This is a genomic window from Fictibacillus terranigra, assembly GCF_030412265.1.
Lineage (GTDB): Bacteria > Bacillota > Bacilli > Bacillales > Fictibacillaceae > Fictibacillus_C > Fictibacillus_C terrinigri.
This window is the reverse complement of the sequence record NZ_JAUHLN010000008.1, coordinates 1-57,671: the sequence shown is the minus strand read 5'-3', so window position 1 is coordinate 57,671 and position 57,671 is coordinate 1. Positions and strand designations below refer to the sequence as shown.

The 57,671-nt window shown below is 40.4% G+C and carries 52 protein-coding genes and 2 pseudogenes (1 of these 54 running past the window's edge); 14 read left to right on the top strand and 40 right to left on the bottom strand.

What is annotated here, in order from left to right; genetic code table 11:
* The 5 genes in view from QYF49_RS23690 to QYF49_RS23670 are tightly spaced (at most 23 nt apart) and all read right to left on the bottom strand, a layout consistent with a single transcriptional unit that may run on beyond the window.
* A protein-coding gene (locus tag QYF49_RS23690) for a maleate cis-trans isomerase family protein (protein ID WP_290402058.1) crosses the window boundary here: on the bottom strand, positions 1-632 show its 5' portion. Its footprint begins 124 nt before the window's first position; the window shows 632 of its 756 coding nt (coding positions 1-632); it begins with the start codon at positions 630-632; the stop codon falls past the left edge of the window.
* Positions 633-647: 15 nt separating this feature from the next.
* Positions 648-1,559: a hydroxymethylglutaryl-CoA lyase gene (locus tag QYF49_RS23685; RefSeq protein ID WP_290402057.1), complete on the bottom strand. Its 912-nt coding sequence runs from the start codon at positions 1,557-1,559 to the stop codon at positions 648-650.
* Positions 1,560-1,582: 23 nt separating this feature from the next.
* A complete protein-coding gene (locus tag QYF49_RS23680) occupies positions 1,583-2,080 on the bottom strand; it encodes a LeuD/DmdB family oxidoreductase small subunit (RefSeq protein WP_290402056.1) in 498 nt (165 codons plus the stop codon).
* A complete protein-coding gene (locus QYF49_RS23675) occupies positions 2,080-3,357 on the bottom strand; it encodes a 3-isopropylmalate dehydratase large subunit (RefSeq protein WP_290402055.1) in 1,278 nt (425 codons plus the stop codon). Before QYF49_RS23675 ends, QYF49_RS23680 begins: the two co-directional genes overlap by 1 nt.
* A 16-nt stretch (positions 3,358-3,373) precedes the next feature.
* The gene (locus QYF49_RS23670) at positions 3,374-4,573 is read right to left on the bottom strand and encodes a CaiB/BaiF CoA transferase family protein (RefSeq protein WP_290402054.1); all 1,200 of its coding nucleotides are present in this window, start codon (positions 4,571-4,573) and stop codon (positions 3,374-3,376) included.
* 269 nt (positions 4,574-4,842) lie between these two features.
* Between QYF49_RS23670 and QYF49_RS23665 the strand changes: the two genes are divergently transcribed.
* Entirely contained in the window at positions 4,843-5,526 is a 684-nt protein-coding gene (locus QYF49_RS23665) for a GntR family transcriptional regulator (protein WP_290402053.1), read from the top strand.
* Here the strand turns inward: QYF49_RS23665 and QYF49_RS25930 are convergent.
* A complete protein-coding gene (locus QYF49_RS25930) occupies positions 5,523-5,669 on the bottom strand; it encodes an ATP-binding protein (protein WP_354005872.1) in 147 nt (48 codons plus the stop codon). The two genes, QYF49_RS23665 and QYF49_RS25930, sit on opposite strands and share 4 nt — an antisense overlap.
* A gap of 123 nt (positions 5,670-5,792) precedes the next feature.
* Here QYF49_RS25930 and QYF49_RS26055 point away from each other — a divergent pair, with 123 nt between their 5' ends.
* The 3 genes from QYF49_RS26055 to istB are packed head-to-tail and all read left to right on the top strand — an operon-like array spanning position 5,793 to position 6,956.
* The gene (locus QYF49_RS26055) at positions 5,793-5,960 is read left to right on the top strand and encodes a hypothetical protein (RefSeq protein WP_425589636.1); all 168 of its coding nucleotides are present in this window, start codon (positions 5,793-5,795) and stop codon (positions 5,958-5,960) included.
* Positions 5,899-6,237, top strand: coding sequence for a hypothetical protein (locus QYF49_RS23660; protein WP_290402052.1), 339 nt, complete (start codon positions 5,899-5,901; stop codon positions 6,235-6,237). Before QYF49_RS26055 ends, QYF49_RS23660 begins: the two co-directional genes overlap by 62 nt.
* Positions 6,234-6,956, top strand: coding sequence for an IS21-like element helper ATPase IstB (gene istB / locus QYF49_RS23655; RefSeq protein WP_290402051.1), 723 nt, complete (start codon positions 6,234-6,236; stop codon positions 6,954-6,956). Before QYF49_RS23660 ends, istB begins: the two co-directional genes overlap by 4 nt.
* Positions 6,957-7,286: 330 nt before the next feature.
* Here the strand turns inward: istB and QYF49_RS23650 are convergent.
* The 3 genes and pseudogenes from QYF49_RS23650 to QYF49_RS23640 form a co-directional block, all read right to left on the bottom strand.
* A pseudogene (locus QYF49_RS23650) lies at positions 7,287-7,382 on the bottom strand (capsule biosynthesis protein); the annotation flags it as partial.
* Positions 7,383-7,785: pseudogene (locus tag QYF49_RS23645) on the bottom strand (IS5/IS1182 family transposase); the annotation flags it as partial.
* Positions 7,786-7,923: 138 nt separating this feature from the next.
* Positions 7,924-9,774, bottom strand: coding sequence for a sigma-54-dependent Fis family transcriptional regulator (locus QYF49_RS23640; RefSeq protein ID WP_290402050.1), 1,851 nt, complete (start codon positions 9,772-9,774; stop codon positions 7,924-7,926).
* 436 nt (positions 9,775-10,210) lie between these two features.
* Here QYF49_RS23640 and QYF49_RS23635 point away from each other — a divergent pair, with 436 nt between their 5' ends.
* Together QYF49_RS23635 and QYF49_RS23630 are read left to right on the top strand one after the other, a co-directional pair.
* Positions 10,211-11,350, top strand: a complete 1,140-nt coding sequence (locus tag QYF49_RS23635; protein WP_290402049.1) for an NAD(P)-dependent alcohol dehydrogenase — start codon at positions 10,211-10,213, stop codon at positions 11,348-11,350.
* Between the two features lie 193 nt (positions 11,351-11,543).
* The gene (locus QYF49_RS23630) at positions 11,544-11,678 is read left to right on the top strand and encodes a hypothetical protein (RefSeq protein WP_290402048.1); all 135 of its coding nucleotides are present in this window, start codon (positions 11,544-11,546) and stop codon (positions 11,676-11,678) included.
* Positions 11,679-12,469: 791 nt separating this feature from the next.
* On the opposite strand, the gene QYF49_RS23625 is transcribed toward QYF49_RS23630, so the two are convergent.
* From QYF49_RS23625 to QYF49_RS23535, 19 genes are all read right to left on the bottom strand, one after another.
* Positions 12,470-13,204, bottom strand: coding sequence for an SIS domain-containing protein (locus QYF49_RS23625; protein ID WP_290402047.1), 735 nt, complete (start codon positions 13,202-13,204; stop codon positions 12,470-12,472).
* 1 nt (position 13,205) lies between these two features.
* Complete coding sequence (locus QYF49_RS23620) at positions 13,206-13,931, bottom strand: creatininase family protein (RefSeq protein ID WP_290402046.1); 726 nt, start codon at positions 13,929-13,931, stop codon at positions 13,206-13,208.
* Between the two features lie 12 nt (positions 13,932-13,943).
* Positions 13,944-14,936: a phosphotriesterase family protein gene (locus QYF49_RS23615; RefSeq protein ID WP_290402045.1), complete on the bottom strand. Its 993-nt coding sequence runs from the start codon at positions 14,934-14,936 to the stop codon at positions 13,944-13,946.
* 66 nt (positions 14,937-15,002) lie between these two features.
* A complete protein-coding gene (gene ulaA / locus QYF49_RS23610; RefSeq protein WP_290402044.1) occupies positions 15,003-16,298 on the bottom strand; it encodes a PTS ascorbate transporter subunit IIC in 1,296 nt (431 codons plus the stop codon).
* Positions 16,299-16,318: 20 nt separating this feature from the next.
* Complete coding sequence (locus tag QYF49_RS23605) at positions 16,319-16,585, bottom strand: PTS sugar transporter subunit IIB (protein ID WP_290402043.1); 267 nt, start codon at positions 16,583-16,585, stop codon at positions 16,319-16,321.
* Between the two features lie 13 nt (positions 16,586-16,598).
* Positions 16,599-17,027, bottom strand: coding sequence for a PTS sugar transporter subunit IIA (locus QYF49_RS23600; RefSeq protein ID WP_290402042.1), 429 nt, complete (start codon positions 17,025-17,027; stop codon positions 16,599-16,601).
* Between the two features lie 41 nt (positions 17,028-17,068).
* The gene (locus QYF49_RS23595) at positions 17,069-19,183 is read right to left on the bottom strand and encodes a BglG family transcription antiterminator (protein WP_290402041.1); all 2,115 of its coding nucleotides are present in this window, start codon (positions 19,181-19,183) and stop codon (positions 17,069-17,071) included.
* Between the two features lie 592 nt (positions 19,184-19,775).
* Entirely contained in the window at positions 19,776-19,904 is a 129-nt protein-coding gene (locus tag QYF49_RS23590) for a hypothetical protein (RefSeq protein ID WP_290402040.1), read from the bottom strand.
* 179 nt (positions 19,905-20,083) lie between these two features.
* On the bottom strand, positions 20,084-20,830 hold the full coding sequence (map, locus tag QYF49_RS23585; RefSeq protein WP_290402039.1) for a type I methionyl aminopeptidase: 747 nt from the start codon (positions 20,828-20,830) through the stop codon (positions 20,084-20,086).
* A gap of 1,077 nt (positions 20,831-21,907) precedes the next feature.
* Positions 21,908-26,206, bottom strand: a complete 4,299-nt coding sequence (locus QYF49_RS23580) for a glycoside hydrolase family 66 protein (protein WP_290402038.1) — start codon at positions 26,204-26,206, stop codon at positions 21,908-21,910.
* Positions 26,207-26,777: 571 nt separating this feature from the next.
* Positions 26,778-28,073: an extracellular solute-binding protein gene (locus QYF49_RS23575; protein ID WP_290402037.1), complete on the bottom strand. Its 1,296-nt coding sequence runs from the start codon at positions 28,071-28,073 to the stop codon at positions 26,778-26,780.
* Between the two features lie 23 nt (positions 28,074-28,096).
* Positions 28,097-29,635, bottom strand: a complete 1,539-nt coding sequence (locus QYF49_RS23570; protein ID WP_290402036.1) for a response regulator transcription factor — start codon at positions 29,633-29,635, stop codon at positions 28,097-28,099.
* Positions 29,628-31,433: a sensor histidine kinase gene (locus QYF49_RS23565; protein ID WP_290402035.1), complete on the bottom strand. Its 1,806-nt coding sequence runs from the start codon at positions 31,431-31,433 to the stop codon at positions 29,628-29,630. The genes QYF49_RS23570 and QYF49_RS23565 overlap by 8 nt, the downstream gene beginning before the upstream one ends.
* Positions 31,434-31,466: 33 nt before the next feature.
* Entirely contained in the window at positions 31,467-31,628 is a 162-nt protein-coding gene (locus QYF49_RS23560) for a glycoside hydrolase family 66 protein (protein ID WP_290402034.1), read from the bottom strand.
* 361 nt (positions 31,629-31,989) lie between these two features.
* Positions 31,990-32,832, bottom strand: a complete 843-nt coding sequence (locus QYF49_RS23555) for a carbohydrate ABC transporter permease (RefSeq protein ID WP_290402033.1) — start codon at positions 32,830-32,832, stop codon at positions 31,990-31,992.
* 28 nt (positions 32,833-32,860) lie between these two features.
* On the bottom strand, positions 32,861-33,838 hold the full coding sequence (locus tag QYF49_RS23550) for a carbohydrate ABC transporter permease (RefSeq protein WP_290402032.1): 978 nt from the start codon (positions 33,836-33,838) through the stop codon (positions 32,861-32,863).
* 76 nt (positions 33,839-33,914) lie between these two features.
* On the bottom strand, positions 33,915-35,192 hold the full coding sequence (locus QYF49_RS23545) for an extracellular solute-binding protein (RefSeq protein ID WP_290402031.1): 1,278 nt from the start codon (positions 35,190-35,192) through the stop codon (positions 33,915-33,917).
* 174 nt (positions 35,193-35,366) lie between these two features.
* Complete coding sequence (locus tag QYF49_RS23540) at positions 35,367-36,422, bottom strand: Gfo/Idh/MocA family protein (protein ID WP_290402030.1); 1,056 nt, start codon at positions 36,420-36,422, stop codon at positions 35,367-35,369.
* Positions 36,419-37,483: a Gfo/Idh/MocA family protein gene (locus QYF49_RS23535; protein WP_290402029.1), complete on the bottom strand. Its 1,065-nt coding sequence runs from the start codon at positions 37,481-37,483 to the stop codon at positions 36,419-36,421. The genes QYF49_RS23540 and QYF49_RS23535 overlap by 4 nt, the downstream gene beginning before the upstream one ends.
* 359 nt (positions 37,484-37,842) lie before the next feature.
* Between QYF49_RS23535 and QYF49_RS23530 the strand changes: the two genes are divergently transcribed.
* Entirely contained in the window at positions 37,843-38,238 is a 396-nt protein-coding gene (locus tag QYF49_RS23530) for a hypothetical protein (protein ID WP_290402028.1), read from the top strand.
* 494 nt (positions 38,239-38,732) lie between these two features.
* Here QYF49_RS23530 and QYF49_RS23525 read toward each other — a convergent pair whose 3' ends face one another.
* From QYF49_RS23525 to QYF49_RS23515, 3 genes are all read right to left on the bottom strand, one after another.
* Positions 38,733-39,347, bottom strand: coding sequence for a hypothetical protein (locus tag QYF49_RS23525; RefSeq protein ID WP_290402027.1), 615 nt, complete (start codon positions 39,345-39,347; stop codon positions 38,733-38,735).
* 12 nt (positions 39,348-39,359) lie between these two features.
* Positions 39,360-39,962 carry a hypothetical protein gene (locus QYF49_RS23520; RefSeq protein WP_290402026.1) on the bottom strand — a complete coding sequence of 201 codons (603 nt, stop codon included), beginning with the start codon at positions 39,960-39,962 and terminating at the stop codon, positions 39,360-39,362.
* A 366-nt stretch (positions 39,963-40,328) separates the two neighbouring features.
* Entirely contained in the window at positions 40,329-40,574 is a 246-nt protein-coding gene (locus QYF49_RS23515) for an AbrB/MazE/SpoVT family DNA-binding domain-containing protein (RefSeq protein ID WP_290402025.1), read from the bottom strand.
* 412 nt (positions 40,575-40,986) lie between these two features.
* Here QYF49_RS23515 and QYF49_RS23510 point away from each other — a divergent pair, with 412 nt between their 5' ends.
* The 4 genes from QYF49_RS23510 to QYF49_RS23495 all read left to right on the top strand — a co-directional run bounded on the left by QYF49_RS23510 (position 40,987) and on the right by QYF49_RS23495 (position 44,518).
* Complete coding sequence (locus QYF49_RS23510; protein WP_290402024.1) at positions 40,987-42,399, top strand: glycoside hydrolase family 18 protein; 1,413 nt, start codon at positions 40,987-40,989, stop codon at positions 42,397-42,399.
* Positions 42,400-43,002: 603 nt separating this feature from the next.
* A complete protein-coding gene (locus tag QYF49_RS23505) occupies positions 43,003-43,497 on the top strand; it encodes a peptidoglycan-binding domain-containing protein (protein ID WP_290402023.1) in 495 nt (164 codons plus the stop codon).
* Positions 43,498-43,964: 467 nt separating this feature from the next.
* On the top strand, positions 43,965-44,279 hold the full coding sequence (locus QYF49_RS23500) for an STAS domain-containing protein (protein ID WP_290402022.1): 315 nt from the start codon (positions 43,965-43,967) through the stop codon (positions 44,277-44,279).
* Between the two features lie 53 nt (positions 44,280-44,332).
* Complete coding sequence (locus QYF49_RS23495; protein ID WP_290402021.1) at positions 44,333-44,518, top strand: hypothetical protein; 186 nt, start codon at positions 44,333-44,335, stop codon at positions 44,516-44,518.
* Between the two features lie 126 nt (positions 44,519-44,644).
* Here QYF49_RS23495 and QYF49_RS23490 read toward each other — a convergent pair whose 3' ends face one another.
* The 6 genes from QYF49_RS23490 to QYF49_RS23465 all read right to left on the bottom strand — a co-directional run bounded on the left by QYF49_RS23490 (position 44,645) and on the right by QYF49_RS23465 (position 51,879).
* Complete coding sequence (locus QYF49_RS23490; RefSeq protein ID WP_290402020.1) at positions 44,645-45,994, bottom strand: MFS transporter; 1,350 nt, start codon at positions 45,992-45,994, stop codon at positions 44,645-44,647.
* 405 nt (positions 45,995-46,399) lie between these two features.
* Positions 46,400-47,365, bottom strand: a complete 966-nt coding sequence (locus QYF49_RS23485; RefSeq protein WP_290402019.1) for a 2-hydroxyacid dehydrogenase — start codon at positions 47,363-47,365, stop codon at positions 46,400-46,402.
* Positions 47,328-48,869 carry a xylulokinase gene (locus QYF49_RS23480; RefSeq protein WP_290402018.1) on the bottom strand — a complete coding sequence of 514 codons (1,542 nt, stop codon included), beginning with the start codon at positions 48,867-48,869 and terminating at the stop codon, positions 47,328-47,330. Before QYF49_RS23480 ends, QYF49_RS23485 begins: the two co-directional genes overlap by 38 nt.
* 12 nt (positions 48,870-48,881) lie before the next feature.
* Entirely contained in the window at positions 48,882-49,709 is an 828-nt protein-coding gene (locus tag QYF49_RS23475) for a class I fructose-bisphosphate aldolase (protein WP_290402017.1), read from the bottom strand.
* A 24-nt stretch (positions 49,710-49,733) separates the two neighbouring features.
* On the bottom strand, positions 49,734-50,771 hold the full coding sequence (locus QYF49_RS23470) for a zinc-dependent dehydrogenase (protein ID WP_290402016.1): 1,038 nt from the start codon (positions 50,769-50,771) through the stop codon (positions 49,734-49,736).
* Between the two features lie 241 nt (positions 50,772-51,012).
* Positions 51,013-51,879, bottom strand: a complete 867-nt coding sequence (locus tag QYF49_RS23465; protein WP_290402015.1) for a MurR/RpiR family transcriptional regulator — start codon at positions 51,877-51,879, stop codon at positions 51,013-51,015.
* A gap of 654 nt (positions 51,880-52,533) precedes the next feature.
* Here QYF49_RS23465 and QYF49_RS23460 point away from each other — a divergent pair.
* A complete protein-coding gene (locus tag QYF49_RS23460; protein ID WP_290402014.1) occupies positions 52,534-52,788 on the top strand; it encodes a GlsB/YeaQ/YmgE family stress response membrane protein in 255 nt (84 codons plus the stop codon).
* Between the two features lie 335 nt (positions 52,789-53,123).
* A complete protein-coding gene (locus QYF49_RS23455) occupies positions 53,124-53,945 on the top strand; it encodes an ATP-dependent DNA ligase (RefSeq protein ID WP_290402013.1) in 822 nt (273 codons plus the stop codon).
* Here QYF49_RS23455 and fbpA read toward each other — a convergent pair.
* Positions 53,942-54,091 (bottom strand): Fur-regulated basic protein FbpA, encoded by a 150-nt coding sequence (gene fbpA, locus QYF49_RS23450; RefSeq protein WP_290402012.1) that lies wholly within the window; start codon positions 54,089-54,091, stop codon positions 53,942-53,944. The two genes, QYF49_RS23455 and fbpA, sit on opposite strands and share 4 nt — an antisense overlap.
* Positions 54,092-55,013: 922 nt before the next feature.
* Between fbpA and QYF49_RS23445 the strand changes: the two genes are divergently transcribed.
* Entirely contained in the window at positions 55,014-55,181 is a 168-nt protein-coding gene (locus QYF49_RS23445; protein ID WP_290402011.1) for a hypothetical protein, read from the top strand.
* Between the two features lie 698 nt (positions 55,182-55,879).
* Here the strand turns inward: QYF49_RS23445 and QYF49_RS23440 are convergent.
* Together QYF49_RS23440 and QYF49_RS23435 are read right to left on the bottom strand one after the other, a co-directional pair.
* Entirely contained in the window at positions 55,880-56,437 is a 558-nt protein-coding gene (locus QYF49_RS23440) for a peptidoglycan-binding domain-containing protein (protein ID WP_290402010.1), read from the bottom strand.
* Between the two features lie 423 nt (positions 56,438-56,860).
* A complete protein-coding gene (locus tag QYF49_RS23435) occupies positions 56,861-57,268 on the bottom strand; it encodes a hypothetical protein (RefSeq protein ID WP_290402009.1) in 408 nt (135 codons plus the stop codon).
* Between the last annotated feature and the right edge of the window lie 403 nt (positions 57,269-57,671).

Sequence of the window (57,671 nt, the reverse complement as noted above, 5' to 3'; positions counted from 1 at the left end):
ACCTTTTGGATCGCGGGAAGTGATGGCATCTGCACGCATGCCGATAATACTACAGCGTCAGCTCCTTCAATATTCAGGCGGTCCGCATGGCCAATCAGGTTTTCGGGATCAAGGCGGCCCACTTCAAGATTATCCGCCACTTCAAGGCTGATCGAATCAATGACTTCAATGCCGGCACCGTTCAAATATTCAATGACTGTTTGTGTGAGTGGTTTCATATACGGGGTGATGATGGAAACCTTTTTAGCCCCGATGGTTTCAAGCCCTTCAATTAATGCGCCTGCACTGCTGACGATCGGAGCTGCCCCTCCATTGACTTCAGTAACCTTTCCTAAACGTTCTTCAGAAATTTGATGGTATCCCGGACCCTGGCACATTATAGCGACGAGACATGCATATGCAAGCACGTCACAGCGGGCGTCAGAAAGCTCAACAGCGCATCGGTCGCTATCCACGTCCATCTTTTTCAACTCATCCGGGTTAACATGCATCATCCTCATGCGTGCGGAGTGGAATGTAAAGGTTTCTTCCGGCTTGATTTGCATTCTTGATTGAAGCATTGCCGGAATTTCCGTTTCCATTGTAGTATTTGAACTTGGTACGATAAGACCTACTCGATAATTTTTAGTCATTATGATTCCTCCTGATTACATTTGTGGTTGGTTTACGTTGATTTTGTGAAAATGCCCGGTTAATTCTCTGCTGGTCAGCGGTTTTACGATTTCTACACAAGAAAGGAGTGAAGAAAGGTCGATTCCTGTGTCGATCCCCATTTCGTGAAGCATAAAGACCACATCCTCGGTTGCGACATTGCCTGCTGCTCCTGGAGCGAACGGGCATCCGCCAAGCCCGCCGATTGATGTATCAAATCTTGTCACCCCTGTTTGAAGTGCTGCCACAACATTTGCCTGTGCCAGGCCATATGTATCGTGGAAATGGGCAGCAATCATCGCTTGCGGCTGCAGTTCATCAAAAATTCGGCTAAATAAGCCGTATACCTGAGCTGGGTTTGCCCTGCCGATCGTGTCGCAGATCACGATCTCATCCACTCCTGAACGGTCAATTCGTGTCACCATGTCCATTACAAGATCGCTATCCACCTTTCCCTCATAGGGACACCAGAATGAAGTGGCGATATTATAACGAAGGAAAATCCCGTTATCCTTTGCCTTTTCCACGACAGTATCGAACTTATTGATGGATTCTTCCCTTGTCATTTTGACATTTTTGATGTTAAAGCTGTCACTTGCGCCGACTACGAGAGAGAGTGCGCGTACCCCGTTCTTGATTGCGCGTTCATACCCCTTTTCATTTGGGATCAAGGCCATATACTGAATGGAAGGATCTTGTTCAATCCCCTCCAGGACTTCTTTGGCATCCTTCATTTGAGGTACATAAACCGGGTGTACAAAGGAAGTGGCTTCCATTCTTTTAATACCGGTCTTGTTTAAAGCATTTATAAGTTGAATCTTTTTTTCGGTCGGAATAAAATCGGCTTCATTTTGCAGCCCATCCCTTGGGCCGACCTCTATGATTTCTACCTTTTTGGGCAAATCCATATGTATCATGCTCCTTTAACGATTTAAGAGATTCCTAGCTTCTTCGCAAGGTATGGCTCCAGGCCGCCAAGCTTAACCATTTCAATTAAATGCTCAGGCAGTTTGGTTCCTTTATACTCGGTCCCTTTCGTATGGTTTATGATTTTCCCTTCCAAAAGGTTGATTTCAAGCTCATCACCTTCCGAAATGACAGAGGTATCCGCCATTTCCACTACAGGCAGCCCTACATTGATAGAATTGCGGTAAAAAATGCGTGCAAAGGAATATGCAACTATGGCGCCAATCCGGTGATGCTTTAATACCATCTGCGCTGTTTCCCGGCTGGAACCTGAGCCAAAGTTATGCCCGGCTACCAAAATATCACCCGGCTGGACTTTTTCAGAAAAGGACGGGTCGATCGCTTCCATTGCATGCACTGCCTGTTTTTCCACAGGCAAACTCATATATTGGCCAGGCGAAATGATATCAGTGTTGATGTTGTCGCCATATGTCCAAACTCGTCCCCTAATGATGAATGACATTACACCATGACCTCCTTAGGCAAATACTTTCTCGGGTCAGTGATTTTCCCTTCGATCGCTGTCGCGGCGACAGCAGCAGGCGACCCTAGATAAACTTCTCCCTTTGGACTCCCCATCCGTCCCCTGAAGTTCCTGTTTGAGGAAGACATGACCACTTCACCGGCCCCGATGACTCCGCTTGTAAATCCGCCGCAGGCCCCGCATGAAGGCATGTTCACAATGCATCCTGCCTCCGTCAAAATGTCCAGGATCCCTTCTTTGTTGGCCTGCATCCAGATATGCTGGGAAGCAGGTACAACCAGGCAGCGAATGTTTTTTGAAATCTTCTTCCCTTTCAGGATTTGTGCTGCAATCCTCAAGTCACTGATCCTGCCGTTCGTACAAGAACCTAAATAAACCTGGTCTACTGCCTTTCCTTCCACTGAACTCACTGGATGAACATTATCCACTTCATGCGGACAGGCTACCTGCGGTTCCAATTCAGAAGCATTGTAATATAAGACCCTTGAATAGGCAGCGTCTTCATCACTGGAGATCATATCAATTTCTTCCGTTACTCCCTTTGACCTTAAATATTCCGCAACTTTATGGTCGGGCTCAATCAATCCGGTTTTAGCGCCCGCTTCGACAGCCATATTGGATAATACCAATCTTTCATCCATCGATAACTCGCTGATCGCACTTCCGGAAAACTCAATCGTTTGGTAGGTTGCACCCGCATGTCCGAGATCCTTTATCGTTTTAAGTACCATATCCTTGGCATATACTCCATGAGGCAGCCGGCCATCCCAAACGACTTTTATAGTTTCAGGAACCTTCAGCCATGTTTCGCCTGTCAATAAAACACCGATCATTTCCGTAGAACCGATGCCGGTTGCAAAAGCCCCCAATCCTCCTGCCATGCAAGTATGGGAATCAGTCCCCAGTATCAATCTCCCCGGACGCACATGACCATGTTCTACAATGACCTGATGGCATGGCCCTTCGAACTCATAATAATAAGGAAGCTCTTGATCCCGTGACCAATCCCTTGTAAATTTAAGGATATCTGCCTGCTGCACCGTTGCCGGAGGCGTACAATGATCAGAAACGACAACGACCTTTTCTTTATCGAACAGTTTCCCGCCTAATCTTTGAAATCCCCCATCCACAAGCCATGGTCCCAAAAGGTCGTGCATCATGGCAATATCAACCTTGACCCATACAATATCCCCTGCTTTGACATTTGCCTGGCCAGAAGCCTTTGCAAGGATTTTTTCTGACATTGTCATTCCCATCGTTATTACCCCTTTTTTAGATAATCCCTTTTTCCCTGAGAACCTGTATATCTTCGGTGGATAAATTGGTTTTGTCAGCGAGCACTCCTTCGGTGTGCTGGCCTAATTTTGGGCCTGCCCATTCGATCTGGCCTGGCGTTTCACTCATCTTAGGTACGATTCCAGGCATTTTTAATTTCCCAAGCTCCTCCACATTGACTTCCTGGATCATTTGGCGGGAATGGTAATGCGGATCATTTACAATATCTTCAATGGAGTATATCGCTCCTGCCGGTACCTTTGCTTCATCCAGGTGCCTCATCACTTCATCAAAAGGCATGCTCTTGGTCCAGTCTTCAATTAAATTATCAAGGTAGTCGGCATGTTCGGACCGTTTTGAATTATTTTCAAAACGGGGATCCTCTGCTGTATCAGCCCGGCCCATAGCGTTCATGAGTCGCTTGAAGATTGCATCTCCATTAGCCCCGATGACGACATACTTGCCATCCGCACATAAATATGTGTTAGATGGCGTGATTCCCGGCAGTGTGCTTCCTGTCCTTTCACGAATGACTCCTTTACGGTCAAATTCAGGAAGTGTGCTTTCCATCATGCTAAAGACAGATTCATATAGCGCTACGTCAATGACTTGTCCTTCACCTGTTTTGTTCACATCTCTGTGAAATACAGCCATCAATGCCCCTATCACAGAATAAAGTGCCGATAGAGAATCCCCGATACTGATTCCAACACGCGTTGGCGGGCGGTCAGGATAACCGGTAATGTAGCGGAGCCCTCCCAGGGCTTCAGCAATCGAACCAAATCCCGGTTTATCCCGATACGGCCCATCTTGACCGTATCCAGACACACGGATCATGATCAATCCCGGATTGATTGCCTTCAGGTCTTCGTATCCCAACCCCCATTTTTCCATGGTGCCAGGCCGGAAATTTTCTATTAATATATCGATCTCTTTTACCAATTCGCGAATTAGCTGCTGCCCTTCTGCCTCACGCAAATTGATCGTGACCGATTTCTTATTGCGGGACTGGACATACCACCAAAGGCTGGTTCCGTTTTCTACCACGCGCCAATTGCGGATTGGATCCCCTGTTTCTGGAGTCTCGACCTTAATGATTTCCGCACCGAACTCACCCAGAAGCCTGGAAGCGGATGGTCCTGCGATCAATTGCCCCATCTCTAAAACTCTTAATCCTTCAAGCGCTTTTTTTCCCATGGTGAACATCTCCTGAAATAAAGTTTTGTTATTATGTATTTTCATTAATTACAGTAAGCGATTTCATTTTTTCTATAATACCCTTGGGAGAGTTAACTGTCAACAGTTAACAATAAACAATTCAGACTTTATTCTTACTATGGAAGCAATAAACAGACCTTTGTCTTACTGCATGAAAAGCTTTGATATAAATTGGAACTATTGTACACTTAACCTATAAAGAAATATGAACGTAATCGCAGAAAACAAGAATCGCAGGGGGATATTTTATGAGAGAGATAAAAAAAACCGAACCGCTCCATAGCCAGGTTTATCATATAGTAAAAGAAATGATCATGGAGGGGAAATATCAGCCTGGTGAACGTATGGTAGAAACAAAAGTGGCAGAAAACCTGGGTGTCAGCAGGGGTACAGTCCGGGAAGCGTTTCGTATGCTTACAAAAGATGACCTGCTCGCCCAAAAAGAAAATAGTTTATTTGTGTACCACCCTGATGCCCAGGATATTTTGGATATTTACGAATGCCGGAAAAGCCTGGAGTCTCTTTCAGCCAAACTAGCAGCACGAAATATTACAGATCAACAATTAGAACAGCTGGAACAAATCATCAATGAATCAAAAAAAGCCCTGGCCATGCCTGATACGCAAAAGCTCACAAGCTTAAATCAAAAATTCCATGATACGATTGCCTTTGCTTCCCGAAATAAGCAGCTCATTCAATTATTTGAAGTGATTAACGCGAAGGTGCTTTATATACGAAACTGTATTTTGAAGGAACGCTCAGAAAGTTTTGCCGTATTAGTGAGCGACCATGAGGAAATTTTTCTCGCCCTAAAGGAACGGGATCCGGCAAAAGCTGAAGAAAAAATGGAGGCTCATATCCAAAGAAGTTTAAAGGTAGCGAATACTGCCTTAAGTAAGCAAATGGACGAGCCGGAATCTTCGTTAGGTTAATTAGATATTTGTCTTATTTTCTTTATAGGTGATTCTGTCCGTTCCCCAAATCCTTTAGTTGAAGTCAAAATGATCGAACCACGTTCATACCTGCTTAATATTACTTGAAACAAGTAATGTGCACTGTGCGAATCCAGTTTTATATAGCCAATTTAATCGATGATAAGGACTGATGATTTTACAAACGTTCTTATCTTTGTCTCTAGTTTCTCCTGTTGGTCAGCTTTTCTTAATCGGTTAAGGCAGATAAATACGGCTATGTTCGAATCAAAAACAAGATCTACTCATCTTCCCCGCGCTTTGCTAAACAGAAGGTTTTGGCAAAGATTTCGTACAACCAAGTGAAGCTATTGACCGAGGATTTCAACTTGATTGTTAGCCATGAACGGTTATATGGAGAGCAAAAACAAGGTAAAATGGCAGACGTATCTTGAGCAGTGTACGGTTCATGAAAAACAGCAAGCTCTCCAGCTTCTCTCTGTATTCTTGAAGGAACATGACTTTCAAACGCCTACAGAAGCGTTGCGTCTTGCCTCCGAGCGCGGTCATCCTTCGGTCGACTCCATTAAACAAATCTTCTATCAGCCTCTTAATGGGAGAGGTCAGCGAAAAGAAATTGATGTGCAGAAGTCTCTACCTGATGTGCCTTCTGCCGTTAGAGGGCTGTCCCATTATGATTATTTGATGGAAACACGCGGTGACGCAGGATGAACCCACACATTCAAGAATGCGCTAAACGCTTGAAGTTAAGCTGGACTCGGGAGCATTATCATGAGATTAAGGCAGAGAGTCACGAAGAGTATTTATTGCGGTTAATGGAACATGAAATTCAGCACCGTGAGGAACGAAAAACCAACCTTCTGCTTCAGCAGGCAACGCTGCCGAAGGTGGCCGGAATCCCGTTTGACTGGAAGGACATCAAGCTGGGGCAAGGTTTAACGAAAGATTATATTCTGCATGGTGGTTTTTTGGAGAATCAGGAAAACCTGATCTTTTATGGCGGGGTTGGAACAGGAAAGACGTTTCTGGCCAGTCTAATTAGTCTTTACGCCATTCAGCAACAGGGAAAGAAAGTGAAATTCTATACGGCGGCATCCTTAGTGAATCAGCTCTTGGATGCCCACGAGAAAGGCTCGCTGAGCCGATTGTTCAAGCAGATTGAGAAACTGGATGTACTCGTCCTGGATGAATTGGGATATATTCCGCTTCATAAACAAGGAGCAGAACTCCTCTTTCAAGTCATCTCTATGTGTTACGAAGCAAAGAGCATGATCATCACAACCAATCTTCAATTTGGGCAATGGAACCATGTGTTTGGCGATCCCATTTTAACAGAAGCTGTCATACACCGCCTGATTCACCATTCACATCTGGTGGTGTTCAGTGGCGAAAGCCATCGTTACCGGGAATCGTTGCTTCAAACCAAGTAAAAATGGAATATAAGAGCGATGTTGGCAAGACAGCATTTTTAATTGCCATTTGATGCATTTTTATATTGCCAAATACAATACTGGGAAGAAAAAAGGAGGAAAAAAGACAGCCGAGCTTCTTTTCTCTAGGTTTTATTCGTTAAAATCCAAATGTACCCATAATCGTATACGCAAGCATAAACGCTTGTGAAACGCATAATATAAAAAAAGCTTTTATTCACCTAAATGAATAGAAGCTTCCTTTATCTCTATTTTTATTACGCAAATAAATTAACAAGAAATAAACAGAGAAAATTCCTAACGAATCAATAACTACATCATACAAGCGAGAGCAATCGCAATGTTTAAGAGCGGCCGTGGTTTTACAGGTGTTGGATGTTCTTTTACGGCTGCTTTTGATAAAACGGTAACATTGTCCACATTGATACGGTCGCGAGACTCAAAATGAGAGGCATCAATAGCCACGGCTTCATCTAATAAACCCTTCTTGAATGGCTTGTTGGAGAAGAGATTCCTGAACTTCTTCAAAGGCATTGCACTCGCTTAATTTAGCTGTAAAACGGGAGAAAGACGCTTCCGATGAAATTCGATCCGAGAATAAGAACCCGCAATCTCATATCCTGCTTCAGGCGTTTAACAAGATCTTTAATGGTAGGAATTCCCTCTGAAATACGGGCGACCAGTCCGTAGAACATGGCGGGATAATTCAGCTTTGCAGGCGCACCGTAAACGTTTTTTTTATGAACGGCTCGCAATAATGGCTCGATGTGAAGCATGGAAAAAACATGTTCAAACCGTTTACATGGTTCAATTCATATAAATCCTGCATGTCAACCAGGCTTCCTTGTCGTACCCCTCTTCTTATTTATGTTCGTGTTCGTTTGGTCACTTACAATATACAAGAATTGGGGGAGGTAATCTTTTTTTCATGCTGAAACGCTTGAGACAAGGGGTTTGAATTGTAAAATCATTCATCTATGAAATTGGAAAGTTTTTTTATTTTTCGGTATAATGTGGTTCGGCCGATGCCAAGAATTCTTGCGGATTCCGATATATTTCCGTCGGTTTTTTTCAGAACTTCAATAATTTCTTGAGATTCTTTGTGTTTTAGTGAGGAGTTTTTAATTTTAGGTTGTTGATAGCTCGATAAAATGTATGTAGGGAAACAATCAATATCAACCAACCCATCTTTTGATAAAAATGCTGCTTCTCGTAGAGCACCTAGTACCTGACGAACGTTACCTGGCCATGTGTAAGTCCCAATTAAGTGTTTTGCTTCCGCAGAAAAAGTAAGAGTCTTGTTTTCAAGTTCTTTTTCAACTTGTTTTAACAGTAGCTCAGCAAGGTTCAATCGATCGGTTCGCTCTCGAAACGGAGGGAGCATAATTCGTACACCTTGCAAACGATAAAATAAATCAGAACGAAAACTACCCTCTTGAACTTTTTTCCATAGATCTGTATGAGTTGCTGTAATGATTCGAACATCTAGGTCAATCGGCTTTATACCACCGATCCGTGTGATGGTAAAATCCTGCAATACTCGCAAAAGAGCAATTTGCATCTCCTTTGGCATTTCCCCGATTTCATCAAGGAATAGAGTTCCCCCATTAGCTTGCTCGAATTTCCCTGGATGGCCTGACTGCTTAGCTCCAGTAAAAGCACCAGCTTCATACCCAAATAATTCACTCTCCATTAAACTATTTGTAATTCCTCCGCAATTCAGAGCTACAAATGGCTTGTTAGAGCGTGAACTAGAATAATGGATCGCTTGGCTAATCATATCTTTTCCTGTTCCGCTCTCGCCCGTTACCATAATCATATAGTTCGTAGAGCTTGCGTTTCTAGCTGTGTCAATAACTTTTTGAAATACCTCGTCTTCCCCATAAATATTATTAAAAGCATCGTTGTTGTTTCTCATTGGTTGCTTAGAATTGACAGATGGTTTTGATTGCGAATTATCTTTTGAAAAAGTAAAAAGTGGAATACGAGAATCGTGCCAAATAGAACAAAGCAAACGACTTTGTTCATTATCTTTTTTGTGAAGGAAAATTAAGCCTTTATGCACTTCTCCGTTCAATATACTATTGGCTCCTATTAATACATCATCAATATGTATCTTTTCTGGAATCAATGTTTCTAAATTTAAAAGATTTCTTGCTTCTCGATTAGCACCTGTGATGAGACCATCTTCATTTAAAGCCAGTAAGGCTTGATAGTTTGGTTGTTGTTCTGAAGATAATGAGAGAATAAGTTGAGGATTAGGTTGGCGAATAAGAAACGAATCCTCTATTGTTCGGGCCATGTTATCTATCATACAGAGCATTTGAGGTTGATATAGGTCTTTGTAGCCGCTAATATTTAAAACCGCTAACAGTGTGCCAGAAGGATCAAAGATAGGAGAGCCAATACAGTAAAGCTTATGATGTGCTTCTAAATAATGCTCTTTGCCTACGACAGCAAGCGTCTTTTTCTCGATGGAAACCGTGCCAAGTGAATTTGTTCCCCGTATTTTTTCAGAATAACAAGCCCCATTCTGTAAATATATTCTTTTGGTGTCTTCCAAAAATTTCGGTTCGCCAATATTTTCAAGTATAAAACTATTTGTATCGGAGATAATTACGACCGAACCTGAGGGTTTTATCCTATGAGCTAATTGTTCAATTGTTGGATGAATATCGTTTAGAAAAGCTTCTTTTTTTTCCTTATATTGTTTGAACTCATATTCAGAAAGAATAGCGTCTTTGGCACTTGTGAAGCTGGGTCTATACATTTGACTTCGTGCCCATGACTTTAATAACTGTTCGTTGGATCCGACCATAACAAATCTCCTTTTTTGCAGAATATTCAGTTATAAAATAATGTATCATGTTCCATCTGATCCTGTACACATGTTTCATAATGGTACAACACTTAAAAGTTAAAACGTGTATGTAAGCGGTTTCCGTTTTGGCACAGTTTTTGCATGAATTAATATTGAAAGCAAACTTCACTTACCTAAGGAGGAATGCGATGCAATAATAGACTATTTAATTAAGGGTTACCAACCACATATAGGGCGGACTAAAAATTCCTAGACTCCAAGTTATCATCGTTGGTTTGAAGCTTACTTTGTCACTGGTATGTATCCATTGAGCACAGGAAGTTGGTTGATGAGATCAAAGCTTACGGTTATATTTCGACATCAATTAGCTGGTTGGCTCAAAAAACGTCTATGTAAACTTTAAGGTTAAACTAAAAAAATGGGGGAATTTATTATGAAAATTACCGCAGCAGTTGTTAATGGAATCAATGAAGAATACCAACTTGAAGAGTTAACACTTGGGCAGCTTTATCCCGATGAGGTTGTTGTGAAAATGGTAGCATCAGGCATTTGTCATTCAGACGAGGCACTGCGTATGGGTGACGCAGCACATCCGATACCTGCTGTTTTCGGTCATGAAGGGGCAGGCATTATTGAGAAGGTTGGAGACGCCGTCAAAAACTTCAATGTGGGTGATCAAGTAGTAATGGCTTACAATTACTGCGGTACATGTGCGGGTTGTCGTACTGGCCATCCGTCTTCCTGTGAGGAATGGACCACGTTAAATTTTACTGGTGCCCGTCCAGATGGCAGTTACATTTTTTTTAAAGCAGATGGGACACCAGTGTCAAACTTCTTCACACAAAGTTCGTTTACCACATATACCATTACAAATAAAAATAACTTAATTAAAGTAGATCCAGAAGCAGATTTGCGTTTGGTGGCCCCGCTAGGCTGTGGCTTGTTAACCGGTTTTGGTACCGTACTTAATGGATTAAAGCCAAAAACCTCATCCTCCTTTGCTGTATTTGGTACAGGAGCAGTTGGACTTGGTGCACTCATGGCAGCAAAAATTGAAGGGGCTTCAATCATTATCGCAGTTGATATTCATGACTCTCGCTTAGAAACAGCCAGAGAACTTGGTGCGACACACACCATAAATAGTAGGACTGAAAATTTGGAAGAGCGTATAGCTGAAATTACAGAGGGTCTAGGGGTTAACTATTCAGTCGATACAACAGGCATTTCAGCTGTTATGAAAGCATCCATTGATGTTCTTGGGATTGGTGGTGTTAGTGCACCTGTAGCTGTAACACCAAACTCCGTTGAATTTAATACCTTTATGGACTTAGTACTGGCAAACCGTAAGCTAGTAGGTGTCTTAATGGGTGATGCAGTGCCACAACTTGCGGTTCCACAGCTTATTCAATACCATAAAGAAGGCAAATTTCCATTTGATAAACTAGTGAAGTTATATAAATTCGATGAAATCAATCAAGCAGCTGCAGATTCCAATAGCGGTAAAACTATTAAACCAATTTTAATTATTGATGAAAGCTATCGCAATGCTGAACCATTGGTGTCGAATAAGTAATGTTTCGTATCTTTGCCTTTTGAAGCTCGGGTGTAAGAGTTTACTGAAGGTAATTATTTAATGATTATTATTTCATCTTTCTTAGGGTTAATCAGATATTGTTAACTGGTTAACCTTTTTTACATGTATTGAATGATTGCAACGGCTGACGTTATCTATCACTATATTGGAATGATATAGAGGAGGGATTAAAATGAAAAGGGAATACTTAATTGCCCCGGAGTATTACAACTTTACTGAAGAAGCTGAAAAGTTTGCACATAAGGATAATAGAATTGCAATTATATGGTTGAATGAACTAGGGGATCCACTGGAAATCGTATATTAGTTAAGCAAACAAATAAATATGCTAACGCTTTATTGAAAGATAGACAACGATACCTCTGTCGTGACTGCGGAAAGTCTTTCAATGACATTTCAAATACCCCTATTTCATACTTGCCGTTCCGCTTTACCTTTAAGCTCCCGAATGTATACAGCCTAACCCTTCATTAAAACGGGTTTCCCTAATGGTGATAAACGCATCTTTGGCGCAAGTTACGCGATATATGATCCGTTTTGGGCACTACCTTCATTATTTCTCACAGGAACATCGGCAGCGGTTGGGATTGCTTCGATTAACTCCATCGCCACCCTGGGCGGATTTGTTGGTCCGTATGTGCTAGGCGCAATAAAAGACGCTACCGGAAGTGTATACGGGGGACTTTATATTATTGCAGCAGTTTTTGTTATTGCGGGTGTCATTACTCTTAAGTAAAAAAAGTTATAAAACAGGATAATCAAAATCGAGGAAACACAAGCATTTCCGCTTGCAAATTTGTTTATGTTTTTAATTTCGAAAGAAATTATTTTTCGCCTCTCTAAAAAAAGAGGAAGGAGATGTCCTTCCCTTCCTGTAAATATAGCCTTTTTCTTTCAGACTAGTGTATTCGGTCTTCGTATTAATGATATGTGTAATTGTCTTGCAGTCTTTAAAACCCTAATTCGGCGTAATTAGCCTTTTATGCTCTTGTTCACACACGTTTTTCGATTTAGAATCCCTCTAGCTAACATCTAATTAGTCTAATTTAACAAAAACATATAAAAAAGGCTCTGGGAGATTTCCCCCACAGCCTTTACCTATGATAACAGTGAAATCCGCTCGTAATACTTCTCAACCAGTGCCTTATTATGCCCGTCTGCACCATCAATATTTCCGCTCAAAAAGACCGGCGGTTTAAAACCCTGATCTGCCATGAAGGTGATCGCTTCTGCGAAAATGGCGTTTAAGATAGCGGCGCCAACCACGGTGGAAGTGGGCCCGAATGGGACGGCCACTTTATCATAGGACAAAATGGCATCCCCTTTTGCGGAGTAATTATTAATAACGGTATCAACTGAGTTAAATAAATGCTTCCCACTTTTGTGGCGGGATGGCTGGCTTTGCGCGTACTCCAGAGAGGTAACACCAATGACATATGCGCCTTGCTCGCGGGCGTACTGAGCAACATCAACGGGTACTGGGTTTCGCCCAGAAGTCGACAAAACAAAGACCACATCTTCGGTGCGCACATCCTGCTCCTTCAAAAACTCACTTGCATAGTCATTTTGCCGCTCGTAATGAGACGAACGCAAGGCGCCTTCATGAAGCATTAGGGGCTCCACTAAAATGGGCTTAATTGGGACAAGCCCACCCGCCCGGTAAAAGACTTCTTCCGTTAAAATGTGGGAATGACCACAACCAAACAGCTGAATAATGCCTCCGTTCATAATCGAAGTCGCTACTTTTTTAGCCGTGAGCCTCATCTGATCTCTTTCATGTTCCATAACAAGATCGAGCTGTTCCTTGGCCTTTTCAAAATAGGTGGTGAGCATGTTATTCTCCTTTCATCTCCTTGATCAGCTGAACCATATTTTTAATCGCAATTTTAATAATTTTCTCGCCTTTTTCTTTTGTTGCCAGTGTGGCATCCCCCAGGACTGCGGAAGAGGTAAACATCTCCCATGGGATTGGCGTGATATCCGCGCTCGGAGGAATGTGAGGAATGTCAGAAATGGCTTTTGACATATCAACGAACTCTTCCGCGAGATACTGCATATACGACGTTTCAATTTCGCATGCATGAAAATAGGTGGTATGCGCGGTCGGGGTTTCTCTTACTTCTTCCGTTACCTGTTTGACTCCCGGATAAAAAAGATAAAGCACTCTAAAGTCGGGAAATTTGTTGTAAAGCTGTCGTGCTGCTTCTTTCAGGGCGACAGCATTTCCCAGATGACCATTGAGCATCACAAATAAACGGAACCCTTGTTCATACAGGCTTATACCCATATCAAACAAAAAGCGGATAAGAGATTCATTGGTGATATTGATGCTTCCAGGAAAGTTTTTCAGGCTCCATACCTGACCGTATGGAAGGGTAGGTAGCACCAATGCACCCGTTCTGGCGGCCACTTTTTCGGCGAGCCGTTCCGCCAGATAATTGTCGGTGCCAAGGGGAAGATGTGGACCATGCGCCTCTACCGCTCCAATCGGCAAAATAGCGATCTGACTTTCATCAATCTTTTCTTTTACGGTGTAGGATGTTTCATTTTGAAACATCATCAGCTGTCCCTCCTATTTTTTAAACGTAAAACACCTTGCCGGATTGTCGATAAAGAATTTATGCACCAATGCTTCCCCATCAAAGCCTTGGCGGTTGGCATCATCAATAAATCTAGGGACCCATTTTGCGATAATGAACTCAAGCCCAGGACCGTAATCATAATGCTTATAATAGGTTTTGCGCGCCGTATCCCCGCTTACAAGAATTTGATTTTCGTACCCTTTATTGACAAGCTCAAGCAGACAATGAATACGTGTGCTTTCCGGCGCATATTTAATCTTTGCAATGCCGTCGAAGCACAGGTAAGCGCCCGTTTTTGCGATTTGCTCATGATAATACGGATCAGGGTTGCGATCCATATGGCCGAAGCTCATATAGGAAAGATTCACCGATTCACTTTTTAACAATTCAATTTGTTCAAGGGCCATGGTGCCTGCTTCCGTGTGAGAATGAACCGGCGCCTTCGTTTCATAGTGGGCTCGGGCCACAGCGCGCAATGTTTTTTCCTCTAGCGGGGCGATGCGATTATATCCTGTTCCAAATTTAACCTGGCCGGCTTTGTACGGTGTTCCTTCCAGCCCTTCTTCTACTTCCTTGACAACAAAATCCGTAAGCTCATTAATGCTTTTGCTATCAATCCATTCATTGTAGGTTTTATAGTTTCCGAGCGTTACCCGAAGTTCCGGTTTAATGTTGGCATTCCATAAAAAGCTCTTGTTAAAACCGGCCGTGCCAACGATATGAATGTCCAATTCTTCGGAAATTTCCTGAACAGCCTGTACATCCCTTCCATAATCAACAGCTGTTGCGTCAATAATCGATCGTCCGCCATGGTGCTTGAAGTCGGCCACGTCTTTTTTAGACTTTTCCTTATCATCAAGCAAAAGGTCATCTCCGTCCCGTTCCTTCCAATAAGCAGGACGGCAAACGATATGTTCATGTGAATAAGTAAATCCGAGTTCCTCTGGCGGTATGTCTCCAAGCAATGTACGAATAAAACTCATGATGAGCACCTCCAAATAAAGATGAAAGGGCAGAGAGCCATGAGAAGCCTATACCCTTGTGAATAGCTAAAAGAGAAGCTGTGCCAGGAATTTAACGATGGGTCCAAGGATAAACATGTCAGAGTCTGCGGCCCACATTGCGGTGTCAGGCACCGTGCTCGAAATCAACATTTTCACCATAATAAATTGACCCCAGGCAACGACCGTCGAGGTAATGAATCCTCCCAGGAGCGCACCACGAACACCCCCTGTTGAATTGCCAAACACACCAGCGGTTGCTCCATGGAAGAAGAGCACAATCATCGTTGGCACGAAGACATAGCTTGCCGTGTTGCCAAGAACAGCCAACCAGATTAAGGCCCCCGCAAATGCACCGACAAATCCGAGGATGACCGCGTTGGGCGCGTATGGAAAAACGATTGGACAGTCGAGCGCAGGCTTGGCTCCTGGCACAAGTTTCGTGGCGATTCCGTTAAAGGCGGGCACGATTTCACCGATAAACATTCGTACACCCAGTAACACGATAGCAATCCCGCCCGCAAACGTAAACGACTGGACGATTGAATAGATGATAAAGTTTTGGTCGCCTGATTTCGCGAGCAGCTCTTTTGCTTCCGGTGTTCCTTTGGTGGATAAAATAATGGCCCCAATAAGAAACAGCAAGCCCATGGTCAGCGCGGTAATCACATTGGAGTCACGCAAAAACTCAAGTCCTTTTGGCAATCTAAGCTTTTCTGAATCGTTATTTTTATTACCAGCCACTTTACCCACAAGCGCCGCCAAAAGAGCCACGGAAGCAGAGGTGTGTCCTAAAGCGATATTGTCATTACCTGTAATTCTACGCATGAAGGGCTGAGTAATGGCAGGCTGAAGGGTCCAGTAAATCCCCATCAGAATGGATAAAAAGACAACCAATTTGATAAACGGAACCTGTCCGGACGTATGGACAATGATTCCTGCAAAAATGGTGGTGTTCCAGAACATCATATGGCCCGTCAAATAGATGAATTTGAATCTTGTAAACCTTGCAAGTAGCACATTGATTAAAAAACCGAGGGTCATCGCAAGCGTAACTGCACTTCCGTATTTTGCGTTAAAGCCTTCTTGACCCATAAACTTGCCAAATGATTCTGCTTTTAGGTTGAAAACTTCCTTCCACATCGGCTCAAAAACATTTAAAGCGCTTACAATAACACCAGACCCGGCACCGATAATCAAGAAACCGATCACTGCTTTAAATGTCCCGCTTACCAGCTGGCTCGCATTTTTCTTTTGCAGAAAGAGGCCCAGAAACACAATGAATCCGAGCAAAATCGCCGGTGTTCCAAAAACATTGGTAGCAATCCATTTGATAATATCCATTTGTTTCCCCCCTATATGTGTTAGTAGATCTTATCTTGCAATGCCCCCTTGATCTCACTTATGTCAAAATAGTTATGGACAACAATAACATCGGCGGAGGCTGCTTCGAGCGTTTGCGCCAGTTCGTTGCTTGTGATAATGTAATCCGATGGCATGCTGGATGCAGCAGATACATCCGTATTTTCGACATCAGCGGAAATGCCGAGATCCCTTAAAACGGTTTCCACGTTCATTCGTAAAATTAAGCTAGTTCCCTGACCTAATCCGCATACACATAAAATTTTCATATGTTTATTCCTCCTAAAAAAGTTTTGTTATCTCGCTGAAGCACGGTGCGTTTTTCAGCTTTTCTATATTTGAAGATGTTCCTAACAATCTCATAAGCTTTTGTAACAATTTCAAATGCTCTTCGCTAGAAGACGCCCCAAGCCCAAATACCAGTTGAACGGGATCATTGGCTGCATGGCCAAACACGACAGGTTCCTTTAATCGCACAAACGAAACAGATGCTTCTTTTACACCATCCTCCGGCCTTGCGTGTGGCAACGCGATTTGAGGAGATAACACAAAGTAAGGGCCGTTTATTTTGTACGAGTCCACCATCGCATCGACATACCGTGGATCTGCTAAATCGTCTTCTACCAGTAGCCGGCCAGCCATACGGATCGCTTCTTCGGCCGAGGATACAGAAACATCCAAATTCACTAAATGTTCTTCTAAAAATTTCATCTTGATAATCCTCTCTGCTACAGTGTATTACCTCTTTTTCCTTAATCCGAGTATGCCTGCATCAGCTCATAAATTTTCTCAGGGGAGTTGGTGGAAAAGAGTGTTTCTTTGATTCCGGGCTCATTCATCATGGCAGTTAATTGAGATAACGCTTTTAAATGAGTATCACCGTCAATCGCTGCAAGGACAATCACAAGATGAACGCGATGTGTCCCTTGATCGGTAAAAGGAATACTATTCTTGATCCGCAACAAACTCATTCCCAATCGCTTGACACCATCTTCTGGCCTGGCGTGCGGTATCGCCACACCCGGTGAGACGACCACATAAGGGCCCATTTTCTCTAGGTTATTCATCATCACTTCAATATAGGAAGCTGTAATAGAATCGGCTTTCCGTAAAGGTTGTGAGGCCAGACGAATGGCGCTCTTCCAATCCGGGACACGTTCCTCCATCTGAATGTGTTGCAATGGAAGCAATTCACTTAATTCTGGCTTTGTTACATCCTTAGGTGGCGCAGTTGGTTTATAGATATATTGCGTTAATTCTTTATGGAGGCGTTCTTCTTCAAACACATCCGCATATTTTTTTATCATACTCATCATCGCCTGAACGGACGAACGCTGTTGCTTGGCATCGATAAGCGCATTGACCTTTTGCAGCAGACGCTCTTTCTCTGAATCTGTTAAAACAGGACTTACCACAAACACCGGTTTATCTTTTTCAGGCAAATTAATTGTTGAAATAATAAAGTCCGAATCAATTGGTTTCTTTTCATAGTCTCTTAGTGAGTAGCACCCAATAATATCAACGGTTGAAAACAGGCCTTCTAATTGATGAAGAAGGAGACGTGAGGTTCCTATCCCATTTGTGCATACGAGAAGCGCTCTTCTCCGATGTGCCGGTTTTGCGCCTATCTTTTCCATCCACCCACCGAAATGCATGGCAATCAAGGCGGTTTCATTCTTACTTACTGCTTTTCCGGCTGCGGCTTCAAGATGACAGATGACTTTACTCGAAATCTGATAAATGTCATGATATTTTTCCATAATGGAATTCACCGCATTATTTTCAACCTCAAGTTCGTACTTCACACGGTAATAGGCGGGTTTTATATGCAAAAGAAGGTGGTTCTCCACTTCTTCACGGTTTTCAAAAAACACACATGAGTATCGCTGAAAGTCCGTCACCATGTTTGATACAACCTCTGACAATAGCTTTGTATCTTTAAAATGGGTTGGGGCAAGCAGATCTTCAGAAAATTGGATTCTTGAGCTTAGTAGGTGCTTGGTAATGTAAACAACTTCATCCTCCGGAAAATCAACCTGAAACAATATCGACAGCTGGTGGCTAATGTGCTGTGCTGCATCGTATTCTTTGGTCTCCCGGAGGACGTCCTTTTCCGCCTGATTAATATAGATGTACTTTCTGTAGGCAAGCCTTTTGCCAAAAAGGAGCAGCCGAAAGCTGAGATGATGTAGAAACTCATCGGTAAACTGGATGTTAAGCTTAGTTTCGCATTCTGTTAGGATGGATTGAATGGCACTCAGTCTATTACAATCAAAAAGCCCGAATCCGTCATTTTTATCTGAGAGTATGGAAGGCAATTGAGAAAGCAAAGTTCGCCAGCTTTGCTGAGGAAGAACATGTTGCAAGTAATAAGCGATTGCTTTCCGCTTGTCGTCTTCATCTCCACCGATAACATAGCCGTCCTTACGATCAAATGAGAGGTGCAGGTTAAACCGCACTAGTTCTTCTTTTAGTTGCTTAATGTCCTCAATGGTCGTATTCCGGCTGACCCGAATCTTCTCCATTAAATCCTCCAGGTACAGCGGAGCGTCCCTGGCCATTAAATAAATGGCAAGCCATGCTTTTCGCTCTTTTATAGAAAATTCGTAATGCCAGGTTTGAAGCCTTTCAAGCTTTTTGGGAACGAGTGCGGCGTCTTTATCCTCAAGATGAAAGCCGGCCGTCCTCACATGTTGGATAGGCTTTAGGTCATTATCACTGAGCCACCCGTTGATTTTTTCAATATCATAGTAAATGGTACGTTTTGACACATTGAATTTCTCGATCAATTCATCCACTGAGATGTATCCTTGGGCCTGCGACAAATGGGACAGCATGGCAGTACTGCGCTGATCCAATGACATCATCACTTCACCTCCATTCATAAGGACAATTGCTTATTTCCACTATATAAAAAGTCACGTGTAAAGAGGAGACCAAATGTTGGATAGAAATTTGTGCAAAAATCGGACTGGAAATTTGATCTTTGTGTTATACCTATTCCGGTCTGGTAGAGGCAACTTTCTGCGCCATTGCACTCGCATAAACATTTACCAATGTCATTACCTTATCAATTTATAACAACATCGTTGCTATTATCATTTTTATTAATGTCATATGTTTATGACCACACCGGAAAATACGAACAGCGGTCTGTTGTTCGCTGGTTTTTAGGGGGAAGCGATATGCCAAAAGATGTTAGGCTGCGTTGTTTGTAGCCTTATCAGCCTGTGAGCAGACCCATGGTGGTCCGGTAAAACAGGTTTTAGAAGTGATTATGCAGTTAAAGATCTACTAACCATGTGACTAAGAAACCTATTAAAATTTTAACGGACGGGACAATGATATTTCCCCCTCCGAAAAAATAACAGGGATACCTCCAACATTTTAACGAAAATATATGCTAAGTCAAAAACGACCATGAAAGCCGATATTCCTTATTCTAAGGAATTATCGGCTTTATTCTAGCAATTGACCGTCTTCCGGAGTGATCTTAAATTTCGTAATCACACCCACTGCTCCAAACAAAAATTTGTACCCGGTGCCATTATCCCAGCCATATTTCATTCGGTATTGCAAAAAATACATGCTTTCCTCATTTGTAAATCCCACCACGAGACTTGAGCTTTTTAATATCTCCATTCAGAGGTAATCCGCGAATGGCTGCCACCAGACGCTGCTGAACTTACTCTGAATGCGCACGAAAAAACGGCTGCCATTCAAGTGAAGGCAGCCGTTTTTTCAAATGATTAAGATCCGAGGTGACATTACACCGCTGTTAAAATGAGCGGCTTATCTTTGGTAATGACAATCGTGTGCTCAAACTGTGCGGCGTAGTGATGGTCCGGCAGAAGCATCCCCCAACCGTCAGCGCTCTCTACTACATATTCCGCTCCGTCCGATACAAAGGTTTCCACCGCGAGCACCAGTCCGTTCGTAAGCAGCCTGCTGTCTCGCGGATCATAGTAATTCAGAATGCTATCCGGCATCTCATGCAGTTCGCGGCCAATGCCGTGCCCGGACAAATTGCGGATCACGGTGAAGCCGTCCTTGCGGGCTTCGTTGTGAATCGCCCGTCCGATGCCGCTGATCTTCGCACCCGCCCTGGCCTTCTGAAGCCCCTGATGCAGTGCGCGAAGCGAGCTCTGACACAGCTTTTCCTTGTGCGGCGAACGGGTTCCTACCACTATCGTTGCCCCGGTGTCAGCAAAATATCCGCCCAGCTCCGCCGACACATCAATATTAACGACGTCCCCTTCCTCCAGTATCCGAGGGCCTGGAATGCCATGCGCAGCCACCTCATTCACGGAGATACAGGTTGTTCCCGGAAAACCGTAGGTGATATCAGGCGCGGAGATAGCTCCATGCTCATCCAGCACCCTTTTGCCGATACGGTCGAGCTCTGCCGTTGTAACTCCCGCCCGGACAGAGGACAGCATCTCTTCACGGGCCATTGCGACAATACGGCCGATCCTCTGCAGAGCGATGAGATCGTGTTCTGATTCGATGGACAAGTTTTTAACCTCCAGTATTTGCAATATAACCCACATTTAATTCCAGTATACTCGAAAAAGAGCCTCATGTCCCTTCGGGAGTAAGAAAAAACGCTAAGCCGGTCACATCAGAAGGCTTAGCGTATATTTTCGTTAAAATGTTGGCGGGACCCCTAAGAAAGCCCTATAAGGCCAATAAACACAATTGGCATTAAAGAAAAAAAATGATGTATTGAACAAAGTCTTAACTTTAATAGGGTATTTGTTTCTTTTAAATAAAATGACTAAAAGAAGATGAAACATGGCCGTTATATAACCAATAGTCATGTCTCGGATGGGAATAGCATTTAATTCGTGTCTAAAGGTCCAGCATATGTAGACCCGGCCTAAAAAACTTCGCCGGATACACAGCTCCCATAGATTTCAAAGAACTTAGACTTCATGTTTCTCTTTCCTACGCTGGATCTTCTTCAGGGGTTGGATTCGTTTCTTCAGTCATATCCTCTAGCTCGTTGACTTTAAAAATAACTGTTCCGATGGTCACTTTGCTATTTTGGGTCAACCCTGTACCATACTCAACTAAATAAGGTTCTAAATTAAAGAATTATATTCATAAATGGTCGTGTCCCTTTTGATGATCTGGAAAGTACCATCTTTAAAATAAATTTTCAGGCTATCGGTTTTTAATTCTCCGTATCCTCCATTATTATACTCACTCAGATAGAGCGTGTACTTTTTATTACCACTCCCTGGGACATCTTTAGGATATAAAGTTTCATATCTGGAGAATCTTCACCTGTTTCAGCATTTCCAATTTTAACTTCTGTCAATTCCCTTATCCGTTCAGACAAAAGACGTTTTGATATTGAATCTTTATCCTCGATATTGCATTTAACAAGTAATAGTCTTTTTACTTTTTGCGATAATGTGATCCTTGAAGTGTACTATTTTAAAAAAAACTAACATTGGTTCCAGAAATACACGAGGGTTACGAACGTTGTCTTGAATGTGACAGTACTGGAGAAATTTTGTCTCTATCACATAAAAAAGGATGCTCATGTTTTGAGCACCCTTTTTTATAAAAACTAAAATTTCCGTTTAATATTTAATCTTAGATGGCTTAATATCCCCAACTCCATCACGGTCAATTACAATCATTTCCCAATATTCTAAACTAGGTAGGTTAATGACTAATTCCTTGTCCTCCCATTGGTACTGAATTTCTTTTAATTGTCCTTTGTGCCGATCGGGACTCGCTGAATAAACCTTTAAGTTAGGTAATTCTTTTTCATTCTTGCCAATTGGGTATTTTATTTTTAAATCATTATACTTTTTCGGTTGTGCTGCTGCATTTCTCCAATTCGAATCATTATTTAATAGGTTAACGAGATGAACGACATCGTACTCTTCAAAGCCTTTATTGTTCTTATTATCCCTTACTATAGACCATATTGTGTTCTTCTCTCCATCTCTACTAATCACAAGTGGCTGACCTTCGTTTTCTACTTTAATCATCGTATCAGTCTCTTTACTATCGAATAGAAGATTTTCGTAAGCAGCGAAAAACTTGTAGTAGTCTTTCATTGATTCCTTTAAAGAACCGGTCATTTTTTTGCTTCGATTTGGGTAATATTCATGAGCTAACATATTTGGCCCTTGTTCATACTTCTCAGCTGTACCCATTTCAATATGTGTTGCCCCCATTGCAGCTAATCCAGCATCCATTAAGCGTACGGAAGGTTCGTCAAACAGTCCAATTGTCATGCGACGTAAATGAATGGACCCTTTCTGTCCCTCTTCCTGTTTTAGTGTGAACTTATGTTTCCCTGGTTTTAAATGTGGTAAAACGACGTACCCATCTTCACTATATGAGTCAATATTTCCCGTGCTTTTAAATGTAACTGTATAAGGATTGCCTTTCTCATCTAGCAGTGGTTTTCCATCCACATAAATGGTCCGTTCTGTATCTGCTCCTGCATTAGCATATGTGAAGATAAAACTAGTTTCTCCTTCGTCTTCTATATCCACATCAAATGTTACCTCGTCACCTACATGACCAAAATGTAATAGTGTATCTTTATAGATGTGCATAGGAGGAATCATACTCGCAGATTCTGAATGATATTTTTTATCTTCAATTTTGAGATAATCAAGCTTTACACCATCATCATCTAAGTTCTCGACTTTGATCGTGATCGTGTTTTTACCTTCTTTTAAAGAAATTCCTCCCATAGTAAGATCCTTCCATCCATCACTAGATGGGAAAATAATAGTTTCTATTTTTTCATCATTTACATAGACTGAACGTTTTGCATCACGTTTTGAGGAAGCATCATTATTATATCTCCATGTCAAGTCATACTTTCCTGCTTTTTGAGCATTAACATCAAAGGTTAAGAAATCCCCTTCATCTTGGAAATCGTAAATGTGGCCAATAGTTGTTGAGATTCCATGACCTTCTGGAGCAAATGCAGCTTCTTCAACCTGATATTCCTGTTCCCCAACAAGTAAGCTATCTAAATTGATATATTCACCATTCGATGCTAATTCAAAAACTACTTCATGTTCACCAACAGGTACAGTAGCTTTTATAGATTTTTCAACCATTGCTCCATCCCAACCACCTGGTGTACTAGCAAATATGTTTTCAGAGATCGTCTTTCCATCAACATATGTGTTGTTTGAAGGAATTAATTCTCCATCAACATATATATTTACTTTAGGATTATTCGCAGTTCTATATTTAAAACGAAGAGTATTAGTCTCTTTTTCATTATTAACATTAAAAATGACTCGTTGACCCGCTTTGCCTAGATTGTTTGTAAATCCAGGAGATACGGAAACCTCGCTTGTTTTTGCTATATCAGGACTCCAGCCGATTTCAGCTTGTTCTCCTTCTATAACCGTATTATTTATTTCAAATTTGTCTACTTCAATTCCTGTTTCAGATGTCTGATCTTCCATCTTCATCTGAACCTCATTCAATCCTTTATAAAGATAAATTTTGGTTTCGGCTTTACTCCAGTTTTCTCCCTCTGTTTGTGGTAACATTACTACACCCGCTTTTTTTCCATTAACTAGTAAGCTGCGTTTTGTTTCCTGACCAGAGTTTATATAGAAAATAGAGATCGGTACCTCTTTTGCAGTATCTGAATCCATTTTGAAAGAGATAAAATCTCCCTGTTGTTTAAAGTTGTTAATCTGTTTTGTTGATTTTTCCAATACAGGTTGCTGTGATGGTTCCCAACCAATTCTAGCTTTTTCAGCTTGGTATCGTGTATCTCCAACTGTCATGTAATCTATCTTTGCACCTGTATCGTTTACATTTTTTACTTTTAGGACGACTTTATTTTCACCTGCTTTTAATGGTGTTTGAACGATTTCTGATTTTTCAAGTGATTCCCATCCACCTGTTGGTTCGAACTTAATGGAATCACTGACAAGTTCATTATTAACGTACAAATGACGATTTACGGCCGTTCTTTCAACCCCATAGTTGAAGCTGATTGGATAGGATCCTGCCTGAGCTGCATTTACTGTAAACTCAATAAAGTCTCCATCCGTTTCGAAATTATACACATGTCCATATTTATCAACTTTACAGCTGATTAGCTCAGCATCTTCAGCTTCATATTCTTTCTCAAAGGAGTCCCTTTTAACAACAATACTGTCTACATTTAACCAAAGATTATTAGTATTTAACTGTAGTTTAATTTCATTTGTACCTTTTTCCAAATGTAAGGATAGGTTTTTTACTGCAACTGGATTTCCCCATCCCGTTTTTTCATTAAAAGATATCGTGCTCTCAACGAGTTGATTATTCACTGATATTTTTCCTTCTGGACTACTACCATTATCATGTCCGTATTTGAGAGCTACATCATAAGTTCCTGATTCAGGTACATCAACCGTCCATATGATCTTATCTTCATCTTGTTTTCCAAAATCTCCAACCCAACCAGGAAGCTTTTGAACACGTGAGAAAAATTGCTCTGACTTAGGAACACCTTTTACATCTGCTACCTCATAGTGTTTTCCAGTTGCCTGCTTATAATTCATATAGCCAGCAATGACAACGGCTTTCCCGCCATTCGTTTTACGGGTTTCCTCAACAACATTTAATAGATCACGGTAATTATCTTTATCCTGCCAAATTTCACTATAATCAAAATCTGTTTTTGTTGAGGAAACAGGAACATCTTGATAACCTTCATTTCCACCAACCATATTAAACGTTACAAAATTCTTTTTCTCATTATTTTCTACTAAAGAATCTTTTACGGAATTAATAAGAGAATCATAGTCTTTAGAAAAATGGCGCTTATTACCATTATAATCATATAAATAATCATTATCGTGAAAGCCCCACTGATCAAGATGCATTCCATCAAATCCAAATTCGTTTACACTTCTAACAAACTCTCTGTTAATATATTTTTGCCATTGTTTATTACCAGGGTCTTGGAGAAATAGACCCGTTGGAGGATTAACCCAATCAAAGTAAAAGCCTTCTTGATTTGCTAGTGACGGATTAGGAAACTGGGCATTCTTCTTATAGAGTCCCCATTCCCTTTTTATTCCGAATGCTTCATAATTTTCTCTAGCTGCATAGTTCATTTGATAGGCCATTGATGCTGCATTATATTTCTTAGCAGCATCAATTTGCTGTTTTACAGTTAAAGGAAAAAGATTGCGTCCTAATAAATCTTTATAGGAAGTATCTTTATTGATTTCTTCTGTAATAAAATTTCCATTTTCGTCTAGAATCGGATTCCCATTTCGATCTGTCTTGGAATAAACGGATACATCATGCCGCCACATCCAATCATAGAATTGAAAACCATTTAAGTAGTACTCTTGTGTCAGTTGTTTCATCTTCTTTTCACTTTCGCGAACTGACTCTTGAGGGAATTCTGTTGTATACCCGTAGCGAGGAAACCGTGTCCAATCACTTGAGACATCAATTGCTGCTGTTACAATTTGATCAGAACCCGAGATGGAAGCTTTTACAAGATATCCGCGAAAATCCTGTTTGGGAGGTGTCCATTCTATTTCCAATCCTTTTACATTCTTTCTAACTTGAATATTCTTCTCTCCCTCGGCTACTTTTTCGTTTAAGTGAAAGACTTCTAGGTTAAGCTTCCCTTTCCAATCATTAGAAGAATCAAATAGTATAGACATCTTCACTTTTTCCCCTGGAGTATACCTGGATTTATCTACTAAGAAAGCTTGAATCGGTTCAACTGGCAGCTGATTTTTAATTGGTTGAATTTGTTTACTAGATATCTGCTGTCCTGTCGTTTGGGCTTTTGTTACAGGTGTTTGAGTGATTAATGTCAAGTTCAAGGCTACTAAACAAACAAGTATTAGCTTTCGTTTACTTTTATTAATTTTCATACCTTTCCTCCTCAAAAGATTACTAGTATGGTTGCATTTACAAAATCAATAACACTTCAAATGCGGTTTTATTTTCACATATATTACAATTTTATGTAACCGCTCACATTATAAAAAAGGTGTCTTATATTATGTTTGTTTGAAAGGTCAAATAAAAAAGGCGGAAATCCGTATAAGGAGAATGCCCTCTTTTGCATGAATAAGAAATATTTAATAGGAACAAAACAGATGAATAGTTCAATCTCTTACCCGAATTAAAAAAACACTTATCTTATAAAAGATAAGTGCCCGGATGTTTATGACTGTCTGTTCTTGTTTTAAGGAGCACTTCTCCTTCTAAATGCACCCGATCGTTTAAGAAACTTGTCTTTTTCCCATCTTAAAAAGACTATCAAAATTGTATGATCTCCATTATTAAAGGGTAAGAATAATTCATTTATTTTTTCATCATAAAAAAACCATTTTATAAGATTGAAAATTTTTATCTGATCAAACCATGAGGTAGTGAATGAAAGTAACGATAGAATAATGAATGAAGAATGATGAAGATATATAATAATTGAATATCTCTTTATTCGCTTTTTAATAGCTGATCCATCTTGTTTGCAGCTTCGTTTAAGGTTGTTCTAATATCCTGATTATGGTAAATCATAGCTTCCATCGCTTTCGTATATACGTTTTCCATACGGGACCAGCTTTTTACGGGTGGACGAAGACGGGCGTTCTCCAGGCTTTCAACATACGCTTTCATGTATGGTGTTTTTAGCATCGCTGAGGAGTTTGCCGCCGCTTTATTTGCAGGGAGGATACCTGAATTAAACATACGCTGCTGAATATCTTCACTCGTCATCCATTTCATAAATGTCCACGCAGCATCTCTATGTTCAGTACCATTCATAATTACGAGGTTCTCTCCCCCTAGAATAGATCCCTTTCCTTGTTTATCAACAGGGAAAGGATAAGGTATCGTTACGTTCATCAACTGATCCACTGTATAATAAGATGTGGAGAGCACACTGTAAAACCATGGCCCTTCTTCGGCCATAAAAGCCTGTCCCTCCAGGATTTCGTTCCATGTATCGATCGATCCCGATGAAAAGTTTGGTGCCAACAATCCTTTATCTTTCCAGCTTTTGATTGTTGATACGGCGTGAATACTTTCTTTACTGTTAAAATATCCAGATGCTTGCGTGTAATCGCTGTTCGTTAACATACCGCCAAGTCCCCAAAAATAAGGAAGGCTGTCCCATGCATTTAATCCTTTCATCCCGATATAACCAATACCATGCTGTTTTTCAGCGAGTTTCAGAAAGTCATTCATTGTTTCAGGCGGTTCATTAATGCCAGCCCTGTTTAAGGATATTTCGTTATAAATGGCTGCTTTTGTTGTCAGATTAACGGGAAGACCGTAGTATAAACCGTTGTAAAGGTTGGTTTCTAGTGCATTTGCGTATAATTTTTTTTTCTTTTGTTTAAATCCTTTAAAACTATCCAATGGTTCAAGAAGTCCTAGAGATGCGAATTCCGGAACCCAGGCAATATCAATCCTTACAACGTCAGGAGCTTGTCCTGAAGATCCTTTTGAAATAAGAGCGGATTTTAAATGTTCATTATATGGCTGCCTGACTGACGTGATTTTTATCTCAGGGTATTTCTTTTGAAAGAGTGGAATAAGCTCTTCCTCAAACACCCTTGTTTCCTCATCACTGTATGTGTGCCAGAAAACAAGTTCTTCAACCTTCTCTTTTTTATGAAGTGTAGAAATAGCTTCCTTATTGCTAATAATTTGATCAGAGCAGCCGTTTACGAATAAAGCTAAACAAAAAAACAGCACCATTTTATGAATGAACATTCTTTGTTTGGCCATACGTAAACCTCCTGTACTCTTGTTTATTTTTGAGCTTTTTCTCGAAAGTCTACTGGACTAAGCCCTGTAAGCTTTTTAAACAGTTTGCTGAAATATTTTACATCATTAAAGCCCGACTTGTGTGCGATTTCATAGACTTTCAATGAAGTATTGGCCAAAAGGTCTTCAGCCTTCTTAACCCGCAATGAAATCACATAATCAATGAAATTCTGATCCATGTATTTTTTAAACAAAAGACTGAAATAGTTTTTGCTTATAAAACTGTAGTCAGCAATTTTTTGCAGCGTTAGATCGGACGTGTAATTTTGCTGGATGTAATGCAATGCTTTTTCCATGAGTTGTTGATGGGAGGTAATAGAAGCAAATGTAACCGGGTGTTCCATTTCCCACTGAGCGATCGTCGCATTCAAAAGTGTTTTAAGTTCTTCCAATGTTTCTGTATGGGTCAGCTCGTCCATTTTTTGAAGAAGGATCGGAATATCTACTTTTCTTTGAAACAGTATGCTTAACATCTCTCCTGCTTCACGTTTGACTTTATCAGGCGATTTATTGCCTTTTTCCCACTCAGCTATCCACTTTTCTTTTACGATTTCTGTTTTTACGCCGTCACTTTCTCTGACAGCTTCTTTTAAATAATCCAAATAGCTGGTCTTACTTTCATCATTTGAAAAGCTGGAAACATATGGATAACTTTCCGATGATACTTGATAAAAATGAATGTCACAGGCCTCTTTTGCCTGGTAAAAACACGTATTAATATGTGCAGCAACTTTTCCTTTTTGGTAACCGATATATAAGGTGATTCCTGTATCCGCTTCCAGTTTTCTTTTCACATGCTGAAGATTACTTTCGAATTCTTTGCAATAAGGCAAAACGAGAATAACATCTGAGTTATAGAGTGAAAACATCGAGCCCCTATCAAAATTCCTGTAAAAAGTATCAACAACTTCTTCTGCTTTAATTCCCGGGTAAAGGTAGCCGAATTTTTCCTGAAGTTCTTTTTTATTATGAATCCTTCCGTATGAGATAATATAGCCTTCACCAAACGCCGCGTTCCATTTTGCGGGATCAGCTCGATATTCAATTGAAGCAAGCATCTGCTTCAGTTCCTGTTCCAATTCCTTGCGGTGAAGCCCCTTTTGGGTTTCTCTATGTTCATCTAGGTCTTGCTGTATCTTGTGTTCCTGCTGAATGAGCCGCGTGCATTTTTCCAACAGCTTAATCAGATCTTCTGGTTCTAATGTTGGCTTCAGTAAGTAATCTACAGCACCGAGCTTCAGACCTTCTCTTACATAATCAAAATCACTGTAGCTACTGACAAAAATAATCTTCAACGAAGGATGAATGTCTAACGCATGTCTAGCTAGCTCTAATCCGTCCATAATAGGCATCTTAATATCCGTTATAAGAATATCGGGACATTGTTCGTTAAATTGTTGTAACGCTTCTTTTCCGTTTGCAAAAGCACCGGTTAGTTCGTACATACCATTATCTAAAGGTATCGATGCTTTTAATCCATAACGGATAACAGGTTCATCATCCACTATCATGACTTTATACATGTTCTTCACCCTCCTTCAGCGGATAGAGAAGCAGCGTTATCTGTGTTCCCGTACCTTCCTGACTTTCAACGATCATCGTCGATTTTGGCGAATAATATAGCTGGATACTCTCGTAAACATGAGCTAATCCAATCCCTACAAAACCATTCTGTATGGATGTTTCGATATCTTTGATCTGCTTTAATTTTGACGGGTCAAACCCTTTTCCGTTATCCGTAATGATAAATCTTATAGATCCGCTTTTCTCTTCTTCTCCCTTTAATTGGATCAGCCCTGTTGTATCAGTAGGAACGATGCCGTGAAAAATCGCATTTTCAACAATCGGCTGCAGCAGCATTCTCGGAATCCGAAAATCCAGCAGCTTATCATCGATTTCAATATCCAAATGGAATTCTCGATCATACCTAATTTTTAGAATCACTAGGTACTTCTCTAAAATATCTAGTTCTTCCGCAACCGTTATAAGGTTTCCTTTCTTCCCCATGTTCGCTTCTAATAACCGGGTTAGCGCCGAGATAGCTTCATTCGCTTTTTCATTTTGTTTAAATTGAATCAGCCACTTAATTGTACTTAACGTATTAAACAAGAAATGAGGATTGATTCGGTTCTTGATCGCCCTTAATTCTGCCTGCTGCTTTTTGCTCCGTTCATCATTTACACTCGCCATTAAATCCTCTACACGGCAGATCATCGTGTTAAACTGTTTGCTCATCAGTCCGATTTCATCATCAGAAACAACATTTGTGCGGGCTTTTAAGTTTCCTTTTTCAACATTTTTCATCTGGGTCGTTAGCTGCTTGATAGGATCTGTAATTTTGCCAGCGATAAACAAACCGATCAGAATCGCCGCAATGGTTAATCCGATGGAAGAAAGCAGGACTAGCCGGTGCAGCTTCTCCATCTCTTCTGTAATTTCGTGAACCGGTACAGTTCCTACGATCATCCACCCATTGCTCAGCGGCTGTTTAACACCATAATAATTCGTGTTGTTATGTACGTATTCAAACTCTGCACTTTCATCTTGTACGACAGAATGATACAGATCCGCATTCTTCAGCTGATTTCCAACTCGGGAGACATCCGGATGGATCATGATGTGCCCTGATTCATTTACCACAAAGAATTTTCCGGTCTGCCCAAGTTTCAGCTGATTAATCTTGGATAATATATTTTTCCCATCTAAATTCACTAAAATATAGCCAATATTATTTAGCGTTTCAAAATCCTTCAGAACACGGCCGACTGGAAGAACGAGCTCTGTATTGTCTCCGCCGCCGCTGTATTTGTCTTTCTGCAGACCCATCCACACAAGCTCCCCGTCTTTCTCCTGTGCCTGCTTCAGCCACTCAAGCTCTGATTTTCTTTCCTTATTCCATTTATAAAAAGAGAAGGTGCCGCTTCCCCAACTCGTATTCTCTTCTTTTAACACATAGATAATTTTTACGAAGGAACTCGAGAAAACATAGTTATTCAGTTTATCAGTCAGGATATTATTCCTTTCTTTTTTTTCGATGTTTGGTGCAGCAGGATCCGCATCCATTATGACCGTTTGTTGAACGGCGGAATCTCCATAAACCAATTCTGATGTATCACTGCCTACCGTAAAGATATACGAGAGCGTGTTGGCTGCTTGTTTCGTAATCTGAAGAGAAGATTCGCGGACATTCTGTTTAATAATAGAAGAAGAGGAGTTGTAATAGAAAAAACTTAAGAAAAAGGCTGGAATTAAAATCACGACCAAGAATGCTGCGATTAGTTTTACAGCAATACTTTGTTTTTGCCACATGTGTCGGATCATCTTTCCAGCCCCTCATTTGTAACTATTATGATGTTATTTCTCGTATTCAATGACAAGCATATCCCAATATTTCAATGCAGGAATGGTTACAGTCATTTTACCATCTTTTTGCTTAAAATCGGATCCTAAATAATGGTCAGGAGAAGCGATCCATACGTTCTTTACTTCTTTTTTTGCACCAATCAAGTGGTCCATACTCTTTATCTTTCTTTAAAAGAAACTCTACCAAGTATCCTTTTTCATTGTCTTTCGGAGACTTCCACTCCCATGTTAACGTTTTGTCGTTTTTTGCGTTCTTTTCCACTTCTTTTACAATCTCGTCACCTTGCGATAACGAATCACGAGTGACTCTCCGTTCATTTTTTGACTGAGACCCAAAGTGAAGTGAATCGTGTCACCTGGATTATATCTGGCTTTGTCCGTATCGACAGAGTTTTAATAGTGGTTTTTTCTCTTCTCTTTCCTCGATTTCAACGACAATACTCTTGGATATGCATCCTGTAAGCAAGAGTACTAGGCAAACAAACTGCGGCAATACAAATGACGATTTTCTTTCTCATCCTTTCATACTTCCTTCACTTAAACCGCTCTTCACAAAATGTTTTTGGAAGATGATATAGATCAAGACCACTGGCAGCAGTGCGATGATAGACGCTGCAAAGATCCAGGCCCAGTTGCTGGCGTGCTGGCCCTGAAACATCATAAGTGCGATCGGCAGTGTACGAAGGGCTTCATCTTTAATAATCGTAAGGGCCACAAAGTACTCATCCCATGTTCCTGAAAACGAAAAGATCGCCATCGTTCCTAACGCCGGTTTTGATAATGGCAAGTAAATATTCCAAAAAATACGCCAATTTCCACCGCCGTCAATCCGGATGGAATCTTCTAGCTCTTTCGGAATTGTTTCAAAAAAGCCCCGTAGAAAGAATGTTGAACCGACTACTCCACCGCCGATGTAGAGAAGCCACAGTCCAGCATACGTATTTACGAGTCCAAGATTGCTGATGACTGTAAATTGAGGAACGATTGCCAGTACAACTGGAATCATCATCGTAAAAAGGAACATACGAAATAGAAACTCTTTAAACGGAAATTGAAAACGTGCGAACGCATATGCTGTCAGCGCACCTAAAAACAAGCTGCCAACCATCGAGACACCTGCAATCAATAAACTATTTAAGAAATAACGAAAAAAGTTATTCCTATTCCAAACCGTTTCATAGTTATCCAGATTCGGTGTTACCGAGAAAACCTCGCTCGGCCTTGGCAGTGTATACGCATTGTCCACAAACGTCGTTAAAAGCATATAGATAAACGGAATAATAAATACGGCTACACCTAATATCAGTACGGCATATACGACAAACTTCCAAAACAAACTCGTTTTTGTTGTATACACGATTTGTCCTCCTTTCTAAAAGACAAAGTTAAAAGTATCGCTGGTTTCCAATTTTCTTTTGCTGCGTCCAGGTTACGAAAAAGATCGTAAGCCCCATCATGACACCGAGTGCAGACGAATACCCAAAATTAAAGTTGTTGAAAGCTTCCTTATAGATCATGCTTTGTAAAACTTCAGTCTGACCGATCGGACCGCCATTGGTAATGAAGTACACTTGCGGAAAAATATTAAATGCGCCGATCACAAGGTTGATCAATACAAAGATCGTCACCGGACCTAACAATGGAATGGTGACATTTCGGAAAAGTCTTAATCCGTTTGCTCCGTCGATACTTGCCGCTTCATACAGCTCTTTCGGGATTCCTTGCAAAGCCGCCAAATAGATTACAACCGTCCACCCTACTGTTTTCCAAATATGAAATGTCCAGATTACCAACATGGCTGTCCATTGATTCTGTAGCCAGCTGATCGGTTCATCGATGAGCCCGAGCTTTGTATGCAACAAAAAATTTATAAGCCCACTCTCTCCATCTGCAAATAGAAAGCGGAATAAAAAAGCTACGACGATCCAGGATGTGATGATAGGTAAATAGTAAAGCGTTCTGAACGCAATTTTATATTTAATAAAATGCATGTTGATCAGTACAGCAAATACCAAACCTAAAAACCAGTTGATCGGTACGGTCACCACTGTGTTTAACAGTGTATTTCTGACCGCATATTTAAATTGTTCATCGCGGAATGCTTCTTTATAGTTTTCAAGACCAACAAAAGGACTCTCTGCCCCAGGGATGATACTGTAATCTTGAAAGCTCATAATTACCCCCTTAATCAAGGGATAAATAACAAAAACAACGGCTCCAATCAAGCCAATAATAATAAAAGGAAACACTTCTCCCCATTGTTTGATTCCTTTTGTAATGGCTTTTTTCTTTCCTTCTGATCTGGGATTTGGCTGCTGATTGTATTTAGGTGCTTGGTTTAATTCTGGTTTTACAGATGCCATCTTTCTCCCCCCTTGCGATTAATGATCTGATAGTTGAACAAATGCACTCCACTATGTGAAGTGCATCTGCGGATTTTTATTTCTTAAGGATGGCTTCTCCTTGTTTAGCCGTATCATCCAACGCTTCTTTTACTGACATCTTTCCTCGGATGGCTTTTTCAATGTTTAAGTTAAACACTTTTTCAAATTCAGACCACTGTGGAATCGGTGTGCGTGGTAATGCTGTTTCCAATTGGTCGACATACTCTTTTACAAACGGAACTTTTAAAAACTCAGGGTCTTTTGCCGCGTTCAGGTTCGTAGGGATTAAGCCTGTTTCAGACATAAGTTTTTGAGGCTCTTTTGTCAGCATCCATTGTGCAAATGTCCAAGCTTCTTCTGGATGCTTGGAGTTTGCAAAGATTACGAGATCCTCTCCACCAATTACAGAACGGCTGCCACCAGGACCTTCAGGTATAAGTCCGCGCACCGTATATTCTAATGGGTCTTCTTTTTTCTTCTCTTCATTCATCAAGACACTGTAGAACCAAGGTCCGTCATCAAGCATCATATATTCATGCTTCTTGATCCCGTCCCATGCACCTGGCTCTCCTCCAAGAATGGTCGGGCTTAAAAGACCGTCTTTTTTCCACAGAATGATCTGTTCTAACGCTTTTACACTTTCAGGGCTGTTTACAAACCCATCCATTTTTGTGTAGTCTTCATTGGTTAATTTGCCGCCTAAGCTCCAGAAATATGGAAGCACACCCCATGCATTGGCCCCTCCGACTGTGATTCCGCCTTTAGCTCCTGCATCCTTTGCTTTTTTTGCAGCTGCCGCAAGCTCTTGCATTGTTTTTGGAGCTTCGGTTACACCGGCTTGGTCTAACACTTTTTTGTCATAGATAGCTATTTTTGTGTTCGTATTGACTGGAACACCATAATATTTTCCGTCAAACATATTTGTAGCCATAGGACTTTCAAATACAGACGATTTTACTTTATCAAAGCCGTCTAAGCTGCTGACTTCCTTTAAAGCTCCCATTTTTGCGAACTCTGGCACCCAGATGATGTCCATTCGCATGAGGTCAGGTGCTGCGTTTCCTGAGACACCTGCAATAACTTGCTGCTTAAGCCCTTCATAAGGCATGCGCGTTAATTTCAACTTTATATTGGGATGTTCTTTTTCAAAAATCGGTTTAATCTTTTCTTTTAATACTTTTTCTTCTTGATCACTGTAAGTATGCCAATATTCAATGGTTACTTTTCCATCTGAACTCTCTTCCGAAGAGCTATCAGAGGATGAGCAAGCGCTTACGAAAAGCAAGGCAATAATGGACAAGATTCCTAACACTTTAGAAAAAGGTGTTTTCATTTTTTAATTCCCCTTTTATTGTTGTTAGTTCCATTATTGAAAATAGTCAGACTATTAGTAACCGCTTTCATTATTTAAATGGTGTATAATCTTCCACAAAGGACTGGCTTCGGTTTGTGTTGTAAAAAAAGGTGCACTATATCCCTTTTTAAAAGAGAAATAATACACCTTAAGCTAGAAAAGCTTGTTATTTTGTTTTGAAGACAGTTGTAGAATCTGCTCCATAACGTTCTGTACCTGATGCCCATCGTAGAAATCCGGCTGCTGAATCGCTGAATTTTGGCTGGATATCCTGTCTATCCACTTCCATATTTCGTTTCCTGGTGTTAACCGCCATGGACGGAAATTTTCTTCTCCGCTTTCTTCTGTTTCTTTCCACTTATAGGTTTCGTTTCTTTCGTCCTGAATAGAAAGCTGAATGCCGAACTCTGTTGATAACAGTTTTATTTTTCCTTTGTCACCGTAAAGATTGATCTTAATCGTTTGTCCCCTGTCCCCTTGGTAGCGAACCCAGCTAGTCTGAAAGTTTGCGATTGCGTCATTAGGCAGTTTTGCTGCAAAGAACACCGAATCGGGTGCTTTCTCTTTTTCGTGATGGTCTCGTTTTAAAATCTGAGTGGAAGCCGACAGGGGACGAATCGATCCATCAAACAGATAATGTGCCAGATCAATAAGATGAGACCCAAGATCAGCAAGGACACCGCCTTCTCCACCAAGCTGGACATCACTTCTCCACCCGGGTGAGGATTGTATTCCATAATCACCGGTGTATTCAAAATCAGCTTCAAGGATGTTTCCTATTCTATGTTTCAGCAGCTCATTCTTCATCTTTTTAATAGCAGGATTTTCACGATATGTAAAGTTTACTGCATGAATGATAGACGAATTTTTTACAGCATCTACTATTTTTGCAGATTCCTCTGCATTAAGCGTTAAAGGCTTCTCACAAATAATGTGCAGACCGTTCTTTGCTGCTGTTAAGACCATATCAGCATGTGTCCTATTCGGTGTGATGATACACACACCGTCTAAATTCTCTGTAACTATCATTTCTTCATAGGAAGTATAGCTTCTTGGGATTCCGTATTTTCCAGCCATTAAACGGGCATTGTTTCCTTTCTCACTGCAGATGGCTGACAGCTCAGCATTCGGGTGTAGGCTGAGAACGGGTAAATACCATAAATCTGCAAACCAGCTCGCTCCGATTACACCTACTTTAATTTGTTTCACTTTATCACCTCATGCTCAGAGGTGATTGTCGCGTCTTCAAGAATTTGATGAAGCACCTTTTGATTTTCATAGCCATCATAAAAGGTTGGGCAGTCCTCTGGTGAAACACCGTTAATTAAATCTATGAAGTCCTCGAGCTGATTCCTTTTATAGTTTAAAGGGACTTCTAGGCTCGTTCTATCTCTCGTTTTCTGTTCATGATTGAATTGAATCAAACTAATTTCGTCAGGGCGCTCGCAAGAAAACTCCATCGTTCCTTCATCTCCAAAAAGGGTAACCTCTAATGCGTTCGAAAAACCGACCGCATTCCTAGTTGTCATAAACTGTCCCACAATTTCATGATCGAGCACCGCGATAAACGCCGAATAATCATCAACATCTACTTCTTCAAGCTGTTTGGTTTGGTCCAGGGAGGCTCTTTTATTTATAAATGTAGTATTTAAACTTTTAAGATGCTGAAACTCTCCAGCAAAAAAACGGGCTGTATCGATCATGTGTGAACCAAGATCTCCGAGTGCACCCGAACCAGAAAGCGCTTTCTTGAAGCGCCAAGTTAAAGGGGTTTGAACCGCTGGGATGCCCCAGTCCTGTAAATAACGGACCGAGATATGCCGCAGCTTTCCTATCTTATTCTGCTGAAGCAAATCTTTAGCATAGCGGAACGAAGCAACATAACGGTAAGAAAACCCGACCATGCACGGAATGGGTTGTTTTTCATACTGTTTTTTAAGTTCTGCAGCTTCTTCAAAATTTAATGTGAATGGTTTTTCTGTCATAATCGGCTTTTGATGCTGAATGCAATCACTTATAATTTTGGCGTGTAAATAATTGGGTACGATTGAAATGACAGCATCTACCTCTGAATCTTTTATCAGTTCCTCATAATCTTCGTATCTTTTATTCTGAGGGATATTCAGCTTGTCTCCAATCATCTGGAGCTGCTCTTTATTCACATCTGATACAGCGCTAACCGAAACATTTTTTAATTGAGATAAAAGATTGATATGGTGATTTGCCATGCCGCCTAAACCAATTAATCCGATTGAAATATGATTTGTCATCTTCTTCATTCCTCCTAGTTTCGTTACTCCCTCTATACAAGAAAAACTAAAAAATACCTTCTAATTTCATCAACTCTAGAATTTATTACACGATTATCAGAAAATAAAACGATGAGATTTATATATCTAGGTGCAGCACATATCAGGTCCAACCGGTCCATATTTGATTTGCCCGCGGTCTTGAAAACCTGCTTTTCATAAAGCTTTCAAATGGTGAATTTGAAGAACTATGAATTTTGTTCGATGGAACGGGTTGTTTATCTACAAATCGTCACAGGGTGTATTGTTGAATTTGCCGGACTAATATTAAATTCCTTGTCTAAACTAAGTGTATGACACTGTTTTAGGAGTTTAAGGAAATGAAACGAGCAACCGTTCTCATGCTGGCTGGATTATTAGGGATAGCGGGTGTGATTGGAACCGCAAAAGTAGTAGCGAATGAAAAAGCCGATGTGAAAATTCAAGTAGAAGAAAGAAAACCTCAGAATATCGACTCCAGATCTGTGGTAGCAAAAAGAGATAATAAAAATGTCCCTAATGAAGTCAAAGCCTTACGGGAAGAGATGATCGCATTGCACAATGAAATAAAGTCACTTCATAGTCAAAAACAGCCAACAAAAAATGGCCACAAGGAAGAACAGATTCGAAACCGTTTGATTCAGTTATTAGAGCAGCAGAAGTCCACGAATCAGATGTCGAAAGAAAATACGGAAGCATTGGATAAAGTGATAACTGTCTTAAAAAATAGGCGATGATTATAAAAACAGAGATGGATTATTCCGATCCATCCTTTTCTTATTGTCATTAAATCAAATTGTAAGATTTCAACCGTTGACGAAGAGTAAATCGCTGAGGGCCAAGAAAAAACGAGCCCCTCTGTGCAACACAATTTGGATACTTAACCTCACTCTTTATGAAAAGAGCCGATTCCTTAGCAGAAATCGGCTTTTCTATGGTTAAAAAACAGCGGCAGGTAATCCTTACTTTGTTATAGCCATCTTCTGTGGCTTTCGCTTCCGCACTACCCTGGCCCTTTCATTTTGTTGCTTAAACACCATCATTTAAAATCTCTCATTCAGTCCTTTCTTCTTTATGGTGTAATTTTCTTATTTTTATATCCAAATACAATTGTGTTTATATATGCGTTTATGTTTACATAATCGCAAGCATTTATAATTGTGTTCAAATTCGTGATCCTTAGAAGTAAAGGGGATTTGTCTATTTGAACAACGCTCGTGGTAAATCCATATTAACTTTTAATCTCCACTTTTCCTAAGTCCTCCTGTATCGCATTCCCAGGGTCTATCGTTGACCGCTCATAAATGTCATTCATGATAAATACAGTATCGTTATCTTTATTTAATATAACGAAAGAATAACCTTTGATGTGCGTTTCTAGAGTATTGATTTGCTTTTTCGTTAAGCGATGAGGGATGTCTTCAACTAAGCGTAAATGACAAAACTTCCCCTGTGAATCACCCTTTGAAAAAGATGGGCCAGGCTTAAATGTGGATTGTTCCAGCGAAGTTACTTGAACAGTCTGATCAGGAAAACCAATTCCATAGGAGTAAACGATTCCATGTGATAAGAAATTTACAAGCTTTGCACTTAATTGATAGTCCATATCAAGAACGAGCTTATGATCCTTAATGTGTACCTTAAATGAGGTTGGATGAAAATTGAAATTATCAAACCGTTTACCAAAATCCAGTCTTTCTTCGTCAGTTAACTCCGCTGTTTGTCTTTTATTTGCTTCAGATTCTTGGGTTGAGGCTTCTTTCTCTTTAGGATCAGATTGGTTTTCCTCATTGGAACAACCTGTGATGGCTATAAATAATATCAAGGCAGCCAAAAATTTGTTCATTCTCCTCATCCTTTAAATCGGTTCTTGTGCTGAATACTCCCGATATGTCCACTTATTATGGATGGATCTTTTCTTTTTCAATTTGCCCATATTATAGTAGCGTTCATATCCAGCCGATTTTACATATTTACTTCCAAACTTCAGAAGATGTTTTTGCTTTGCAGGAATAGTATACGTACAAGTGGTACTAACCCTCTTTGTCTTACCCCACCCAGTTTCATAATGGATCGCAATTTCCGCAACGGCTGCTTTAAGACTGCCTGTTGATGAAGCCGATGAACTTGTATATTTAGATCTTTCAACACTCATAGAAACTGTCCGTTTCTCTTTGTTTTTGGAATTGTCTGCTTCATGATCCCAATAGGTTTTCTTGTGTTTCGATTTTGTTACCTTTTCATACTCCCATCCCGTATACGCTTCCTCAGCCGGCCTGTAACCGTCATCCGGTAAAGTTGGAAGATACTTTAAATGTGCATCATTACTGTAATGGGGGCCAGACATCTTTGCAGTTTCCTGAAAAGTATCTGCAAAGGCATGTCCAATTCCAACCCCGGTAAATACAGATACCGAGAACACAAGAGCTACACCCATTTTTTTAACGTTTCTTTTTTTCATCTTAATCGCTCCTTATCATGAAAGTTACCTTACACAACAATTTCCAATGAAACCCGACTATTCGTTGGATTACTCGGTTCCTGGTTTTGCGATTACATACGAAGAACGCGGTTGATGAAAAAGTGAGTAATGTTTTTTCATAAAAAGCCTCCTTTAAAATGTTTTAACCTTGTTGAAACTTAATTAAAACATACAAGAAGGTGAGCGTTTTGTATATGAGTCAATGTTCCTGGTTTTGCATGATCAAAAAATAACAGCGAAGAAGACAATAAGGGAACCAACTTAAACCATTTAATGACTACTGGGCCAAGAGAATTTTCAAAAACGTCAATGGACTAGGTATATATAAAACAAAAAAGAAGCCGTTTATTCCGGCTTCTTTCCCTGTTCTCGGTCTTGCAGGTACTCTTCCACAATCGCTATTACCTTTTTCTTAAATACCAGATAATCCTCTTGATCATTGTTAGGTGTACACGAAATTTTTATCGCATCATTCTCCACACGAATGTACACGGAATCTCCTTCTTCAATCCCAATGGATTTTGCCATAAAAGAAGGCAAAAGTACGCCTAAAGAGTTACCGATTTTTCGAATTTTTCCTTCTACCTCCACTGAAAAGAACTCTCCTTTATCGTGCCACTTACAATAGCATAGTAATGGAGATCGCTGTCCCCTTCCTATTAGTATACTATAAATTGCTGGCTTAAACACGTAAAGGAGGCATTGACTGCCGTTTATAAAACCAATTACCCTCCTTCTTCTTTATTATTTTTCTCATACTTGTATATTATAATGGTATTATAACTTTGTAAATACGTATTTTTGAATCGTATCCGTAACGTGATGATAACGCTACAATTTATCCCTTCGTGTAACGCCTATCAACAAACTGCTCTGCGTAGAAACATTATATAGATGTTGCTCGCTCTTATTTTTGGAAGCCAACTCTATTAAGGGGAATAGAATTATCTAATTCTGCATACATGAAATTGTGGAGGAAAATCTTTTTGAAGGAGGGAAGAGAGTGCAAATTCATGTAGTACAACGTGGTGAATCAGTTTGGGCGATTTCCCAGCGATATGGCGTAACGATAAATCATATAATAACTGCGAACCATTTAGAAGAGCCTAATAAACTGGTCAGTGGTTTGGCGCTTGTCATTCCTACGGCTCATAGGATGCATACTGTCCGGACTGGAGAATCATTATGGAAGATTGCCCATAAATATGGAACAACGGTACAAGCGATTCTGCACATAAACCACATTACAGACCCTTCCCGGTTTCATCCCGGCATGGTGTTAGTCGTACCTGCGAGAACATATACTGTTCAACCCGGAGAAAAGTTATGGCAAATTGCACAGCGATATGGCACGACTGTTCAAGAGATCATGAGAGCGAATGGAATCCAAAATCCGAATATGATCTCGCCCGGCTCTGTTTTAATCATTCCTTTTAAGAAACCAGTCATTGATGTTAACGCGTATACGAACAATGAAGGAGAAGCAGGAGCCCGTGAGGTTCGGGAAACCGGCCGGTATTTAACCTATTGGATGCCTTTTGCCTATAGAATGCGAGAAGATGGCGAGCTGAGTTCCATCAATGATACTCCCATTATTCAAGCTTGTGCAGCCGAGAGGGTTATGCCAGTCCTATGTATTACCAATTTCACAGCTAAAGATCCGGGTTCTCGCCTTGCTCACACGATACTTTCAAGTAGTGCAATCCAAGATCAATTGTTAACCAATATCATTAAAATAATGAAAGAAAAAGGATATGTTGGGCTGAACGTGGACTTTGAAAACGTCTATCAATCAGACCGTGAATTATACAACCAATTTTTACAACGTACTGTCAGTCGCTTGCATCCTGAAGGATATTTTGTATCGACCGCCCTTGCCCCAAAAACGAGCGGCGAACAAAAAGGATTGTTAGTTGAAGCCCATGATTATCCTGCACACGGAAGAATCGTTGATTTTGTTGTGTTAATGACCTATGAATGGGGATACCGTTTAGGGCCGCCACAGGCGATTTCCCCCCTCAATCAAATAAAAAGAGTGCTAGATTACGCCGTCACTGTTATACCGAGAAACAAAATATTTTTTGGCTTTCAGGTTTACGCAAGGGACTGGCTGCTCCCGCATGTTAAAGGCCAAGAGGCTGAAACATTCAGCCAGCAGGAAGCGGTCCGCAGGGCCATTCAATATGGAGTGCCCATTCATTATGATCCCACTTCACAAGCTCCATTTTTCCGCTATACGGATGCACAGGGGCGCCAACATGAAGTCTGGTTTGAGGATGCTCGCAGCGCCCAATCTAAATTTGATACAGTAAAAGACTATGGACTGCGCGGGATTAGTTATTGGGTACTTGGCTACCCATTCCCGCAAAATCGGCTGCTGCTTGAAGATAATTTTATGATACGAAAAATTCGGTAATACACTATCGATGGATTATAAGCCCCTTGCACGAAAATAACATCCAATAATCTATTTAACTCTTTACGTTCCTCCTTCACCTCATAAATCACTTGCTAATTCCCCAACGTCATTCCTAATTTACTTCCTATCTGTATTCATTGTTTAAAGGCGCACCAATCTTTGATAAAACAACCTGAGAATGTTTTTAAAGTGAATGAGTTTAAATGACTCCCGTTTATTCATCAACGTGGCAGCGAAGAAAGAATGGGCCCAGAGCAACCAGGAAAATGATATTTATCAATTCCGCTGTCGAAAAAAAAAGCAGTCCTAAACTGGACTTGCTTCTGTTGGCTGAACCGGCTATATTTTTCCGAGGAAGAAAGACAAATACAGCTTATTACTTTGTTGGTTCCTCCGCCTAAAACCCTTGGAAGAACCTCTCCATTCCTCGTTTTTTTACCTCTAATTACTCTTTGAGAAGGACTGTAGGCACGCTGCCCTTTAATAATTAACCTATTTATTTTTTAATCGATCAATTATTTTGTAACCTTTTCTTTCCCTCTAACGACTATTGTTATGAGTTTAAACAATGAAAATAAAGGGAGAAAAGGAGAAGTTATTATGTTGAAATTTAATAAAAAGTGGATGACAGGTATCCTTGTTGCATTACTGACTTTTATGTTGTCAACCCCTTCCATTGCCTCGGCAAGCGGGTTTCATCATCCTGAGAATTGGAAGCAAAATTCTGTTCTTAAGCAAGGTAAGGCGAACAAAGAGGTTAGGAATATGCAGTATATCCTTAACGTGATGTCTTTTTACACTGAAACTGGGCTCGTTGATGTTGATGGAATATTTGGGCCGAAAACAGCCGCCGGTGTAAAGAAATATCAAAAAGAAAATGGATTAATGGCCGATGGCATCGTCGGCCCAAAAACCTGGAACAGTTTTTCACAGTATATAAAGAAGAAAAATAATTCCACCTATGGAGTTGGCGGGTTTATGGGCTTAAGAATGGAGTGGAAGTATGACAATAAGTCAGATTCCTCTCCTTCAACAACAACCATTTTTGGTAATGGAACGGATAAATCGGATGGTTATCGGCTATACGCCAAGTAAACAGCAACCCATTGGTTTAAAGAGCCAATGGGTTATTTTATTTGTTAAGAAAAGACCTGTTTTTTATTTACATAAAATAAAGGTTTTTATAAATTGGCATGATAGTTCCAGTAACAAAAACAATGAAGAAAACTATAATAATTATATGGGTACCATGGGTTTTTAGCTTTCACTAGAATCCATCGCTTTATCTAATCATTTTTACGTCATCTTAAGCACGCCACTGGGTGCTGCTTTAATACTGCAGACACCCCTTGTTTCATTTGCTCGTTTTTTATAAAATCAGGGCAATAAGCGTTTGTCAAAACAAAACGAATCCAAATTAATAAAAACTAATCAATAAGCTTTTATATTTGCGTGTTACACTATTAAATAAATGAGGTGACAATAATCAACGAGCGATAGGAAAGACAGAAGGTCCTCAATTACGATAAAAGTTTTCTAATCTTTCTCCTGGAGGTTTGCTTATGAGTATGTCAATGGGGAATGTGATGGATCTTAATATTACACATGAAAAATTGAACGGTACACATTATTTGGAATTAGTCGGAGAAGTTCAGAGCTACACAGCACCCAAGTTAAAAGCAATACTTTTCCCCTTGTCCGAACAAACTAAACAAAAAATCATTATTGATGTTGAGAAAATTGATTTTATAGATAGTATTGGGTTAGGAGTGTTCGCTGGAGCCTTTAAATTAACGAAAAGGAGCAACAGTACTTTAATACTTAAAGGCATGAAGAATCACGTCCGCAGGTTATTTGAGGTAACAGGACTAATATAATGATGTAAGTCAGGTACGTGTCCTTTGTTCAGATTCTAAAAGAAGATATACAAATGAAGGGAAAGTTAACCAAAAAAGGGGCGGCCATTCAATCTATTATTTCTATCAACAAACAATTGCAATGCGAAGGCTTGGACTCCTTCACCGACTATGGCAACGAACGAGGACTACAATGCTTCGTTGGAAGAAACAAAAACCCGCTCTCAAATGAAAATTTGAAAGCGGGTTTTACTTTTTGACAGTCATTAAGTTATATTGCCTTTGATACGTTGAATTTCATAAACTGCTTCCATAGTATTAACAGCGCCCTTCTTTGTTTGAAGGGACATCAACCTTTGCGAACAGAACGGTCAGGGGGCTGAAGTTTATGAAGTTTTATATTCATGCTGAATTGGTTCTTTTAAACTTAGAATGATTAGGAACCCTAGAATAAGTAGGAATCCAAAGTAACCAAACGCAAGGTTATAATTGTTTGTTGTATCCAAAATAGCTCCTACGATCATTGGGGAAAAAAAACCGCCAAGATTGCCGCCGCTGTTTACTGTAGCTATCGCTACTGGGTAGGTATCTCTGGTGGTTAAACCCATTGGATATGCCGTAAAAGCAGGCCAGCCTATATTAAGGAAGAAACCAGCAAGACCCAGACAGAGAGCAACAAGCGCTCCGTTATCCGGAATATTGATAATAACAAACATCATGACGGCTGCAGCAGTAGCAGTTATTAACATAGTAGGTTTGCGTCTTTTCTCGAAAACTTTATCTGATAAAAATCCGCCAAGAATAGCTCCCAATAAACCGCCAACAGCCGGCATCGATGCTACGAATCCCATTTTCATAAAAGAGTACCCTTTTGCAACCACCAAATAACTTGGAACCCAAGTCAAAATTCCATATATTACACTGTTCATTAAAAAATAAGTAAGGGTATTTCCCCAAATATTCCAGGAAGCAAAGACACTTTTAAATGTAGTTAAAGGTGCTGCTTTTTGATAACGAATGAATTTATCGAGCCAGCCAAAGGATTTTTCCTTGCCAGAACTTACTTGGATTGCTTGACTTTCGCGAATATACCTAGCTTCCGCTTCGGAAACATTTGGAGAATCCTCAGGTTTAGTTCGTACAAAGGCATACCAGATAATTGCCATAATAATACCCGGTATAGCAAACCAATAGAACACAGATCGCCAGCCTTGGGTGACAGCTATCCATGAAGCGATAATAGGAACCACAATCGGCGCCAGCTGGGTTGAGGCAATAAATACACCTGTAGCCGTAGCCTTCTCCCTAGCAGGGAACCACTGGTTAATTGTAGAAGTCATAGTTACAGGTGCAGGTCCTTCTGCAATCCCTAATCCTAAACGAAGCAATACCAAAGAGGTTGCATTTTTTACTGTACCAAGTAGGAATGTTACAAGTGAGAAGGCAAGGATTGCAAGTGCACCTATACCCCTTGACCCCTTTTTACCCAGAGCAAAACCTGCCGGAATTTGTGTAATGGCATATCCCAGGAAAAAGAAACTCGCAACCGCACCAGCCTGGAAGTTATTTAGAGTAAACTCTTTTTGAATAAACGGTAAAACAACTCCAATATTCGTTCGGTCAGCGTAACATACAAAATAGGCACCAAAAATAATAGTCAAGACTACCCAGCGAAAGCTTGATTTTGTCTTTGTTGATGGTACAGCCTTAATTTTGGATTGAGGTACTGCCATCATTTTCACCCTCCAACAATAAATTAAAATGATATAAAAAAATCAGATTCACATAAGTAAGTATCTGGGTGTAAAGAACAAACCAGGCATTTATTTTCAAACTATTCAGACATAAAAAATAAAAAATAATAGCTGCTCTTGCGATCATCCGAGCAGTTCACTAACCAACAGTTCTACTAATCCGTTTAATTCTGCAGCTTTTCGATAGCGGAGTATTTAACAAATAATCTTTCTGGATGTTTCTCCATGGCCATTCTTTCCTGTAATACTCCTATTATCAGCAATTTTTAGACAGCCATGTTATGTAAGAGACAGCAAAAGCTTATATTTACCTACTCATGCTTCTTGTCCTATATCTGGAGGATCACTATATCTTTGTCTTCCCGCGATATCAGAAATAATCATTTTTTAAAGTTTAACTGGGGTAATTGGCTTTTTTTCACTTAGAACATTCAGAATATTATCAGCAGCTAATTTGGCCATGTTGATTCTTGTTTGAACACTTGCACTTCCGATATGAGGAAGCGTGACAACATTAGGTAGGGAAAGTAAAGGATGATCAGAAGAGACCGGTTCCTCTTCAAATACATCAAGACCGGCAGCCCAAATCTTGCCTTTCTTTAATGCGTCAAATAATGCGTCTTCATCAACAATCCCGCCTCTTGCGGTATTAATGAGAATGGCATTGCTTTTCATAAGCGATAATTCCTCTTTCCCAATGAAGTGGTAAACCTCGTGACTAAACGGAAGGAGAAGGCAGACAAAATCCGCTTGCTTCAATAAGTCCCGCAGTTTCGTGAAATGGATCTCCAGCTCCCTCTCTTTATAAAATTTTTGCGTGCGATTATAATAAAGGACATTCATGTTAAATCCTTTCGCCCACTTTACAAGCGCTTCCCCTATTCTTCCTAATCCAACTATCCCTAACGTTGCACCATATACTTCCTGGCCTGTATGCTGCATCGGGGACCAAGCTCCCCATTCCCCTTTGCGAAGGCAGTCAGACGCATCTATGAGCCTCCGGGCTGTTGCCATTAATAGGGCAAACGTTAAATCTGCGGTTGTTTCAGTGAGTACACCAGGAGTATTAGTTACAATAATCCCCTTTTTTTGAGCCGAGTGTATATCGATATTATTAAAGCCGACTGCCATGTTACTGATAATCTTTAAACGGGTTGCTTCATTAATGACCTCTTCATCAACCATGTCTGTCAATAAGCATAAGAGGCCATCTGCATTTTTAATTTCCCTGAGTAAAATTTCCCTCGGTACCGGGATTTCCTCCTCTTCCCACATCCTTACATTTAAATCGATTGAAAGTTTGTCGATTACATCCTTAGGTAGTAACCTCGTTATATATATGGTTGGTCTCAACTTGTACTCCACCTTTGGCACTTTGTCCTGTGCTAATTGCAAAGAAAGTTTTTAATGAAGGATACAATTCGTTGAATATATGATAAAGCTGAGAATACGTTTCCCGCATGCCGACCTCAGGCTTAGCCGTATATATGGTTCCATTCCCTATAGCAGTAGCTGCTTCTTCCAGAGAGGAAAAATAGCCAATAGCAGTGCCGGCTATGATACAGGCTCCTAATACACCCGTTTCGGAAATAGCTTTAATCTTAATTTTTTTCTCCAGAACATTCGCTTTGATTTGGGCCCATTCCCTGTTTTTAGATCCCCCGCCGATGGAAGACATGCTTTCTGCCTGTAATTTGTAACACTCTTCAATAATTTCATTGATCTGTCTTAGACCATATGAACAGCCTTCCAAAATGGCACGATACATATCGGCTTTTACAGTATTCAAATGGATGCCTACAAAGACCCCACGTGCGTTAGTATCCCAAATCGGTACTCGTTCCCCCTGCATATACGGCAGGAAGAATACACCGTTCGCACCCGCAATCGATTGCTTGGGCAAATCCTCTAAAATACGTTTTGAATGGCCTTCCGGTTTTAAAAACTGCTCGTAGAACCATTGGATGGCTAAACCGGGGAAAGACATTGCCCCATGGGACAGCCAACGATTTTTCATAACATGGCATCTATTCAAAAATCGCTTATCCAAACAATCAGGCTGGTCTGTACAGACGGTTAAAACATTTGAGGTTCCAACGGATTCAAACATTTCATTCACGCCGAGACCAAGTGCCGCTGCTGAACAGGCTGTATCAGCCGCCCCTGCTATAACCGGAATACTATAAGATGAAAAATCAGGCAGGAAGTTTCCAATAACCGAACTCGGATCCACAACCTCAGGAAGCTTCCTGGCATCAATACCCACCTTCTCGTAGATTTCTGGTGACCAATTATATTTTTCAATATCAAAAATTCCAGTGTACGAACATTGTGTCCAATCCATTAAAAAGTTCCCTGTGAGTTTGTGCAAAATAAATGTTGAAAGGTTTCCCCACTTATATGTTTGCTGATACAAATCGGGATAATGGTTCTTAAACCATAGATGTGTTGTAACCGTATACATCCCAGGCTCTATCCGGTTTTTTGTGATGTTAAACAATAACTCTTTACCCACAGTTTCTTTAATAAGCTCAGATTCATCCCTGCTTCTTTGGTCTAAGTAAACAATACCGGGGTAAAGGGGATCTCCCTTTTCATTTAAAAACACAGAACTGTTGCAAAAAGTAGAAAGAGAAATGGCATCAACTGAGCCAATGGTATCTACTTGCTCCCATACTTTCAAAAGCAATGTTTTCGTCTTATTCCATGTATCCTCTAAGTCAATTTCCACCCAACCCATTAATGGGTAAACAAGGGACAGAGGCTGGAACTCAAGAAATTCCAGCGCTCCTTCCTTGTTCATCGCACCTACTTTAATACCGCTCGTTCCAATATCTATTCCAATAATGTGAGACACGGCTCATCACCCTTAGTATGAAGTTACTGGTGAATCCATCAACTCGATATACAGCTCCATCGTTTCTTTGACAGTACCTTTATTATGAATAATATTTTTAAATGCTTTTACAACCGCAGTTGGATTTGGATTGTTCCATACGATCCTTCCAAAAGTAATGCCTACTCCCCCAGCATCAATGACGTCATAGACCATTTGAAAATAATCTTCTATATTATTCCCGTTATCCCCGCCTGCTACGACTACCTTTCCTGGAGTCGAGGAAACAACCTTGTGGAACGTTTCTGGATTTCCAGTGTACTTTGTTTTTACAATGTCAACGCCAAGTTCAGCGCCTGCACGAACGGCATAGGCCACATTCTTCCAATTATTTTTATCCTCTTCAGGAATTTGATTTCCTCTTGGATAAATATGGGCAATCATCGGAAGTCCGTGAGCCGCTGCCTGCCCGGCAATAATCCCAAGATTACGCAGCTGTTCCGGCTGGTCATCACCGCCAACAATACATCCCATTGAAACGGCATCAGCTCCTAATCGTACAGCTTCATCAACCACTGTAACCCATGCGTCATAGTTGGGCTGCCATGGTGAGAAGGTAGAGCATTTTAAAATAAAGCCTGTTTTACCCGCATGGGGGCGGTAACACATATCTGCAATTCCTTTATGCATGGTAATAGCATCCGGGCCACCAACAACGATTTCATCCATCTTGCGCTGGATTGGCATGAGTTCTTCAAAAATCCCACGTGCCATTGCCTGGTCGACTGCCACTGCCAAAAGCTTTCCAGATCCCTGATTTAAGAGGCGATTCATACGAATTTCCTTACCTAAAAAGGACATCGTCAACACTCCTATTCTTACTTTTTATTGGGTAATCACTGATTTCATGCCATTTCCATTTTTCACATCCATAATTGCTTTCTCAATATCCTCCAGAGTGTAGCCAGTAGTGGTTAAAACATCTGTGTTAATTTGACCGGTAGTTATCAAAGAAAGTGCTTTGTGGTAATCGGCTCTTGTTAAAGACGATGTACCGTTTATATTAATCTCGTTATAATGTATAACATTCGGATCTATTTCCGACATTACACCATTTGTGAATCCAGCAAATAAGCTTAATGTTCCGCCCTTTTTAAGCAGGGTGGCACATTGATTGACCAGTGACGGAACTCCTATTGCCATAATCACTACATCAGCACCTAACCCATCGGATTCGCTTAATACGATATTCTCCAGTGATTCAGTGAGAGGATTCACCGTAACATCTGCACCAGCCAGGGTGGCTTTATTCCGTCTATGCTCGATTGGTTCACTTAGAACAACAGACCTAGCCCTTGCTATTTTAGCTAATTGAACATGCATCAAGCCGATTGGACCGCCGCCAATAATAACGACAACGTCACCCATTTTAACACTTGCTTTTCTTTGTCCATTAATACAGCAGGCAAGCGGCTCAGAAACAACTGCTTGTTCAAAGGATAAATGAGCAGGAATTCTAACAAGATTTCCAGCCTCCAGGGCAGCAGTTGGTATCCTTACATATTCTGCAAACCCACCATCAAACTCATATCCAATGGCTGTTCGGTTTGCACACACATTCTCTCTTCCATTCAGGCAGTAATAGCAATTCCTGCAAGGAATTACAGGCATAACCGCCACTCTGTCCCCTTTAGAAAAATCCTTCACTTCTAAACCCACTTCGACAATAGTGCCAACAAGTTCATGTCCTATAATCGAAGGAGTTCGAACACCTTTGGTCTTTTTTCCTTCAAAGATTCTTACATCCGTACCGCAGACGGCACTAGCGTTAACCTTAACAAGTACTTCATTTTCATTGATTTCCGGTTTTCGAACCTCTTGAAGCTTAAGTTCGTTGGGACCGTGAAAAACCGCTGCTTTCATGGCCTGTTTCTCCTTTATCCTTGGTTTTTTGGCAAAATTTTTCTAAACAAAGCAACTGAATAAAAAATATACATCCCCCTTATGTGCACCTTCCCCCCTCATTTCAGACTGGATGCGCTTTCATACAACTTTAAAGAATCAATTAAATATTCAGAAAATAACTTACAAGACCATAATAGCATGTGGTGGTAATTTCCTTCAAGTAATAAAAATAAAAAGAGAAACTTTTTTTCACTACGAATTAAAGTTTCTTATCAATCGTTGATTTCCTTGTTTTCTGAAGGTTTTGATAGTACATTTCATATTTCTGGTTAGCTACAGCAGCGACCAAAATATCAATTATGGTTAATTGAGCTATCCTTGAGGAAATTGCATCGGTACGAAATAAGGTTTCATTTGATGCTGTTTGTAATACAATGTCCGAAATCTTTGTAATAGGGGATTTGGATGAGTCAGTTATACAAATAAGAGTTGCTCCTGCTTCTTTTGCTAATTTTAGAGCAGATAATACATCTGTATTGGAACCCGTATGAGAAACTCCGATAACCACATCTTTATTGGTTAAAACGCTTGCTGACATAGCTTGTAGAACGGAATCGTTATAGGCAAATGATTTTATCCCTAATTTCAATAACTTATGGTGCGCATCAAGTGCCACAGTACCTGATCCGCCAGTTCCATAAAATTCGATTAGACGGGCATTTGATATGGCATTGACCGCTTTCTTTATTTCTTCATCATTACAAACCTCGATCGTATCATATAAGGCTTGTATGTTGGACTGGAAAACCTTCTTTTTTATAGTTACAACATCGTCGCCTTTTTCAATAATTTCGTGAATAACTTTTTCTGGGGTCATTACTTCTTTGGCCAAATTTATTTTTAAATCCTGAAAGCCCTTGTATCCTAGCCGTTTACATAAGCGAACGACAGAAGATTCACTTGTTTCACTTCTTTCGGCAACCTCTGTTATTGAAAGATGGATAATTTCTTCTTGATTTTGTTTAATGTACTCTATAATCTTTTTTTCTGAATCCCTCAACTTTGACATAGCCGCATTAGTTCTGGTGAAAAAGCCAGGATTTGTATTTACTCTCAAATCGCTCATTGCGTGACCTCTTCTTTCTCTTTCTTTCTATTCTCTATTCTATAATATCTGATTCATAATTTTCTACTTAGATTCTTAACAATTACTCAACTTAAAAAGTTTCAACTCATTAAGTGCTTCTATAGCCTTATTTGAAAATCGACCCGGTGCCACAAAATTCATTAGAAAAACATCACCACAACGCGGGAGATGGCTTGCCCAAATCAAGATTTAACAATCTAGTTCCTTAGTAAACCTCTAGTAATCTCCCAGTCTAGCATCATCGGACAAAAAAATTCGTTTCCACAAAACATACAAAAGTCGTAATAAAGACTTCTCTCCATTAAATAGTATGATAAAAAAGCTGGTAGTTACTGCCCCCTCAAGTTGGAGTATTATAGAAACTTTTTATCGTATAAGGAGGAGTTAACCCGATATGTCTTTTATATCTTAAAACATCCGTTTGTATTTTTAATGTCTCCCTGTACGGAATTATCCACTTTGGGTTGTTATTTAGGAAAATGGTTGGGGTACTAGATAATAATTTAAATTCATCAACTTATTGTCTTATCACATGTCTGAGGATTTTTTTTATTTTGTTTATTTTTATTTGCCAATGGGTATTTTAACGGTACAAAACAGTAAAACAAAAATTTTTAAAGGAGGAACACACAAATGAGTTTTCTTTGGGCACTTATTATAGGTGGTATTATTGGTTGGTTAGCAGGAGTAATTACAGGACGTGACGTTCCTGGCGGAATCATTGGTAACATTATCGCAGGTTTTGTTGGCGCTTGGCTCGGCGGACTAGTCCTTGGTGACTGGGGTCCTACCGTTGCAGGTTTTGCCATCATACCAGCGATTATCGGTGCAATTGTCATTGTATTGATTGTCAGTGCAATTTTGCGTGGTATGCGAAGAAACGCATAACACTGATAACTAAAAAAACCGTTACGCCAAAAGGCGCAACGGTTTTTTTATGTTGCAAAATCTTTTTTAAAAACATGGAAGACCTTGGAATATCCCATCTTTCATAAAACCGGTGGGCGTTTGTTCGTGCTGTGCCGGACGACAGGGCCAAACAATTACAGTTGTTTTGCACCGCAAACGATTCATTGAACGAAAGCAGCGTGTAAACATCTCCCAATTCGAAGAAACCCGCATTCTATGATCCATGTTCCGCTTCTTCTTTCCATCAGTTCCCAGTGTCTTTTTGTTATCTATGTCAGATCAAGTAATGATACGCTTTACTTGAGGTGTTCTACATGTTCGTTAGTCCGATGCTTCTACATAAGATTGAGAAGCCGTTTAATGGTGAAAATTATATTGCTGAGTTAAAGCTCGATGGGATTCGCGCTATTTTTTCAACAATGGGCGAAAAGTCTAAACTTTACACTCGGCACAAAAATGATATTTCTGCTCGCTTTGGTGAGCTTCTTTCTTATCCGTTACCTGCTGGCACGATTCTGGATGGTGAGCTTGTTGTTACAGATGAGGCCGGCAAGCCCGACTTTGAATCCTGCATGCAAAGGTTCTTTCGTTCTAAAGGTCAGATTACGTACTGTGTTTTTGATATTCTCTATTACAAGGGCAAGGATGTTACCTCACTCCCTTTAGAACAACGTAAGCTGCTCTTATTTGATGTGTTGCCCGATGACTCACCTCTTATCGCAAAGGTAAAGTCTCTTTCAGGTTTGAACAGTGAACAGCTTTTCTCTTTATGCTGTAGTCAATCGTTAGAGGGAATTTTCCTCAAAAGGAAAGATTCTGCTTATATGGTTGGTCAACGCTCAAAAAACTGGCTTAAAGTAATCAATTACTCTTTCGAGGATGTGCTGATCACCGGTTACCGTAAATCTAAATTTGGATGGATCCTTAATTTTGACACCGGATTGCCAGCCGGCACACTTGAATTCGCCCCTTCTCATGCACGCCAGAAAGTGTATAGCATGGCACATAATTCTAAATATGAAGAGTACGGTGATTTTGTTCGTTTTCCAGCCGATCCTATAAAAGCAAAAGTGAAATTCCGGAACTATACAAAAGCTGGTTTATTGAGAACCCCTTCTTTTGAAGAATTTCTCTAAACCCTTTCCTCTTTCTTGTCCAACATTTTTGAGTATTCGCGTTCCAATTCATCCAGCCTTAATGTAGTAAGCCGCCTTCCGTCTCTTGTTTTCCATACACCCATTTGCAGAAGATTCAAAATAAGTACATGCCTTCTTACCTCCAAGCTCTCTCCTCCTTAAGTCAGTCTCTATCTTGGCCTAGCGTTTGCCTGCTATAGGTTGTCCTCATCTCCTTCAGCAAGGAGTGCCGAAAAAATCTTTAGTATAATGTTTAAATACGCAGAATACTACGTAATATAATCTATGAAGACTGCATACAATTTGTTTGGATGTTCCTGCAATGGAAACGCAAGCATTTCCGCTTGCAAATTCGTTTGTGTTTTTAATTTCGAAAGTTCGATTCTCCCTAAAAAAAGAGCAAAGGAGATCTCCTTCCCTCCCATAAATACAAATCGCCTTTTTCTTTCAGACTAGTGTATTCGGCCTTCGCATTAATGATAGGTGTCCGGTACATCAATACCGATGAGTTTCCCGGCAGCTGCGAGTCTTCCTGTAACTTCATTAGACAACGAATAATTCTAAGTTCTGTAATAGATGGTTCCAGTGATTATGTTCATGTCCTCTTGAAAGGACAAAACCCTTTCTCTTAGCGTAAGGGACTAAGAGAAAGGGTCGAAAAGGGGTGGCGTGAAATTCATTTTAACACCTGTGCAAAATAAAAAGGAACAAAAACAGACCTTTTTTAAAAACTCTTTACAACTTTACAAACTATAACCCTTATTGTAACCAGCTTTACGACTGTCTTTTGATATGAAATTCCCTTAACGGCCCCGTTCCTTATCTATACGATGGCTTGTATCTTCCGCTGAAGATACACACACAGCCTTCATTCCATTAGGATGTTACCTTCCATAACGGAGCAAAGTGATCGAACAGGGAGTTAGAAGAAAATCGGTTATTTTTAGATTTTTATGTTTTATACGAACAAATGTTCGTGTATAATTTATTGAACAGGGTGATTACATTAGGATTCGAGATCAGTAGAATCTCCTACTGACATTTTGGTAAATTCAAGGAGGATGAAACATGTCACAACTGTTCTTTATTGTAGTAATAGGTCTTGTCATTTCTGGTATATTTATGGCATCTTGGATAAAAGGACAACAGCAAAGTGTAAACTATCTTTACATAACAAATTCTGTTTTCCATCCATCTTTCGTTCAAAAATCGATCGATAATGAGAAAAGGGACTAAGTGACATAAAAAACCCATAAAACTATCTTTTGTATTCTCAAAATCTAATGGTGCTCCGAACTCCATTCCTCTAATGTCTTGGGCACGAGCGAAATGCCTGAGGCTTTAGGTCGTTATCACTGAGCCACTCGTTTATTTTTTCAATATCATAGTAAATGGTACGTTTTTACACATTGAATTTCTCGATCAATTCATCCACTGAGATGTATGCTTCGGCCTGCGACAAATGGAACAACATGGCAGTACTGCGCTGATCCAATGACATCACCTCACCTCCATACATAAGGACAATTGCTTATTTCCACTATATAAAAAGTCACGTGTAAACCATCCGCCCTTTTGGCGGCTGTAAAACAGAAAAGGGCTGCTGCCGCCTAACGGAAAGGGTTCGATGCCAGCAGCCGTTAAAAAGGCTTCCAAAGCGAGGAGTCCAAACCACTTATTACACTATCATTTTATCCGGTTTTTTTACCTTTTGTTTGGTCATTAAAAAACTCTTTAAGTATCCTTTTATGTTCCGTATATTTGGCCTTGTGCAGCTAGTAACTTTAGTGCACAAAAAGATAAAACGTATATTGAAACAATGGCTTAAAATACGCACTGAATATTCAATCCCTTCCTCCCTACTTTGAGGCTATGATTTCCCCAACAAAAAAAGACACCAGGATGAGTTCTCCCGATGCCTCATTTTTTATATTCTATTCCTCGTAATTAAATAACACTTCCCATGTTTCCCGGCCAACGACCCCATCCACTGTAAGGTGATGCTTTTTTTGAAAACCTTTTACTCTCACTTCTGTTTTCGGTCCAAAGATGCCATCAATTTTAATGGAACCCCCCGCATCATTTAAGCGTGCCTGAATCCTCGTTACATCCTGGCCTCGGTCACCCAGCTTAATGACGTGTCCAGGATAAGGCACTGGCGTGTGATATAGAGCATGCCATGTGGAGGGACCCACAAGACCATCCGTCTTTAAGTAGCGATAGTATTGAAACTGCTTCACTTTCTTAAGAGTCACCTTACCAAAGATTCCATCCACCGTAATCGGTATCCGATTCTTGTTTAGCTGTGTTTGTACTTTTCTAACATCAGATCCACGGTCCCCGTATTTAATGACGTGCCCGGGATAAGGATCTGCCACGCTCATTTTTTCTGATTTCACCTCGGAACTAGCGTTCGCCGCGGCTGGGAGTAAAGCTTGCAGTGCAAGAAATCCTGCTGCTGAAAAACAGATCAACGATTTTTTCATGCTCATACACTTTTGCCTCCTTACATGGATTTGGAAAAAATACAACAATATCACTTTATACGAAAATTCTTGTACCAAGCAACCGATAAAATAAAAATGCATATAAAGTACCAAAAAACACCATAAAACCCAACTCCTGATGTTTTTTAGGCATTTTCCCAACATGAGCCTTACCGTGTTTTAAGCCTTTTCCACACCAGTCCGACGAGAATGCAGGAAATGATGGCTGTAAACAGCTTGCCTTCCCACGTAGGTATTATGGTCGGAATTTCTATTAACGATATTTCTTGAAAAAATGAATAAAATTATTTGTATTTTTCCATCCAGTTATGAATGACGTCTTTTAGATTGCTGGTCCCTTCCTTTATGTCTTCAAAGATCATCGCAAGCAAGGCAAACTAGGAAATTTCCTCGTTGTATGGATTGTTTTTATTGATGTATTTCCGGTACCTGTTTTAATTCCTTCATTCTGGCTGCATCTATATGCTGATGCAGATAGCACTTTACGAAAGCATTCAATAGATGAGTGTTTCGGATACTGGCATCTATTAATAGTGCTGTCGCTTTTGATGGGGTCACGTCCAATGCGCGAGACAGGGAATAGATGTTTTCATAGGTTGCTGGAGTAAAGCGAATGGTGATCCGCTCATTCTTCCCTGATTGCATTTTCTTCTGTAATGATTCCCGTCCCCAATCGCCCATATAAACGGTATTAAGAAACTGCAGATCTCTTCGGAAAAATTGAGATAAGTAGTCCAGCACGTTCCTCGATTGCAGTCCTTTTTCGCATATGGTTTCGGCCACATCCTTAACCGGTGTATTCGTGATGTAGGACAAGCGATATATACAATTTTTGAGATGGCTAGAAATTGTCGGTTTGACGTCTCGTTTTTTATCGGAACGAACCTTTCTCGAACAATAAAGGTGACCAATTACAAATCGAATCAAGAAATGAAAAGTTTTAGCGATCTTGATGAAGCAACTATTTATATTTACATTTTACTAAAAGAATAAAAATGAATAATCTAAGGCGAGGGCTAAACTCGAAAAAGGCAATTCTTTATTCTGCCCTGAATCCCTGTGCCGGAACACAACGGTTACCGTCGGAACCGTTTGCTTTCGCTGGCCGTCCGGGATAGACCCACACACGGCAAAGAAGGAAATCCGTTAGTTGTATGGCGCTTAATTTTCTGCATCGGCTCAGCTAACCGGTCAAGTTTTATTTAGAGACGTGTTATTA

Coding starts and splice junctions, on each gene's coding strand:
- QYF49_RS23685 (WP_290402057.1), bottom strand. CDS start 1,559: ATGGATTTGCCCAAAAAGGTAGAAATCATAGAGGTCGGCCCAAGGGAT.
- QYF49_RS23680 (WP_290402056.1), bottom strand. CDS start 2,080: ATGTCATTCATCATTAGGGGACGAGTTTGGACATATGGCGACAACATC.
- QYF49_RS23675 (WP_290402055.1), bottom strand. CDS start 3,357: ATGGGAATGACAATGTCAGAAAAAATCCTTGCAAAGGCTTCTGGCCAG.
- QYF49_RS23670 (WP_290402054.1), bottom strand. CDS start 4,573: ATGGGAAAAAAAGCGCTTGAAGGATTAAGAGTTTTAGAGATGGGGCAA.
- QYF49_RS23665 (WP_290402053.1), top strand. CDS start 4,843: ATGAGAGAGATAAAAAAAACCGAACCGCTCCATAGCCAGGTTTATCAT.
- istB (WP_290402051.1), top strand. CDS start 6,234: ATGAACCCACACATTCAAGAATGCGCTAAACGCTTGAAGTTAAGCTGG.
- QYF49_RS23640 (WP_290402050.1), bottom strand. CDS start 9,774: ATGGTCGGATCCAACGAACAGTTATTAAAGTCATGGGCACGAAGTCAA.
- QYF49_RS23635 (WP_290402049.1), top strand. CDS start 10,211: ATGAAAATTACCGCAGCAGTTGTTAATGGAATCAATGAAGAATACCAA.
- QYF49_RS23630 (WP_290402048.1), top strand. CDS start 11,544: ATGAAAAGGGAATACTTAATTGCCCCGGAGTATTACAACTTTACTGAA.
- QYF49_RS23625 (WP_290402047.1), bottom strand. CDS start 13,204: ATGCTCACCACCTATTTTGAAAAGGCCAAGGAACAGCTCGATCTTGTT.
- QYF49_RS23620 (WP_290402046.1), bottom strand. CDS start 13,931: ATGATGTTTCAAAATGAAACATCCTACACCGTAAAAGAAAAGATTGAT.
- QYF49_RS23615 (WP_290402045.1), bottom strand. CDS start 14,936: ATGAGTTTTATTCGTACATTGCTTGGAGACATACCGCCAGAGGAACTC.
- ulaA (WP_290402044.1), bottom strand. CDS start 16,298: ATGGATATTATCAAATGGATTGCTACCAATGTTTTTGGAACACCGGCG.
- QYF49_RS23605 (WP_290402043.1), bottom strand. CDS start 16,585: ATGAAAATTTTATGTGTATGCGGATTAGGTCAGGGAACTAGCTTAATT.
- QYF49_RS23600 (WP_290402042.1), bottom strand. CDS start 17,027: ATGAAATTTTTAGAAGAACATTTAGTGAATTTGGATGTTTCTGTATCC.
- QYF49_RS23595 (WP_290402041.1), bottom strand. CDS start 19,183: ATGATGTCATTGGATCAGCGCAGTACTGCCATGCTGTCCCATTTGTCG.
- QYF49_RS23590 (WP_290402040.1), bottom strand. CDS start 19,904: ATGTATTTTTTGCAATACCGAATGAAATATGGCTGGGATAATGGCACC.
- QYF49_RS23580 (WP_290402038.1), bottom strand. CDS start 26,206: ATGAAAATTAATAAAAGTAAACGAAAGCTAATACTTGTTTGTTTAGTA.
- QYF49_RS23575 (WP_290402037.1), bottom strand. CDS start 28,073: ATGGCCAAACAAAGAATGTTCATTCATAAAATGGTGCTGTTTTTTTGT.
- QYF49_RS23570 (WP_290402036.1), bottom strand. CDS start 29,635: ATGTATAAAGTCATGATAGTGGATGATGAACCTGTTATCCGTTATGGA.
- QYF49_RS23565 (WP_290402035.1), bottom strand. CDS start 31,433: ATGATCCGACACATGTGGCAAAAACAAAGTATTGCTGTAAAACTAATC.
- QYF49_RS23560 (WP_290402034.1), bottom strand. CDS start 31,628: ATGGACCACTTGATTGGTGCAAAAAAAGAAGTAAAGAACGTATGGATC.
- QYF49_RS23550 (WP_290402032.1), bottom strand. CDS start 33,838: ATGGCATCTGTAAAACCAGAATTAAACCAAGCACCTAAATACAATCAG.
- QYF49_RS23545 (WP_290402031.1), bottom strand. CDS start 35,192: ATGAAAACACCTTTTTCTAAAGTGTTAGGAATCTTGTCCATTATTGCC.
- QYF49_RS23535 (WP_290402029.1), bottom strand. CDS start 37,483: ATGACAAATCATATTTCAATCGGATTAATTGGTTTAGGCGGCATGGCA.
- QYF49_RS23530 (WP_290402028.1), top strand. CDS start 37,843: ATGAAACGAGCAACCGTTCTCATGCTGGCTGGATTATTAGGGATAGCG.
- QYF49_RS23525 (WP_290402027.1), bottom strand. CDS start 39,347: ATGAACAAATTTTTGGCTGCCTTGATATTATTTATAGCCATCACAGGT.
- QYF49_RS23520 (WP_290402026.1), bottom strand. CDS start 39,962: ATGAAAAAAAGAAACGTTAAAAAAATGGGTGTAGCTCTTGTGTTCTCG.
- QYF49_RS23505 (WP_290402023.1), top strand. CDS start 43,003: ATGTTGAAATTTAATAAAAAGTGGATGACAGGTATCCTTGTTGCATTA.
- QYF49_RS23500 (WP_290402022.1), top strand. CDS start 43,965: ATGAGTATGTCAATGGGGAATGTGATGGATCTTAATATTACACATGAA.
- QYF49_RS23495 (WP_290402021.1), top strand. CDS start 44,333: ATGAAGGGAAAGTTAACCAAAAAAGGGGCGGCCATTCAATCTATTATT.
- QYF49_RS23490 (WP_290402020.1), bottom strand. CDS start 45,994: ATGATGGCAGTACCTCAATCCAAAATTAAGGCTGTACCATCAACAAAG.
- QYF49_RS23475 (WP_290402017.1), bottom strand. CDS start 49,709: ATGTCCTTTTTAGGTAAGGAAATTCGTATGAATCGCCTCTTAAATCAG.
- QYF49_RS23470 (WP_290402016.1), bottom strand. CDS start 50,771: ATGAAAGCAGCGGTTTTTCACGGTCCCAACGAACTTAAGCTTCAAGAG.
- QYF49_RS23465 (WP_290402015.1), bottom strand. CDS start 51,879: ATGAGCGATTTGAGAGTAAATACAAATCCTGGCTTTTTCACCAGAACT.
- QYF49_RS23460 (WP_290402014.1), top strand. CDS start 52,534: ATGAGTTTTCTTTGGGCACTTATTATAGGTGGTATTATTGGTTGGTTA.
- QYF49_RS23455 (WP_290402013.1), top strand. CDS start 53,124: ATGTTCGTTAGTCCGATGCTTCTACATAAGATTGAGAAGCCGTTTAAT.
- QYF49_RS23445 (WP_290402011.1), top strand. CDS start 55,014: ATGTCACAACTGTTCTTTATTGTAGTAATAGGTCTTGTCATTTCTGGT.
- QYF49_RS23440 (WP_290402010.1), bottom strand. CDS start 56,437: ATGAGCATGAAAAAATCGTTGATCTGTTTTTCAGCAGCAGGATTTCTT.